The 56752-nt window shown below is 75.0% G+C and carries 47 protein-coding genes and 1 pseudogene (2 of these 48 only partly in view); 21 read left to right on the top strand and 27 right to left on the bottom strand.

Translation table 11 applies throughout. The features are described 5' to 3' along the window. From ACL02U_RS13185 to ACL02U_RS13160, 6 genes are all read right to left on the bottom strand, one after another. Positions 1–354: the 5' end (the start) of a nitrite/sulfite reductase gene (locus ACL02U_RS13185; RefSeq protein WP_412790951.1), read on the bottom strand. 1344 nt of this gene lie to the left of the window's left edge; only the first 354 of its 1698 coding nucleotides appear in the window; it begins with the start codon at positions 352–354; its stop codon lies off the left edge, out of view. Between the two features lie 133 nt (positions 355–487). Then, positions 488–571 (bottom strand): putative leader peptide, encoded by an 84-nt coding sequence (locus ACL02U_RS13180; RefSeq protein ID WP_310887545.1) that lies wholly within the window; start codon positions 569–571, stop codon positions 488–490. Positions 572–698: 127 nt separating this feature from the next. After that, entirely contained in the window at positions 699–1271 is a 573-nt protein-coding gene (locus tag ACL02U_RS13175; protein WP_412790950.1) for a GNAT family N-acetyltransferase, read from the bottom strand. A 56-nt stretch (positions 1272–1327) separates the two neighbouring features. Next, positions 1328–2617: a hypothetical protein gene (locus ACL02U_RS13170; RefSeq protein ID WP_412790949.1), complete on the bottom strand. Its 1290-nt coding sequence runs from the start codon at positions 2615–2617 to the stop codon at positions 1328–1330. Positions 2618–3031: 414 nt separating this feature from the next. Continuing rightward, a complete protein-coding gene (locus ACL02U_RS13165; protein ID WP_412790948.1) occupies positions 3032–4315 on the bottom strand; it encodes a GAF domain-containing protein in 1284 nt (427 codons plus the stop codon). A 319-nt stretch (positions 4316–4634) separates the two neighbouring features. Then, complete coding sequence (locus tag ACL02U_RS13160) at positions 4635–6269, bottom strand: acyl-CoA dehydrogenase family protein (protein ID WP_412790947.1); 1635 nt, start codon at positions 6267–6269, stop codon at positions 4635–4637. A 133-nt stretch (positions 6270–6402) separates the two neighbouring features. On the opposite strand from ACL02U_RS13160, the gene ACL02U_RS13155 reads away from it, so the two are divergent. Then, on the top strand, positions 6403–7569 hold the full coding sequence (locus tag ACL02U_RS13155; RefSeq protein WP_412790946.1) for a YihY/virulence factor BrkB family protein: 1167 nt from the start codon (positions 6403–6405) through the stop codon (positions 7567–7569). 120 nt (positions 7570–7689) lie between these two features. Here the strand turns inward: ACL02U_RS13155 and ACL02U_RS13150 are convergent, their stop codons facing one another. After that, positions 7690–8526: an NmrA family NAD(P)-binding protein gene (locus tag ACL02U_RS13150; RefSeq protein ID WP_412790945.1), complete on the bottom strand. Its 837-nt coding sequence runs from the start codon at positions 8524–8526 to the stop codon at positions 7690–7692. A 172-nt stretch (positions 8527–8698) separates the two neighbouring features. Between ACL02U_RS13150 and ACL02U_RS13145 the strand changes: the two genes are divergently transcribed. Next, on the top strand, positions 8699–9388 hold the full coding sequence (locus ACL02U_RS13145) for a DUF6597 domain-containing transcriptional factor (RefSeq protein WP_412790944.1): 690 nt from the start codon (positions 8699–8701) through the stop codon (positions 9386–9388). Between the two features lie 83 nt (positions 9389–9471). Here the strand turns inward: ACL02U_RS13145 and ACL02U_RS13140 are convergent, their stop codons facing one another. Then, positions 9472–9873 carry a VOC family protein gene (locus ACL02U_RS13140; protein ID WP_412790943.1) on the bottom strand — a complete coding sequence of 134 codons (402 nt, stop codon included), beginning with the start codon at positions 9871–9873 and terminating at the stop codon, positions 9472–9474. Positions 9874–10264: 391 nt separating this feature from the next. On the opposite strand from ACL02U_RS13140, the gene ACL02U_RS13135 reads away from it, so the two are divergent. Beyond that, positions 10265–11149 (top strand): isocitrate lyase/PEP mutase family protein, encoded by an 885-nt coding sequence (locus ACL02U_RS13135; protein WP_412790959.1) that lies wholly within the window; start codon positions 10265–10267, stop codon positions 11147–11149. Between the two features lie 420 nt (positions 11150–11569). Beyond that, positions 11570–13258, top strand: a complete 1689-nt coding sequence (locus ACL02U_RS13130; RefSeq protein WP_412790942.1) for a carboxylesterase/lipase family protein — start codon at positions 11570–11572, stop codon at positions 13256–13258. A 90-nt stretch (positions 13259–13348) separates the two neighbouring features. Here ACL02U_RS13130 and mmuM read toward each other — a convergent pair whose 3' ends face one another. The 3 genes from mmuM to ACL02U_RS13115 all read right to left on the bottom strand — a co-directional run bounded on the left by mmuM (position 13349) and on the right by ACL02U_RS13115 (position 16577). Beyond that, complete coding sequence (mmuM, locus tag ACL02U_RS13125; RefSeq protein ID WP_412790941.1) at positions 13349–14329, bottom strand: homocysteine S-methyltransferase; 981 nt, start codon at positions 14327–14329, stop codon at positions 13349–13351. Positions 14330–14650: 321 nt separating this feature from the next. Further along, positions 14651–15229 carry a TetR/AcrR family transcriptional regulator gene (locus tag ACL02U_RS13120; RefSeq protein ID WP_412790940.1) on the bottom strand — a complete coding sequence of 193 codons (579 nt, stop codon included), beginning with the start codon at positions 15227–15229 and terminating at the stop codon, positions 14651–14653. A gap of 103 nt (positions 15230–15332) precedes the next feature. Continuing rightward, entirely contained in the window at positions 15333–16577 is a 1245-nt protein-coding gene (locus tag ACL02U_RS13115) for an FAD-binding protein (RefSeq protein ID WP_412790939.1), read from the bottom strand. 456 nt (positions 16578–17033) lie between these two features. On the opposite strand from ACL02U_RS13115, the gene ACL02U_RS13110 reads away from it, so the two are divergent. Both ACL02U_RS13110 and ACL02U_RS13105 read left to right on the top strand, forming a co-directional pair. Then, the gene (locus ACL02U_RS13110) at positions 17034–18353 is read left to right on the top strand and encodes a radical SAM protein (RefSeq protein WP_412790938.1); all 1320 of its coding nucleotides are present in this window, start codon (positions 17034–17036) and stop codon (positions 18351–18353) included. 243 nt (positions 18354–18596) lie between these two features. Beyond that, the gene (locus ACL02U_RS13105) at positions 18597–20168 is read left to right on the top strand and encodes a cellulose binding domain-containing protein (protein WP_412790937.1); all 1572 of its coding nucleotides are present in this window, start codon (positions 18597–18599) and stop codon (positions 20166–20168) included. 240 nt (positions 20169–20408) lie between these two features. Here the strand turns inward: ACL02U_RS13105 and ACL02U_RS13100 are convergent, their stop codons facing one another. Together ACL02U_RS13100 and ACL02U_RS13095 are read right to left on the bottom strand one after the other, a co-directional pair. Beyond that, positions 20409–22172: a DEAD/DEAH box helicase gene (locus ACL02U_RS13100; RefSeq protein ID WP_412790936.1), complete on the bottom strand. Its 1764-nt coding sequence runs from the start codon at positions 22170–22172 to the stop codon at positions 20409–20411. An 87-nt stretch (positions 22173–22259) separates the two neighbouring features. After that, complete coding sequence (locus ACL02U_RS13095) at positions 22260–22463, bottom strand: cold-shock protein (RefSeq protein WP_412790935.1); 204 nt, start codon at positions 22461–22463, stop codon at positions 22260–22262. A gap of 469 nt (positions 22464–22932) precedes the next feature. On the opposite strand from ACL02U_RS13095, the gene rsgA reads away from it, so the two are divergent. Together rsgA and ACL02U_RS13085 are read left to right on the top strand one after the other, a co-directional pair. Further along, positions 22933–24051, top strand: a complete 1119-nt coding sequence (gene rsgA / locus ACL02U_RS13090) for a ribosome small subunit-dependent GTPase A (RefSeq protein ID WP_412790934.1) — start codon at positions 22933–22935, stop codon at positions 24049–24051. 179 nt (positions 24052–24230) lie between these two features. Further along, a complete protein-coding gene (locus ACL02U_RS13085; RefSeq protein ID WP_412790958.1) occupies positions 24231–25634 on the top strand; it encodes an AlkA N-terminal domain-containing protein in 1404 nt (467 codons plus the stop codon). 82 nt (positions 25635–25716) lie between these two features. Here ACL02U_RS13085 and ACL02U_RS13080 read toward each other — a convergent pair whose 3' ends face one another. Beyond that, positions 25717–26199 carry a DUF456 domain-containing protein gene (locus ACL02U_RS13080; protein WP_412790933.1) on the bottom strand — a complete coding sequence of 161 codons (483 nt, stop codon included), beginning with the start codon at positions 26197–26199 and terminating at the stop codon, positions 25717–25719. A gap of 36 nt (positions 26200–26235) precedes the next feature. Continuing rightward, positions 26236–27216, bottom strand: a complete 981-nt coding sequence (locus ACL02U_RS13075; protein ID WP_412790932.1) for a helix-turn-helix domain-containing protein — start codon at positions 27214–27216, stop codon at positions 26236–26238. Between the two features lie 343 nt (positions 27217–27559). Here ACL02U_RS13075 and ACL02U_RS13070 point away from each other — a divergent pair, with 343 nt between their 5' ends. Both ACL02U_RS13070 and ACL02U_RS13065 read left to right on the top strand, forming a co-directional pair. After that, positions 27560–29203 carry a protein phosphatase 2C domain-containing protein gene (locus ACL02U_RS13070; protein ID WP_412790931.1) on the top strand — a complete coding sequence of 548 codons (1644 nt, stop codon included), beginning with the start codon at positions 27560–27562 and terminating at the stop codon, positions 29201–29203. An 843-nt stretch (positions 29204–30046) separates the two neighbouring features. Next, positions 30047–30469, top strand: a complete 423-nt coding sequence (locus ACL02U_RS13065) for an ATP-binding protein (protein ID WP_412790957.1) — start codon at positions 30047–30049, stop codon at positions 30467–30469. 49 nt (positions 30470–30518) lie between these two features. Here ACL02U_RS13065 and ACL02U_RS13060 read toward each other — a convergent pair whose 3' ends face one another. Next, positions 30519–31553 carry a DUF2637 domain-containing protein gene (locus ACL02U_RS13060; protein WP_412790930.1) on the bottom strand — a complete coding sequence of 345 codons (1035 nt, stop codon included), beginning with the start codon at positions 31551–31553 and terminating at the stop codon, positions 30519–30521. Between the two features lie 672 nt (positions 31554–32225). Here ACL02U_RS13060 and ACL02U_RS13055 point away from each other — a divergent pair. Beyond that, entirely contained in the window at positions 32226–33044 is an 819-nt protein-coding gene (locus tag ACL02U_RS13055; RefSeq protein WP_412790929.1) for a GntR family transcriptional regulator, read from the top strand. 775 nt (positions 33045–33819) lie between these two features. On the opposite strand, the gene ACL02U_RS13050 is transcribed toward ACL02U_RS13055, so the two are convergent. From ACL02U_RS13050 to ACL02U_RS13040, 3 genes are all read right to left on the bottom strand, one after another. Continuing rightward, positions 33820–34332, bottom strand: coding sequence for a DUF2231 domain-containing protein (locus tag ACL02U_RS13050; RefSeq protein WP_412790928.1), 513 nt, complete (start codon positions 34330–34332; stop codon positions 33820–33822). A gap of 196 nt (positions 34333–34528) precedes the next feature. Further along, positions 34529–35311 carry a hypothetical protein gene (locus ACL02U_RS13045; RefSeq protein ID WP_412790927.1) on the bottom strand — a complete coding sequence of 261 codons (783 nt, stop codon included), beginning with the start codon at positions 35309–35311 and terminating at the stop codon, positions 34529–34531. 184 nt (positions 35312–35495) lie between these two features. After that, positions 35496–37169 carry a PucR family transcriptional regulator gene (locus ACL02U_RS13040; protein WP_412790926.1) on the bottom strand — a complete coding sequence of 558 codons (1674 nt, stop codon included), beginning with the start codon at positions 37167–37169 and terminating at the stop codon, positions 35496–35498. A 353-nt stretch (positions 37170–37522) separates the two neighbouring features. On the opposite strand from ACL02U_RS13040, the gene ACL02U_RS13035 reads away from it, so the two are divergent. The 5 genes from ACL02U_RS13035 (at position 37523) to ACL02U_RS13015 (ending at position 44351) form a co-directional block, all read left to right on the top strand. Then, on the top strand, positions 37523–38413 hold the full coding sequence (locus tag ACL02U_RS13035) for an FAD binding domain-containing protein (RefSeq protein ID WP_412790925.1): 891 nt from the start codon (positions 37523–37525) through the stop codon (positions 38411–38413). Then, positions 38413–38994: a (2Fe-2S)-binding protein gene (locus tag ACL02U_RS13030; protein ID WP_412790924.1), complete on the top strand. Its 582-nt coding sequence runs from the start codon at positions 38413–38415 to the stop codon at positions 38992–38994. Before ACL02U_RS13035 ends, ACL02U_RS13030 begins: the two co-directional genes overlap by 1 nt. 2 nt (positions 38995–38996) lie before the next feature. Next, complete coding sequence (locus ACL02U_RS13025) at positions 38997–41384, top strand: xanthine dehydrogenase family protein molybdopterin-binding subunit (protein ID WP_412790923.1); 2388 nt, start codon at positions 38997–38999, stop codon at positions 41382–41384. Between the two features lie 281 nt (positions 41385–41665). Then, entirely contained in the window at positions 41666–43123 is a 1458-nt protein-coding gene (locus ACL02U_RS13020; RefSeq protein WP_412790922.1) for an NCS2 family permease, read from the top strand. A gap of 58 nt (positions 43124–43181) precedes the next feature. After that, entirely contained in the window at positions 43182–44351 is a 1170-nt protein-coding gene (locus ACL02U_RS13015; protein ID WP_412790921.1) for an XdhC family protein, read from the top strand. A 162-nt stretch (positions 44352–44513) separates the two neighbouring features. Here ACL02U_RS13015 and ACL02U_RS13010 read toward each other — a convergent pair whose 3' ends face one another. From ACL02U_RS13010 to ACL02U_RS13000, 3 genes are all read right to left on the bottom strand, one after another. Then, positions 44514–44954: an SRPBCC family protein gene (locus ACL02U_RS13010; protein WP_412790920.1), complete on the bottom strand. Its 441-nt coding sequence runs from the start codon at positions 44952–44954 to the stop codon at positions 44514–44516. A 207-nt stretch (positions 44955–45161) separates the two neighbouring features. Next, complete coding sequence (locus tag ACL02U_RS13005; protein WP_412790919.1) at positions 45162–45953, bottom strand: polysaccharide deacetylase family protein; 792 nt, start codon at positions 45951–45953, stop codon at positions 45162–45164. Between the two features lie 63 nt (positions 45954–46016). Beyond that, positions 46017–47351 carry a hypothetical protein gene (locus ACL02U_RS13000; protein ID WP_412790918.1) on the bottom strand — a complete coding sequence of 445 codons (1335 nt, stop codon included), beginning with the start codon at positions 47349–47351 and terminating at the stop codon, positions 46017–46019. Positions 47352–47465: 114 nt separating this feature from the next. Between ACL02U_RS13000 and ACL02U_RS12995 the strand changes: the two genes are divergently transcribed. Together ACL02U_RS12995 and ACL02U_RS12990 are read left to right on the top strand one after the other, a co-directional pair. Then, a complete protein-coding gene (locus ACL02U_RS12995; protein WP_412790917.1) occupies positions 47466–48710 on the top strand; it encodes a molybdopterin-dependent oxidoreductase in 1245 nt (414 codons plus the stop codon). Then, positions 48710–49210, top strand: coding sequence for a hypothetical protein (locus tag ACL02U_RS12990; protein ID WP_412790916.1), 501 nt, complete (start codon positions 48710–48712; stop codon positions 49208–49210). Before ACL02U_RS12995 ends, ACL02U_RS12990 begins: the two co-directional genes overlap by 1 nt. A gap of 170 nt (positions 49211–49380) precedes the next feature. Here the strand turns inward: ACL02U_RS12990 and ACL02U_RS12985 are convergent. From ACL02U_RS12985 to ACL02U_RS12975, 3 genes and pseudogenes are all read right to left on the bottom strand, one after another. Next, positions 49381–49836, bottom strand: a pseudogene (locus tag ACL02U_RS12985) (class I SAM-dependent methyltransferase); the annotation flags it as partial. After that, positions 49833–50450 carry a TIGR04282 family arsenosugar biosynthesis glycosyltransferase gene (locus ACL02U_RS12980; RefSeq protein WP_412790915.1) on the bottom strand — a complete coding sequence of 206 codons (618 nt, stop codon included), beginning with the start codon at positions 50448–50450 and terminating at the stop codon, positions 49833–49835. The gene ACL02U_RS12980 and the pseudogene ACL02U_RS12985, both read right to left, overlap by 4 nt. Next, positions 50447–51214 (bottom strand): glycosyltransferase family 2 protein, encoded by a 768-nt coding sequence (locus tag ACL02U_RS12975; protein ID WP_412790914.1) that lies wholly within the window; start codon positions 51212–51214, stop codon positions 50447–50449. The genes ACL02U_RS12980 and ACL02U_RS12975 overlap by 4 nt, the downstream gene beginning before the upstream one ends. Positions 51215–51316: 102 nt before the next feature. Here ACL02U_RS12975 and ACL02U_RS12970 point away from each other — a divergent pair, with 102 nt between their 5' ends. Together ACL02U_RS12970 and ACL02U_RS12965 are read left to right on the top strand one after the other, a co-directional pair. Beyond that, complete coding sequence (locus ACL02U_RS12970) at positions 51317–52057, top strand: response regulator (protein ID WP_412790913.1); 741 nt, start codon at positions 51317–51319, stop codon at positions 52055–52057. Between the two features lie 2 nt (positions 52058–52059). Further along, positions 52060–53172, top strand: a complete 1113-nt coding sequence (locus tag ACL02U_RS12965; protein ID WP_412790912.1) for a sensor histidine kinase — start codon at positions 52060–52062, stop codon at positions 53170–53172. A 158-nt stretch (positions 53173–53330) separates the two neighbouring features. On the opposite strand, the gene ACL02U_RS12960 is transcribed toward ACL02U_RS12965, so the two are convergent. Next, positions 53331–54332: an NAD-dependent epimerase/dehydratase family protein gene (locus tag ACL02U_RS12960; RefSeq protein ID WP_412790911.1), complete on the bottom strand. Its 1002-nt coding sequence runs from the start codon at positions 54330–54332 to the stop codon at positions 53331–53333. A gap of 85 nt (positions 54333–54417) precedes the next feature. Next, positions 54418–55149, bottom strand: a complete 732-nt coding sequence (locus tag ACL02U_RS12955) for a DUF4142 domain-containing protein (RefSeq protein ID WP_412790910.1) — start codon at positions 55147–55149, stop codon at positions 54418–54420. Between the two features lie 460 nt (positions 55150–55609). Between ACL02U_RS12955 and ACL02U_RS12950 the strand changes: the two genes are divergently transcribed. After that, positions 55610–56752 carry the 5' portion of a rhodanese-like domain-containing protein gene (locus tag ACL02U_RS12950; protein WP_412790909.1) on the top strand. The gene runs 222 nt beyond the window's last position, so only the first 1143 of its 1365 coding nucleotides appear in the window; it begins with the start codon at positions 55610–55612; its stop codon lies off the right edge, out of view.

The raw sequence follows: 56752 nt of genomic DNA, 5'->3' as shown, positions 1-56752 counted from the left end.
GGTGGTGAGCCGGCCGCCGTCGATGCGGACGCGCATCATGAAATGCTCGTCGTCCAGTTCCTCCGGCTCCAGGACCGCGGTCTTGCCGCCGTCGATCCCGGGCTTGCGCTGGGTGTAGAGGCCCCACCAACGCATCCGTCCGCGCAGGTCGTTGGGGTCGATGGAGTCGAAGCCGCGCTTGGAGTAGATCGTCTCAATGCGTGTCCGCACATTGAGACCGTCGTCGTCCTTCTTGAACTGCTCGGCGCCGTTGAGCGGGGTGAAGTGACCCGCGGCCCACTGGCCCTCGCCGCGGTGACGGCTCACCTTGCGTCGGGGCGCGGAGGCGGCAGGGTTCTGCGGGGTGGCGGCCATGGTGGATACGTCCTTCGGGACTTCGGGACAGGCGGAATCGGCTCTGACCTGCGCGTTCATAGGCGCATAGGGATGCGCGCGCATCCTTGCGCAGGCAGGCGGAGAGAGGGGGGAACCGGGGTGCTGGGAGTGGTCAGCGGGCCGGACAGATGGCGCTGGACATGCGGCCGAGGTCGACGTGCCGCCGACTCACCAAGGCGATTCCAGTTCCAGGCATGACGGAAGCCTGGCACGGAGATCTGGACACAGTCCAGCTTTGCCCAGAATGCGGACACCCCTGTCTCGCTGTGCGAGACAGGGGTGTCCTCGGTCACACCGACCGCAAAGGGCCTTGTCAGTGCAGGTCAAGCAGGATATGCGCCGGGCCAGGGGCCCGGCGTCGGAACCTCCGGCTCCTCCTCGACCCTGGTGTCGAACAGCCGGAAGCCCCTGCGCAGGTAGTTGTCCATGGCGAACTCGCCGTCCTTGCTGCACGTGTGCAGCCAGACCCGCTTGGTCGGCGCAAGTCCCGGCCAGCGCTCCGCGAGATCCCAGGCGCGGGCGGCCCCGCGGGCCAGCAGGTGACCTCCGATCCGCCGCCCGCGGAAAGCCGGGATCAGCCCGAAGTAGACGATCTCCACGACCCCGTCGTCCTGCGCCGCCAACTCCACGTACCCGGCGGGCGTGCCGCGCTCGTACGCCACCCATGTCTCCACGCCCGGCCGGTCCAGGTGCTCACACCACCCCTGACGGCTCCAGCCCAGCCGGTCGGTCCACCGGATGTCCCCGCCGACCGAGGCGTACAGGAAGCGGCTGAACTCGGGTGAGGGCACCTCGGAGCGGACGACCGCCACCTCCGGCTCCGGCGCGGCGGCCGGCAGCAGGTCGGACGGCGACGTCTGCTCCAGGGACCAGGTGGTCACGGGGATGTTCGTCATGACCGCCAGGGAACCATCACCCCCGGCGATCTGTCGATCCGGCTCCGGCGGCGCCCCTACCCCAGGGAACCGTCGAGTGAGGCGAGCGGCAGCGCGAACAGTGCCCGCCCGGCCTGCGACCACACCTCACCGGTCTCCTGCCAGTAGGACAGGGACCGCGGCTCCCGGCTCCAGCAGTGGTGCGCACGCACCCGGGAGCCGCACCGCGCACCCCGGGCGCCCTCCGCGTCCTGCCGCCACAGCGCACCCCGCCACCCGCGGGTCCCGCCCGCCTGCCCGACGTACCACCGCGAGTGGTACGACAGCACGCCCCGCACGCCGGTCACGTCCGTCTCGTACGCCGCGTCCGGCACCGCACGCCCCGCCGGGTCGACGGCCGGCAGGCCGGTGCGCCCCGGGCCCGGATCCAGCCGGTAACGCCACAGCCGGGTGGGCCCGTCGGAGCCGACCGGTACCGCCTCGCTGGCCACCAGGGACTCCGGCACCGTCGAGCGGTCCACGGACAGACCCCCCAGGCGGGGCGGGTCCCCCGCCTCGGACGGCCGGTAGGCGTCGACCGCGGGCAGCACGAACCGGGCCCCGGCCGCGGACCAGCCGCCGCCCGTCCAGCCGACCGCCGCGCCGTCCACGGTGGTGCGCTGGATGCGGTCCATGTCGAAGACGTACAGCGCGCCGTGCTCCCGCTCGCCGGTCGTGACCAGCAGCCGGTTCCGGAACCACGCCATGCCCGAGACGGCGGAGGACAGCGCCCGGTAGTCGCGCCCCCCGTCCACCGGCACGGCGAGCAACGCCCAGGTGTAGCGCAGGCGGGCCGGGTGGTTGGCGTCCACGACCGCGATCCTGGCCGGGCCCGGCGAACCGTCCGGGGCGCCCTCCCGCGACCAGGCGGAGAGGATCACCCGGTTCCCGCCCCACAGGCCGTCCCGGTCGGCCTCCCCGGAGGTGGTGACCGCGCCCGCGCTCCAGGCCCGGGTGTCGGCGGCGCCGAAGCAGTAGGAGCGGGTGGCGGCCGGCTCGACGGGGAGCGCCCGCTCGTCGTCGGCGGTGCAGTCGGCGGCGTTGCGCAGCGAGTGGTCGGCCTCCGCGAGCACCGCGCCGACTCCGACCGGCGGCCCCATCACCGCCGCGAGCCGGTCCAGCTCCGGCCCCGGCACCGGGTCCTCCCGCAGGGGCGCGAGGCCGGCGGCGGAGTCCAGCGGCCGCAGCGCGCCCGGGTCGTCGCTCACGGAGGCCTGGGAGGTGCTGATCATGGTGGCGGCGGCGGTCAGGGCCAGTGCGGCCCCGGCCAGGCCCGCCCGAAGCGCCTTGCCCCGCCGGCGCCGGCGATGTCTGCCGCGATGCGTCATAGCTCCTCCCGAGGCCGCCCAACTGCACCTGCGGATCAGTACATTGACCGAGAAGCAGTGGGGGCGACCCGTAGGGGATGCTACGGCAGTCGGACCCGGCCCGGCACGAAGACCCCACAAATACGGGGAAGAAGCCCCCGTACGGCCCGCGCCGCACCCCGCGGCCTTCCCGGCCGCACGGCGGCGCCGTACCGCCGACCGCCCCGCCGCATCGGCCGAAACCCGCCCGAGCGGACGGCGCGCCGCCGGCCGGTCGGCCGCCGCCCCGCGCCCCGGCCCCGCTGTCCGGCACTCCGGCCCCCGCTGCTCGGCACCCCGGCCGTCCCCGCTCCGCCCCCGTTTCGCGCTCCGCCCGCCGGGACGCGGAGGCGGAGCCGACCGCCGCCGCGTCCGCGCCCCCGGGCGAGGCCGCCGTCACTGCAACGGAGTCCGGTGCCGGGCACCGACCACACCGGGCGCCGTGGAGAACGGCAGCGGGGCGCGCGTGCCCGCCGGCAGCACCACCGTCACCTCGGCGCTCTCCCGGAAGCGGTACGGACGATGCTCCAGCACGCCGCCGAGATACCGCCGCACCCTGGACATCTCGGCCCGCACCGTGACCGTCCGCCCGGCGTCCCCGAACATGTCCCGGGCCAGGCCCGCGGCACTCCGCCCGGACCGGTGCACCGCCAGCAGGTACAGCAACTCCGCATGCCGCGGGCTGAGTTCGTGCGTCCAGCGGCCCGCGTCCCCGGACACCTCCACCGACCAGCGGCGCGGCTGGGACAGGTCCAGCACGACCCGGGTGGCGGCCCCCGGCGGCGGCACGCCCGCGTCGTCCACCACCCGCACCAGCCAGCCCCCGCCGAGCGGCTCCACCGCGCACGGACCGAGCGCCGCCAGCCACCGGCGGCCTTCCACCGGCGACTTCGGCAGCGCGATCCGGTTCGTGTACGGCATCCCCGACACCGCCGCGGTCCAGCCGTCCCGGTCCACCGCCAGCGAGCGGCCGCCCAACCGGGCCAGCACCGGCGCCGCCACGGCGCGCAGCGCCTCCAGCGACCGCAGGTGCAGTTCCCGCAGCCGGGCCTCCGCGAGCTTGGCGACCGAGTCGACCCAGGCGAGGGTGGCCGGGTGCATCGTCTCCAGCGGCCCGCTGACGTCGACCACCCCGAGCAGCCGACCGTCCCGGGGGTCGCTGATCGGGGCGCCCGCGCAGGTCCACGAGGTCTGGCTGCGGACGAAGTGCTCCGCCGCGAAGACCTGCACCGGCCGGCGTGTCACCGCCGCGGTGCCCACCCCGTTGGTGCCGACGACGTCCTCGCGCCAGTCCGCGCCGAGTTGGAAACCCAGCCCGTCCGCCTTGCGGAGCACCGCCGGCGCGCCCTCCCGCCACAGCACGCGGCCCTCCGCGTCGGCGACCACCATGATGTGCCGGGCGGTGTCCGCGACCGACAGCAACCCCTCCCGCAGCACCGGCAGCACATGCCGTAGCGGAGACTCCTCGCGGCGCCGGCGCACCTCCTCGGCCGGCAGCAGTCCGGAACGGAAGTCGTGGTCCGGGTCCACGCCGCCGCGCAGCATGCGCCCCCAGGACTCCTCGATCACGGGGCGCGGAGCGAGCCGGGTACGCCGCCCGGCGAGCGCGTCCGCACGTATCTCGCTGAGCATCCGCGCCGCGCGCACCGCGTCGACGGCGACGAGTTGCGTCACGTTCATCGGTGGGTCCGCCACTGGATCCCTCCCCCGGACGGGTCGTACCCGGTGGACCTCGGGGCCGCGGCTCCCGCTTCCCGGTCCGCTTCCGCAGGCAGCGTTCCCGCTGCGTGTCCCATACTGCCGTCCCGCGCTGCCGGAGGGACACGCTCCGCACCGGCGAACCCGGCGCGTTGCAACCTTCTGCAACCCTGGTGAACACCGTTGCGCTGGATGAGACTTGGGCCACGCCGCCCCGTGCGGCGTCCCTGGCCTCCGACGGGCCACGACGGCGGGGGTGGTGCCGTGTCGGCGCGGCACCACCCCCGCGACCGCCGACGCCTCAGCCCACCGGACGCGCCCGCGCCACCACCGACGCCAGGTCCAGAGTGGGCGGCAGCGTGCCGAAGGCCGACCCGCCGTCGCCGCCCAGCCGCGCCGCGCAGAACGCGTCGGCGACTTCGGGCGGCGCGAACCGCACCAGCAGCGCGCCCTGCAGCACCAGCGCCAGCCGCTCGGCCAGCCGCCGTGCCCGGCCCTCGACCCGCTCCAGGTCGCCCAGATCCGTCAGCAGCCGCTTGGCCGCCGCATCCAGCCGGTGGTCGGCGCCCCTGGCCTGCCCGATCTCCAGGAGGCAGGCGTCCAGCGCCCGCGGTTCGCGCTGCAGCGCCCGCACCACGTCCAGCGCCTGGACGTTGCCCGCGCCCTCCCAGATCGAGTTCAGCGGCGACTCCCGGACCAGCCGCGGCATCCCGGACTCCTCCACGTAGCCGTTCCCGCCGAGGCACTCGGCCGCCTCCACCACCACCGGGGCACAGCGTTTGGCCACCCAGTACTTCGCGGCCGGCACCGCGAGCCTCAGCAGCGCCCGCTCCTGCTCCCCGCCGTCGTCGTAGGCCGCCGCGAGCCGCAGGGCGAGGGTCGTCGCCGCCTCCGACTCCAGTGCCAGGTCGGCCAGCACGTTGCGCATCAGCGCCTTGTCGGCGAGCGGACCGCCGAAGGCCTCGCGGTACGTGCAGTGGTGCACCGCCTGCGCCACCGCCTGACGCATCAGCCCGGCCGAACCGAGCACGCAGTCCAGCCGGGTCGCCGCCACCATGTCGATGATGGTGCGGACCCCGCGCCCCTCCTCGCCGACCCGGCGCGCCCGGGTCCCGTCGAACTCGACCTCCGCCGAGGCGTTCGACCGGTTGCCGAGCTTGTTCTTCAGGCGCTGCAGCAGGAAGGCGTTGCGGGTGCCGTCCGGGAGGACCCGCGGCACGAGGAAGCAGGTCAGCCCGCCCGGAGCCTGCGCCAGCACCAGGAAGCCGTCCGACATCGGCGCGGAGCAGAACCACTTGTGCCCCGTCAGCTCGTAGGCCCCGTCCTCGGTGAGCGGCCGGGCCGCGGTGGTGTTGGCCCGTACGTCGCTGCCGCCCTGCTTCTCCGTCATGCCCATCCCGAGCAGCACGCCCGCCTTCAGGTGCGCCGGACGCAGCTCGCGGTCGTAGACGGCGGAGGTCAGCCGCGGCTCCCACTCGGCCGCCAGCGCGGGGTCGGCGCGCAGCGCGGGCACGGCCGCGTGCGTCATGGACAGCGGGCAGCCGTTCCCGGCCTCGACCTGCGTCCACACCAGGAACCCGGCCGCGCGCCGCACGTGCCCGCCCGGCCGGGACCAGGCCGCGGTCAGGCCGGCGGAGACCCCCTTGCCGAGCAGCCGGTGCCAGGCGGGATGGAAGTCGACGTCGTCGACCCGGTTGCCGTACCGGTCGTGGGTCCGCAGCCGGGGCGGGTGCTCGTCGGCCAGCACGCCCCACTCCTGCACCTGCGGCGAGCCGGCCGACCGCCCGAGCGCCGACAACTCCCCGAGGGCCTCGTCGAGCAGCCGCGGGTCCAGGTGCCGCTCGACGGCCGCCGTCAGCGCCCGGTCGGCGGTGAAGACGTCGTATCCGGCCAGCGGCGGAGGCTGGTTGGTCACCGTATGTGTGCTGCCTGCCATGCCCGGCAACCTACCCGCCGGCCCCGCCCCCACGACCGGCCCGACACGTGGCGTCCCGGCCCGGGCCGGGACGACCGGGGAAACGGCGCCACCGGGGATGGGTGCGGCCGCGTGCGGCGGCTACCTTTAGTGCGTGCAGCCAGCAAGTCAGTTTCCCGCCGAGCCGTCCGAAAGCCCTTCCGGACGGCTCCACCGGGCCCGTGCCCTCTACCGGAACGTCTCCAAGCGCAGGACCGCCTGGCTGCTCTTGAAGGACACCGTCAACTCGTGCATCGAGTACCGCATCCTCGGCCTCGCGGCCGAGGCCGCGTTCTTCACCCTGCTGTCGGTGCCCCCGCTGCTGCTGAGCCTGATCGGCCTGCTCGGCTACGTCGACGCCTGGACCGGCACCGACACCATCACCAGTCTGGAGACCAACCTCCTCGACGCCTCCCGCACGGTCCTCTCCGACCAGGGCGTGCGCCAGATCGCGCAGCCGATCCTGGACGACGTGATGAACGGCGGCCGGCCCGACGTCATCTCCATCGGCTTCCTGTTCGCCCTGTGGTCCGGTTCCCGGGCGGTGAACGTCTTCATCGACACCATCACCGTCATGTACGGCCTGGACGGGGTCCGAGGCATCGTGCGGACCCGGGTGGTGGCGTTCCTGCTGTTCGTCGCGGCCCTGCTGATCGGCTCGGTGGCGCTGCCGCTGATGGTGGCCGGCCCGGACGCCGTGGTGCGGATCGTGCCCTGGTCGACGACGGTGGTCCAGGTGCTGTACTGGCCGGTCGTCATCGTGCTGTCGATCGCCTTCCTGACGACGCTGTACCACGTGTCGGTGCCGGTGCGCTCCCCGTGGGTCGAGGACGTGCCCGGTGCCCTGGTCGCCCTCGCCATGTGGGTGCTCGGCAGCTTCCTGCTGCGCATCTACCTCCAGCACACCATCGAGGGCGCCAGCATCTACGGCTCGCTGGCCGCCGGCGTCGCCGTGCTGCTGTGGATCGGCATGTCCGCCTTCGCGGTGCTCGTCGGTGCCGCCGTCAACGCCGCCATCGACCGGGTGTGGCCGGCCGCCGCGACCGCCGCGGCCCGCGCCGTCAACGAGCGGCTGCGCGAGTCGGAGGCCACCGAGTACGTGGCCCGGCTGGCCGCCGCCCGCGTCCACGACGACCCCGACGACCCCGCCGACATGCCCTCCGAGTTCCCCGAGCGCTGGTCCCGCTTCCTGCCGCCGGAGGACGTCACGGGACGGCTGCGTACCCATGCGAAGGCCTCCCCGCGGGCCGGGGAGGACGGCGGCCGGACCGGGGAGAAGTGATCCCGCCGCGGTCGACCCCGTCCGAGTGCCCGCCGCAGTCGGCCTCGTCCGAGTGCCCGCCGCGGTCGCGCCTGCCCGGGCGCCCGCCGCGGTCGACCCCCTCCGGGCGCCCGCCGCGGTTCACCCGGCCCAGGCGCCCGCCGCGGCTGCCTCCCGGGCGAAGTCGGCGAAGTCCCGCGGTACCCGGCCCAGTACCTGCTGCGCGCCCTCGGCGAGATAGGCGTTGCGACCGTCCAGCAGTTGCCCGTACAGCTCGGCCAGGAACTCCGCCTCCGGGGGCTCCACCCCGGCGGCCGTCAGGTACGCGGCGTAACCGCCCGCCGCGACGGGCCGGTACCGCAGCTCGCGTCCCGCTGCCGCGCCGATCTCCCTGACCGCCTCCGCCCACGTCAGCAGCCGCGGCCCGGACACGGCGAGCGCCTGCCCGGCGTACCGGTCCCCGGCCGTCAGCACCCCCACCACCACCTCCGCCACGTCCCGCACGTCGACGAACGGCTCACGCACCTCCCCGGCGGGGAACACCAGCTCCCCGGTCCGCCGCAACTCCTCCGCCAGGCGCCCTTCGCTGAAGTTCTGCGCGAACCACGCGGACCGCAGCACCGTCCAGTCCGCGTTGGACTCCCGCAGCGCCTCCTCGGTGGGCCGGGCCTCCTGCTCGCCCCGCGCCGACAGCAGTACCAGCCGCCGCACCCCCAGCCGCACCGCGGAGTGCGCGAGCAGTCCGACGTCCCGAGCCGCGTCCCGCACGCCCACGTCCGGCGGGTAGACCAGATAGGCCGCGTCGGCGCCGCGCAGGGCGTCCTCCCAGGTCGAACGGTCCCGCCAGTCGAAGCCCCGCTCACGCGAGGCGGCCCGCACCGTCAGCCCCGCCGCCTCGGCGGCCCGTGCCACCCGGCTGCCCGTGCGACCGGACGCGCCGGTCACCAGTACCGTCATGTCCTTCGTGTCCCGTGCCATACCTCCAGTGAACTCCCGTGCCCGCCGACCGGCCCGACCCGTGACGCGCGGCGGTCGTGCGGCCACGCCCCGCCGACGGCCCGTCCGCCTGCTCCGCGGCCCGGGGACGCCGCGTACCGCACGCCGGTTCCGGGCCGCGGGGCGGCAGCGCGGGCCGGCGTAACCTGGCCGCGTGTACCGGGAACGACCCTCGCGGATGACCGGGGCCGTGGTGTGGACCCGCACGCCCTCCGGGCCCGCCCCGCAGCCCGTGCTGCCCGACGGCTGCATGGACCTGCTGTGGAGCGACGGGCGGTTGCTGGTCGCCGGCCCGGACACCGGCGCGCACCCCGTGCGGACGCCGGACGCGACCTGGGCGGGGATCCGGTTCTTCCCCGGCACCGCGCCCACCCTGCTCGGAGTACCGGCCCACGAACTGCGTGACCGGCGGGTCGAGCTGGCCGACCTGTGGCCCGCCGACCGGGTGCGGCGGCTGCGCGCACGCGTGGAGGCGGCGCCCGATCCGGCGGCCGGACTGGAGGCGGCGGCCCTGGACCGGGCGGCCGCCACCGGCCCGCCCGACCCTCTGATCCCCCGGCTGGTCTCCGCCCTCGCCGCGGGCCGCCCGGTCGGGGCCGTCGCCGACGGGACCGGGCTCGGCGCGCGCGGGCTGCACCGCCGGTCACTGGCCGTGTTCGGCTACGGCCCCAAGACCCTCGCCGGGATCCTGCGCCTGCAGCGCGCCCTGGCGATGGCCCGGGCCGGAGTGCCGTACGCCGAGGCGGCCGCCCGCGCCGGCTACGCCGACCAGGCGCACCTGGCGAGGGACGTGCGCCGGCTGACCGGCGGGCCGCTCGGCAGGCTGCTGGCACGGCCCGGCTGAGCAAGCCCGCGCCGCGGTGGGGAAGGCAGGGGCGGGGGTGAGGAGCGGCGTGCCCCGATCCCGAGGGCGGTAAGCGGGCGCCCTTACGCCGGGTCCAGCGCGGCGAACAGGTCGACGGCGTTGCCGTCCGGGTCGTGCAGGACGGCGTACCGCTGCCCCCAGAAGGCGTCCCACGGCTTCAGCTCGCCGTGGCTGCCGGCGCCCACCAGCTCCTCGTACACGGCGTCCACCTCGTCCGGTCCGGCGCAGCGCAGCGCCAGGGAGGTCCGGGGCCCGCCCCCGGCCGGCGGGCGCCACGCCGGATGGAAGGACCGCACGGCGTCCTCGGTGTCCAGCAGCAGCCGGATTCCGCCGGGCGGTTCCGCCTCGGCGTGCGGTTCGTGCTCCGCGCCCGGCGGGAAGGGGAAGCCGAGCCTGCGGTAGAAGGCGACGGAGGCGGCCATGTCGGTGACGACCAGGCCGACGGCATCGAATCGTGGAGTCATGCGGCCACGCTAGGCACGTCCGCCGGTTCCGGTCTTGAACGAATCGGACAGCGGCACCGAACCGGCGCCGCGACCCGGCGCCGGCCACCTGCCCCGGCCCCGCGACCGCGTCTTCCGCACCGCTCTCGGACACGCGTCCGCGGCCTACTCCGACCGTGTCTTCCCGGCTCACCTGCACGGAGGGCTGCGATGGGCGGCGCGCGGGGCGGGGAGTGGGACCGAGTGACGTTTCTGCGGTGAATCGGCTGGGCCGTCCGGGTGAGTAAAGCATTAGTCGAGGAGAAGTTCTGCTTCGGTACAGGGAATCTATTGTCCTGGCAAAGAGATGTCGGGTGCCGTGCGGCGCGGCGCCCGACCGGACCTGTTCCAATTCCACCCGAGGAGCCGGATGTTGACTTACGGGAACCAACTGCGCGAGCAGATCGCCGGAGCCGGGACCACCCCGCTGATCGGTGTGTACGACATGTACTCCGCCTCCCTCGCCGCCCGGCGCTACGACGGCATGTTCGTCTCCGGCTTCGGCTTCGCGGCCTCCTACTACGGGCTTCCGGACATCGGCTTCATCGCCTGGCCGGACATGGTCGCGTTCGTCCAGCGGCTGCGCGGCGCCTTCCCGCACCACCACCTGCTGGTGGACATCGACGACGGCTACGTCGACCCCGAAGTCGCCTGCCACGTGGTGGAGGGCCTGGAGAGGATCGGTGCCTCCGGCGTCATCCTGGAGGACCAGAAGCGGCCGCGTCGCTGCGGCCACGCCGACGGCAAGCAGGTGCTGCCCCTGGAGGAGTACCTGGAGAAGCTGGACCAGGTACTGCGGACCCGCCGGGACCTGGTCGTCGTGGCGCGTACGGACGCCACCGACGAGGCCGACATCCTGCGCCGTGCCGAGAGGCTCGCCGCCACGGAGGCGGACGTGGTCCTCGTCGACGGGGTGCGGAGCGTCGACTGGATCCGCCGCATCCGCGAGGTCGTCGGCGGCAAGCCGCTGCTGTTCAACCAGATCGGCGGCGGCAAGTCGCCCCGCCTCTCCCTCAGCGAACTGACCGAGCTGGGGGTGGACGTCGCGATCTACAGCACCCCCTGCCTGTTCGCGGCGCACGAGGCGGTGGACTCCGCACTCGCCGAGCTGCAGGCGTCCGACGGCCGCCTGCCCGCGGTGGACGCGGACCGGGGAGTCGGCGTCAGAGCGGCCACCAGCCTGCTGGAACGCAACATCGCCCGGTCCCGGTCGGCCCCGGGGCGTCAGGAGGTCCCCGCCGGGAGCGTGCCCGTGTGATCGCGGGCCGGCCCCGCGCGGGAGCCCGGCCCGCGCGGACGCCGTTCTCGCGGCAGCGGAGCCGCGGCACGTGCGCACCGGAGCCCGGCGCGTCAGCGGCGGGGCCGGGCGCGTCAGCGGCGGGGGTCGGGTACGTCAGCGGCGGGGCCGGGCGCGGCGCGGTGACCGGCGGCTCGCGGGTCGTCGGTCACCCCGGCAGGGCGACTGCGCGAGTGGACCGCGGACCGGAAGCGTGACCGCGGGGCGGCACCAGGGCGCCGGGTGGCCGGGCACGAGCCGCCGGCGCGGAGCGCGCCGGGCCTTCCGCGCCCCGGGTACGCCGAATGGCCCTGCCGCGCCCCCCGCGCAGCGGAATAGTCCGTCCCGGTGTGGTGCTCTGTTGTTATCGGCACAGTGACGTGCAGAAGGGCTGGTGGGCGTATGACAGCAGACCGGACGGGCCCCGTCGTCACCACCGGGTACGGCGCCGTGCGCGGCAGGCGCGAGGACGGCGTCGTCGTGTTCCGGGGAATCCCCTACGCCGCACCGCCCGTCGGCCCGCGGCGGTTCCGCCCGCCCGAGCCGCCCGAGCCGTGGGACGGGATACGCGACGCGGGCGCCTTCGGGCCGACAGCCCCCAAGCCTCCCTACTCGGAGGCGTTCCAGAAGTACCTGTCCGACCCGGTCGTCCCCGGTGACGACTGCCTCAACCTCAACGTGTGGACCCCCGACCCCGCCCCCGGCGCCCGGCTGCCGGTACTGGTCTGGCTGCACGGCGGCGCCCTCACCCGCGGCTCCTCGGCCGTTCCGGTCTACGACGGCCACGCCTTCGCCCGGGACGGGATCGTCCTCGTCTCGGTCAACTACCGGCTGGGAGTCGAAGGGTACGGACTGTTCCCGGACGTCCCCGCCAACGCGGGCCTGCGCGACCAGCTCGCCGCCCTGCACTGGGTGCACGAGACGATCGCGGCCTTCGGCGGCGACCCCGGCCGCGTCACCCTGGCCGGGCAGTCCGCCGGCGCGATCAGTGCCGGCGCCCTGATCGCCGCCCCGCAGGCCCAGGGCCTGTTCCGGCGGGCCGTCCTGCAGAGCGGGCCGCCGGAGGCCTCGGACCGCGACAAGGTGCGGCGCATGGTCCGGCGGATGGCCGCCCGGCTCAAGGTCCCCGCCACGGCCGAGGCCTTCGCCGCCGTCGACCCCGAGCAGCTGCTGCGGACCCAGGCCGAGGTCGGCCGGCTCAGCAGCCCGGTCCTCGGCGGTCCGTCCTTCGGCATCGTCGTCGACGGCGACCTGGTACCCGCCGACCCGCTGACCGCGCTCACCGACGGCGGCGCGGCACGGGACGCCGAACTGCTCCTCGGCTGGACCCGCGACGAGTACCGGCTGTGGCTGGTGCCGGGCGGGCTGCTGGAGCGCGTCGACCGGCTCGGCCCGGTCGCGCTGGCCGGCGCCATGGCGCGCTGCCACTGCGGAGCGGAGGTCGTCCGCGGCTACCGGGCCCTGCACCCGGACGCCGGCACCGCCGAGATCGTGGGCCAGCTGGTGACCGACCACCTGCTGCGCGTCCCGCTGCACCGTCTCGCCGACGCCCGCCCCGCGACGTCGTACGTCTACGAGTTCGCCTGGCCCTCCCTGCTGCCCGGCCTCGGCGCCTGCCACGCACTGGAACTGGGCTTCGTCTTCGACACCGGGGAGGTGCCGGAGTCGGCGAAGCTCGCCGGTCACGGAGCGCCGCAGGCTCTCGCAGACGCCATGCACCGGTCCTGGGTGCGGTTCGTCCGGGACGGCACACCGGGCTGGGAGGCGTGGGACGCCTCGCACCCCGTGCGGATCTTCGGCGAGCACGAGGTCCCGGACGGCGGCGGGGACGGGAAGACCGCCGGCACGGACGGCGGCGGGGACACGGACACCGCCGGCGGCACGGACGGTGCCGACCGGACCGTCCCCGTCCGCGCGCCCTACACGGCCCGCGGGCACCGGGACGCCGAACTGGCCCTGTGGGCCGCGCCCGCAGACCAGCCGCAAGCCGTGCCCGTACCGGCCGCCGCCGGGGTGACCACCGGACGCGGTACCGAACTGAGGTCGGCGGTGCGCCGGCTGCGCCGCTCCGTGGGAACCCGCCGGCACTGACTCCGGGCCGCGACGCCGCGGTCCCGCACACGGGCCGGCGCGGGCGGCGCACCCCGCCGAAGCCTCCCGGCGGCTCCGGGGCGGGAGCCCTCACCCGGACAGGGTGCGGGCCACGGAAGCGATGGCCTCCGGTCCGACCCGGCAGCACCCGCCGATCAGCCGCGCCCCCGACCTCCGCCAGCCCAGCACCCGACCGGAGGTGAAGGTGGCCCGGCCGTTCCAGGCGCGCGCCGAGGCGTCCCAGCCCTCGCCGCTGTTCGGGTAGACCACCACCGGTTTCCCCGTCACCCGGGCCGCGACGGAAACGGCGGTGTCGGCGTCCTCGGGGGCGCAGCAGTTCACACCGACCGCGACGACCTCCTCGGCCGCCGCGGCCAGTGCGAAGGCCTCCTCCAGCGGCTGGCCGGCCCGCGTCCGGCCGCCGCTGACCGAGTACGACAACCAGGCCGGGACTCCGAGCCCGCGCACCGCCCGCAGCAGCGCCACCGCCTCGTCCGTGTCCGGGACCGTCTCCAGGGCGAGCACGTCGGGCCGGGCCGCGGCCAGCACTTCCAGCCGGGGCCGGTGGAAGCGCTCGAGCGCGGCAACCGGGAGCCCGTAGCGGCCCCGGTACTCGGAACCGTCCGCGAGCATCGCCCCGTACGGTCCCGCCGACGCGGCCACCCACAGCGGCCGCCGGGCCCCTGCGCCGCGTGCCCGTCGGGCGGCCTCCCGCGCCAGGTCCACGCTCAGCGCGAGCAGCCGGGCCGCCTCCTCGCGGCCGATCCCGCGGCGGGCGAAGCCCGCGAAGGTGGCCTGGTAGCTGGCGGTGATCGCGACATCCGCGCCGGCCTCGAAGTAGGCCAGATGGGCCTGAACGATCGCCTCGGGCCGCTCGGCGAGCAGCCGTGCGGACCACAACCCGTCGCTCAGGTCGTGTCCGGCCGACTCCAGCTGGTTGGACAGGCCCCCGTCGAGCACGACCGCCCCGGCGGACAGGGCCTCGGCGAACGAGCCGGGTGCGAACGAGCCGGGTGCGGACGGGTCGGGTGCGGACGACCCGCCGGTGGGGTACGGGCTGCCGCTGCTCATACGACGACGTTACCGTTCCCGTTCCCGTCCGCGGCGGTGCGGCGGCGGCGCCCGCGTCTGCCCCGCGCCCGGTCCGAACCCGTCGGCGGACCGTCGGGGCCGGACTCCGGTCGGGCATCGCGGTGGGGAGCGGCTCCGCGGAGTGCGGGTGCCGGGATCGGCCCCGCGGAGCGAAGGGCCCGGCCGTCGGTCTGCCCGGTGCGCCCGCTGCTGTGTTCGCTGCCCGTTCTCCGTGCCGCTCGCCCGGCTGCACGCGCCGCGTGCCGGGCCGAGCGCCGGGCCGCGTGCCGTACCGCGCGGCGCGGACCGTCCGCCGTGCCGTCAGCGACCGGAGCCGCGGGGCCAGTGGACGAGGGCGGCGTGCAACGCGTCGACCGCCCGGTCCCAGGACACCTGCACCTCGCGGGGCGCGCCGAAGGCGCCGGCGGCCTCCAGGGCGCAGAAACCGTGGAAGGTGCTGCGCAGCAGCCGGACGGCGTCGGTGAGTTCCGGTTCCCGAAGGCCGTAGGCGCGCAGCAGACCGCAGGTGATCTCGGCGGTGCGGCGCAGGGCCGGGGCGTCGGCGGCGAGGGCCTGGTCGATGCGGATCTGGGTGGCCGCGTACCGCCCCGGGTGGCTCAGCGCGTACTCCCGGTAGGCGCCCGCGAACGCGGTCAGCGCGCGTTTCCCGGCCGCTCCGTCCACGGCGGCCGCGATCCGGTCGATCATTTCGCCGCCCGCGTGCAGGGCGAGCCGGGTGCGCAGATCCTGAAGGTTCCGCACGTGCGAGTACAGGCTCGCGTCCCGCACGCCGAAGTGCCGCGCCAGGGCGGACAGCGAGACGTTCTCGAAGCCCACCTCGTCCGCCAGATCGGCGGCGGCCGCGACGATGCGGTCCGCGCTGAGCCCGGCACGTGGCATGGGCACGACCTCCAAGAAGCTGAAGCCTCCGGTTTCGGGATGCCCTTGCGGGAGGAGGCGGTGTCCGCGGCGTGCTCCGGCCCGCAGCCCGGAGCGTCCGGCGTCAGCCTGACACGAACTCCCGGACGAAGGCGTTGCCGAACGTGCCGCCCGGGTCGAGCTGCCCGACGAGCGACCGGAAGTCCGCCAGGCGCGGATACCGGTTCTGCAACGCGGCCGCAGACATGGTGAACACCTTCCCCCAGTGCGGCCGCGGCGCGAACGGCTCCAGCGCCTCCTCCAGCCGCCGCACCACCGGGAGGACCGCCGCCGTGTCCTTCACCCAGGTGAAGTGCACCGCCACGCTGTCCCGGCCGTACGCCGGGCTCATCCACTGCCCGTCGGCGGCGACGGTGCGCACCTCGCAGGTCTGCAGCACGGGGGAGACGGTGTCCCGGATGCGGTCGAGGGCCGCCAGGACCTCGCCGGCGTGCGGGCGGGGCATCAGGTACTCGCTCTGCAGTTCGGCACCGCTGCTGGGGGTGAACTCGGCCCGGAAGTGCGGCAGCCGCTCGTGCCAGGGCCCGGGCACCCCGAACTGCTCGGTGCAGTGCTCCGCAGGCATCCCGGGTACCGGGTGGAGCGCGGTCCGCGCCGGCTCGGCCCACGGGAACCCGGGCAGCGGCTGGTCCGTGCGCCGCTTCAGCCAGACCTGGCGGAAACCCGGTTCCCGCCAGTCGGTGAACAGGCTGACGCTGTACGCCGCGGCCGCGACCTTCTCGAAGTCCAGCCCGTGGAGCGGCAGCTCGGTGAACAGGTGCTGCTCCACGTCGAAGGCGGGCTCCAGATCGAGAGTGAGCGCGACGACCGCGCCGAGCGCGCCCAGCGAGGTCACGGCGCCCCCGAAACGCGGGTCCCCGCGACCGATGGCGACCGTCGACCCGTCCGCGGTGACGATTTCGACCTCCCGCACCGGGACCGCCAGCGGACCGTTGCCGACGCCCGATCCGTGGGTGCCCGTCGCCACCGAGCCGGCCACGGAGATGTGCGGCAGGGAGGCCATGTTGGGCAGTGCGAGCCCGCGGGCGTGCACCTGCCGGGCCAGCTCGGCGTACCGCACCCCGCCGCCCACCCGGACCGTGCGCGCGGCCGTGTCCACGTCGATCTCGGCCGGCAGCGCGTCCAGCGACACCAGTACCCCGCCGGGCCCCGCGTCGGCGATCCTGTTGAAGGAGTGCCCGCTGCCCAGCACCCGCACCAGGTCGCTCCGCGCCACCAGCGCGCGCAGCGCCGCCACCGTGTGCGGACGGTGCAGCTCGGTCGCGGTGTAGGTGATGTTGCCCGCCCAGTTGGTCACGTGCTCGGCCATCCGGTCGCCCCTCCCCGAGGAACAGGTAGAACGAGTTAGTGGTTCACCGCGAACCTATCCCGCCCACCCCACCCGGACCGCACCCCGGGTCACACCGGCCCCCGGCCCACCGCCGCCCCTCACGCCACATCGCCCACGATTACCGTCCCCGCCCCCCAGGGGGCACTCGCCCGCCTGCCCGCCTGCCCGCCTGCCCGCCTGCCCCGGGACGCCCGCGCCCGCCCCGGGAGGCCCGCGCCCGCCCCGGGAGGCCCGCGCCCGCCCCGGGAGGCCCGTGCCCGCCCCGGGAGGCCCGTGCCCGCCCCGGGAGGCCCGTGCCCGCCCCGGGAGGCCCGCGCCCCCGTCCGGCCCGTCGCCGGGTGTCCGGCGCGCGCCGAGAGGGGGACCCGGCACCGGGGTCCGGGGCGGCAGGGCATACCGTGAGAAGTCGTACGCCTGAGCCGGGAGGAGACACGGATGGGCAACCGCACCGCGCTGGTCGAGGATCTGATGGAGCGCTTTCCGCACGTGCCGCGGGAAGCCGTCTTCAAGGAGGACCTGCTCCGCGGCGGGGTCGCTTTCGACGCGTCGGCGCTCAGCGACAACGAGTCGGGTGAGGTGAAGCCGAAGTCCTACTTCATCTTCTCCTTCGACCACGGCACCCTGCCGGAGCTCGGCGAGGCGGCGCTGCGACGGCCGCCCGAGGAGATCATCCTCACCGGCGGGCCGTACGACCTGCGGCGCACCGTCGTCTCCGTGCGCGTCAACCCCGCCTCGCCGTACCGCGTGGCCGCCGACCAGGAGGGAGTGCTCGGGCTCTACCTCGACGGCCGGCGGATCTCCGACGTCGGCGTGCCGCCGATGCCGGACTACTACCGGCACACCCTCTCCAACGGGAAGTCCGTGATGGAGGTCGCCCCCACCATCCAGTGGGGCTATCTGATCTACCTCACCGTCTTCCGGGTCTGCCAGTACTTCGGCGCCAAGGAGGAGTGCCAGTACTGCGACATCAACCACAACTGGCGCCAGCACAAGGCGGCCGGACGGCCCTACACCGGAGTGAAGGACGTCGAGGAGGTCCTGGAGGCGCTGGAGATCATCGACCGGTACGACACGCAGAAGGCGTCCACCGCCTACACGCTCACCGGCGGCGCCATCACCAGGACCGTCTCCGGACGCGACGAGGCCGACTTCTACGGGCACTACGCCAAGGCCATCGAGGAGCGCTTCCCCGGCCGCTGGATCGGCAAGGTCGTCGCACAGGCCCTGCCGAAGCCCGACGTGCAGCGCTTCAAGGACTACGGCGTGCAGATCTACCACCCCAACTACGAGGTCTGGGACCGCCGCCTGTTCGAGCTGTACTGCCCCGGCAAGGAGCGCTACGTCGGCCGCGACGAGTGGCACCGACGGGTCCTGGACTCGGCGGACGTCTTCGGCGCCCGCAACGTCATCCCCAACTTCGTCGCGGGGGTGGAGATGGCCGAACCGTTCGGCTTCACCACCGTCGACGAGGCGATCGCCTCCACCACCGAGGGCCTGCGCTTCTTCATGTCGCACGGCATCACGCCCCGCTTCACGACCTGGTGCCCCGAGCCGACCACTCCGCTCGGCAAGGCCAACCCGCAGGGCGCGCCGCTGGAATACCACATCAGGCTGCTGGAGGCCTACCGCGCCACCATGGACGACTTCGGCCTCTCCTCGCCCCCCGGCTACGGCCCGCCCGGCCCCGGCCGCGCCGTGTTCTCCGTCAGCTCCTTCATGGACAGCCTCCCGGCCCAGGAGCCGTCGGCGGTCTGACACCCCCAAGGGTGTGGCCCCGTGCGCCGGCGGAGTCGTCCGGGGCGGGCCGGTGAGCCGCCGGCGGGCCCCGCGCCGCTGCGATGCGGCCGCGGCCGGGGGCCCGCCGGTCCGTCAGACGCGCCCGAACAGGGCGCTTGTCAGCCGCCGCGGAACCGTGAAAAGGTCGGGCATCGCCGCGAGGCTCCCCAACGCCTCTGAGGGACGTGGCGAGTTGACTCCGCCTGTGGACGCAGGAGATCCATGCCCGACCTGCCGACCCCCAAGGACGCCACCGAGGCCGCGCAGTTCACCGAGTGCTGGGACGCAGTGCTCTGCTACGCCGGCCTCTGCGCGGCCGGTCCCGCCGACGCGCGGCAACTGGCCCGGGAGGCGTTCGCGTTCGGCATGCGGCAGGCCCGTGACGCCGGGTCCGCGATCCGGCGCGGCCCCGGCCGCCGCGCCGCGCGGCTGCCCCCGATCCCCCTGCTGCTGACCGCCGTCCGCCTGACGGCGGCCGATTGGGAGGCAGAAGGCCTGGGCGGCCGGCTCGACGCCGGTCTGCGCGGCTGGCTGCACTCGGACCGGGCCTCCCGCCACTCGGGGCCGTCGCCGCGCCGGCCGCCCGCGCTGCGCGGGCTGCACGCCCTGACCGAGGCGGACGCCGAACTGCTGTGGCTGGCGGAGGTGGAGGCGCTGCCGCCGCGCGCGGTGGCCAGACGACTCGGCCTCGCCCCGGCCGCAGCGGCCCAGGAGACCGAACGGGTGCGATCCGCGTTCCGGGACCGCTGCCGCAGGAACCACCTGGAAGCGCAGCTCGACGCCGCCTGCCGCAGCTATGCGCGCCTGCTCGACGCTGTCCTGCGCGATCCGGCCGCCGACGCCCCCGAGGACCTCGCCCGCCACCTGGCCTCCTGCGCGCACTGCGCCGAGACCGCCGACTGCCTCCGCCCGGACGGGGGCGGGGTGCCCGCGGCGCTGGCCGACGGGGTGATCGGATGGGGCGGCCGCGCCTACCTCGAGCGCCGCCGCCGGTCCGCCGAGGTGTGGAGCGGCGCTGACCTGCCGGCCCCGCCGGACCGGGGGTCCGAGGCGGTTCCGGCCGTCGGCGGCAGGGCGCGTCTGGGCCGGTGGGGAATCCTCGCGGCCGCCGCGCTCGTCTCCCTGGCCGCCCTGACCGTGTCGATGCTGCCGCTGGGCGGGTCCGGTCACGACACGCTCCGGAACGCCGGGAACGCCGCCGCCGACAGTCCCGCCGCGGGTGCCCCGGGCGGCGGCTCCGGCGACGGCCGCCCGGTCGCGGGTGCCGCACCGGTCCGGCCGCCGTCGCCGACCGCTTCCCCGGCCCCCTCGGCCCCCTCGGCCTCCTCGGCCGAGGTGTCGTCCTCGCCGCTGCCGGCGGCCACCGCCGCCGGGGTAACCGCCGGACGACCGGTGACCGTTGACGAGGGATCGGACCCGGAACCGCAGGGATCTCCCTCGGCCGCCGCCGGGGGCGGCGGAGGGGCCGGGGCGACGCCGTCCTGCGAGGTCGGCTACCGGGTGGTGAACCAGTGGTCGGGAGGCTTCCAGGCCGCGGTCACCCTCACCACCGCGGAAGCCCTCGACTCCTGGACGCTGACCTGGACCTTCCGGGACGGCCAGCGGGTCACGCAGACCTGGGACGCGAGCGCCGTTCAGAACGGCGACGTCGTGACCGTGACCGGCGCCGACTACGACAGTGCCGTACCCGCCGACGGCAGCCGCTCCTTCGGCTTCCTCGGTACCCGGGGAGCCGCGAACACCGCACCGTCCGGTATCGCCCTCAACGGCTCGCCCTGCGCCGTGACCGGTTGAGCCGAGCCGGCGCGACGAGCGCCGCCGAGCGGTGAACACGGCGGGGCGAGGCGCGCACAGCGGCACTCGGGTCGACCGCCTCCCGTCCCGAACTCGCCTTCCGCGCCGACCCGTTCTGCCCCGACCCGACCCGACCCGACCCGACCCGACCCGTCCCGACCCGACCAAACGCGTCTCGTCCCGACGCGTCCCGGCTCCGCGCGGCACGTGGGCCGCGTGGAGCCGGGACGGAACGGGACCTCAGCCTGCCGAGGTGCGACGGCCGGCCCGGCGGCCGGAGCCGCGGGCGCCGGAGCCGGCGCTGCCACCCGCCGGAGTGTCGGCCGCGGTGCGGCGACGCGGCCCGCGGCCCGTCCTGCCGGAGGTCTGGCCCGCGGACGCCTTGCCGGATGCCGCGCCGGTTCCCGGACCGGCTGCGGTGCGCCGCTCGGCGCCGCGTCCGCCGGTGCCGCCGGCACCGCCCGCGGCCCCGGAGGATCCCGCACGGCCGGAGGAGCCGCGCCCGCCGCCCCCCGACGAGGAGCCACCGGACGCCGCCGCCGCCCCGGGGGAGGCGCGGCGGTCGGAGCCCCGGCCCCCGGACCTGGCGGCGGTGCCCGCCGCGGTTCCGGGCTCGCCGCCGGTCCGGCGCCGCCGTCGGGACCGCCGGCCGGGCTTGCCGCCCGTCGCACGGTCCGGATCGGACGGCGCGGGCGCCGCCGGTTCGGGGACCGCGATGGTGACGGGCACGCCGGAGGGCTCGCGCGCGCCGGTGAGGGAGGCGAGTTCCGCGTCACCGGACTTGACGCGAGCAGTCCTCGGGCTCACGCCCGCGTCCGACATGAGCCGGGTGACGTCCCGCTTCTGGGCGGGCAGGACCAGGGTCACCACGCTGCCGGAGCCGCCCGCGCGCGCCGTGCGGCCGCCCCGGTGGAGGTAGTCCTTGTGGTCGGTGGGGGGATCGACGTTGACGACGAGGTCGAGATCGTCGACGTGTATGCCGCGGGCTGCGACGTTCGTCGCGACCAGGGCGGTGACCTGCCCGTTCCTGAACTGCTCCAGGGTGCGGTTGCGCTGCGGCTGGGAGCGGCCGCCGTGCAGGGCCGCGGCGCGGACCCCCACGGCCAGGAGCCGCTTGGCGAGCCGGTCGGCGGACCTCTTGGTGTCGAGGAAGAGGATCACCCGGCCGTCACGGGCGGCGATGCGCGTGGTGACGGCCTTCTTGTCGGTCTCGTCCTGAAGGTGGAGCACATGGTGCTCCATGGTGGTCACCGCGCCCGCCGAGGGGTCCACCGAGTGGACCACGGGATCGGTCAGGAACCGCTGCACCAGCCGGTCGATGTTGCGGTCCAGGGTGGCGGAGAAGAGCATCCGCTGGCCGTCCGGCCGCACGCGCTGGATCAGCCGGGTGATCTGCGGCAGGAAGCCCATGTCGGTCATCTGGTCGGCCTCGTCCAGCACCGTGATGCCCACCCGGTCGAGCAGGCAGTCCCCGCGCTCCACCAGGTCGTTGAGCCTGCCGGGGGTCGCCACCAGCACCTCGGCGCCGCGCCGCAGCGTCTGCGCCTGCTTGTTCAGCGACAGCCCGCCGACCACCGTGGCCAGCCGCAGGTCGACCGCCGTCGCGTAGGGCGTCAGCGCGTCGGTCACCTGCTGGGCGAGTTCCCGGGTCGGTACCAGCACCAGGGCGAGGGGTGCCCTGGACTCCGCACGCAGTCCCGCCGTGCGCGCCAGGAGCGCGAGTCCGAACGCGAGGGTCTTGCCGGAGCCGGTGCGCCCCCGGCCCAGCAGGTCACGACCGGAGAGCGAGTTGGGCAGCGTGGCCGCCTGGATGGGGAACGGGGTGGTGACGCCCTGCGCGGTCAGGGTCCTCAGCAGTGCCGGGGGCATGTCCAGGTCCGCGAAGGCCTCGACGGCGGGAAGAGCGGGGGTCGTGCTTTCCGGCAGCCGGAACTCCCTGGGCGACGACGCGGACGATGGGGGTGACGAGGCGCGCCGGTTCGGCTTCTGGGGCCTGCGGGACATGCGGTGGTGTGCCTTCCTGGAAACAGCGCAAACCGGGGTCCGCACCGTGACGGTGCGGACCCCGGCGAGCGGATACGCGTCCTGCGATCAGGCGGGGACGATGTTCTCCGCCTGCGGGCCCTTCTGGCCCTGCGTGACGTCGAAGTTGACCCGCTGGCCCTCCTGGAGCTCACGGAAGCCCTGGGTCGCGATGTTCGAGTAGTGGGCGAAGACGTCGGGGCCGCCGCCGTCCTGCGCGATGAAACCGAAACCCTTTTCAGAGTTGAACCACTTCACGGTTCCCTGTGCCATGACCTTCTCCGTTCTGTAGGCAGAGGCCCCATCCGGAGATGCCGGAAACACAAATAATGCGCCTGCGGGAGAAACATTCCTGTCAGGCGCACATAGGTTCATGGGTACCACAACTGCAACTCCAAAACCGTAGCACAGCCCGGCGGCCGCCGCGGACAACCCGCGCCCCCGCGTGGCTCCGCCGACCAGGGCGGCAGCCCGGCGGCCCCCCGCATCGGTGCGACCGCGTAAATCGGTGGCATCGGCGCGCCCGCCGGTCTACGGTGAGGACGACTTCGCACGGAGGCCCGCCGGCCGCCGCTGCCGACCGGACGAGGAATGGGAGGTGTGACCGATGGCCGTCTTTGCGACGGGCGCTGCCCGCGACCGGAAGTCCGTCCACTCCACCTCCGTGGTCTCCGGCTGATCCTTCCTGCTTCTTCGCGCCCGTGAGTGCGCGCGGCCGGGGCCGCCCTGTGAAGGGTTCCCCTTGAATCTCTCGTCTTCTTCTGCTTCTTCCGCTTCTTCCGCTTGGTCGCACCCTCTCGCCGGCTACGGCTGGGACGAGGAGTGGGAGGCCGCTTTCACCCCGTTCGCCGAGCAGGGCCTCCTGCCCGGCCGTGTGGTGCGGGTCGACCGCGGTCTGTGTGACGTCGTCACCGACGGCGGCACCGTGCGGGCGGACACCGCCTTCGTCACCCCGCACGACCCGATGCGGGTGGTGTGCACCGGTGACTGGGTCGCCGTCGAGCCCGGCGGCAGCCCCCGCTACGTGCGGACGTACCTGCCGCGCCGTACCGCCTTCGTGCGCTCCACCTCCTCCAAGCGCTCCGAGGGGCAGATCCTCGCCGCCAACGTCGACCACGCGATCGTCGCCGTCTCGCTCGCGGCCGAAATCGACCTCGGCCGCATCGAACGGTTCCTCGCCCTCGCCTGGGAGTCCGGCGCGCAGCCCGCGGTGGTGCTCACCAAGGCCGACCTCGTCCCGGACGCGGTGACGCGTGCGCATCTCGTCCAGGACGTGGAGACCTCGGCCCCCGGGGTGCCGGTGCTCGCCGTCAGCGCCGCGCACGCGGAGGGCCTGGACGCGGTGGCCGCCGTCGTCTCCGGCGGCACGTCGGTGCTGCTCGGGCAGTCCGGCGCGGGCAAGTCGACCCTCGCCAACGCGCTGCTCGGCGAGGACGTGATGGACGTCCGGGGCATCCGGGACGTCGACGGCAAGGGCCGCCACACCACCACCACCCGCAACCTGCTCGCCCTGCCCGGCGGGGGAGTCCTCATCGACACGCCGGGGCTGCGCGGCGTCGGCCTGTGGGACGCCGGGACCGGCGTCGGGCAGGTCTTCGCCGAGATCGAGGAACTCGCCGAGCGGTGCCGCTTCCAGGACTGCGCCCACGCCACCGAGCCCGGCTGCGCGGTCACCGCGGCGGTCGACGCCGGCGAGCTGCCGGTGCGCCGGCTGGAGAGCTACCGCAAGCTCATGCGGGAGAACCAGCGGATCGTCGCCAAGACCGACGCCCGGCTGCGCGCCGAGATCCGCAAGGACTGGAAGCGCAGGAGCGCGGCGGGGCGCGCGGCGATGGAGGCGAAGCGCGGCCGCCTGAGGTAGCCGCCCCCGCGCACCGCCCCCGCGTCCACTGCCCCCGCGTCCACCGCCCCCGCCCCCGCCGCGGCCCCGCGGCTGCCGATCGGGGCGCGGCGGGCGGGGGCCGCGGGCCGCCAGCGGCGGACACCACGTCCGATTTCCGCAGGCGGCTACGCCGCCCCGGGCGGACACTTGATCCCGTGATGGACGAGGACACCAGGTACGAGGCGGTGTGCAGCCGGGACGGCCGGTTCGACGGCGCGTTCTTCTTCGCTGTTCGGACCACCGGCATCTACTGCCGGCCGAGCTGCCCCGCCGTCACACCGAAACGATCCAACGTGCTGTTCTTCGCGACCGCCGCCGCCGCGCAGGGCTCCGGTTTCCGGGCCTGCCGGCGGTGCCGCCCGGACGCCGTGCCCGGCTCGGCCGATCACAACGCCCGCGCCGACGTCGTCGGCCGCGCCGTGCGGCTGATCGGCGACGGTGTGGTGGACCGGGAGGGAGTCGGAGGCCTGGCCGCCCGGCTCGGCTACAGCGCCCGCCAGGTGCAGCGGCAGCTCACCGCCGAACTGGGCGCCGGTCCGATCGCCCTCGCCCGCGCCCAGCGGGCGCACACCGCACGCGTGCTGCTGCAGACCACCGGCCTGCCGATCACCGCGATCGCGTTCGCCTCCGGCTTCGCCAGCGTGCGGCAGTTCAACGACACCATGCGGACGGTGTACGCCGCGACACCGAGCGCCCTGCGGGCCGCGGCGCCCGGGCCCCGCGCCGCGGCCGGGCCGACCGCCGGGATCCCCCTGCGGCTCGCCCATCGCGGCCCGTACCGGGCCGGCCCGCTGTTCGACCTGCTGCAGAGCCAGGCGCTGGCCGGGGTGGAGGAGGTCACCGGCCCCCGCGGGGCACGCACCTACCGGCGCACCCTCCGGCTGCCGTACGGCACCGCCGTCGCCGCCGTCGACGAGCGGGGCGGCGCTGCTGCCTCCGGCGGCGCCACCCGTCCCGGCGGTTGGCTGCGGGCCCGGCTGCACCTGACCGACCCGCGCGACCTCACCACGGCCGTGCAGCGGCTGCGCCGCCTGTTCGACCTGGACGCCGACCCGTACGCCGTGGACGGGCGCCTCGGTGCCGACCCGTGCCTCGCGCCCCTGGTCGCCGCCCGCCCGGGTCTGCGCTCGCCCGGTGCCGCCGACCCGGAGGAGCTGGCGCTTCGGGCCCTGGCCGGCCGGGCGGCGGCGGAACGGCTGGTGCGGCAGTACGGAAAGGCACTCGACGCCCCGTCCGGCGGCCTCACCCACGTCTTCCCCGAACCGGCCGCGCTCGCCGACGGCGAACCCGGCGGCCGGGTGGCCGGGCTCGCCGCCGCACTCGCGGAGGGCGCGGTGCGCCTGGACCCGGGCGTCGACCGGGACGAGGCCCGGCGGGCCCTGCTCGCCGTTCCCGGTGTGGACGCCGCCACGGCCGCCGTCGTGCGGGCCCGCGCCCTCGGCGACCCCGACGTCGCTCCGCCGGGAGCCGACGTCCCCGACTCCTGGCGCCCGTGGCGCACGTACGCGGTGCTGCACCTGGTGGCGGCGGGCCGGTGGACCGCCCGCCCCCCGCGGAACTGACGGGCCCGCGGCACCGGCGGGGTGCGCGTCCCCGGCCCGCCGCCCCGGTACGCCCACCGCCCCGGTACGCCCCTCCGCCCCCTCACCCCCAGATGACCGCGCCCAGCCACGCCCCCGCGATCAGCAGGCAGGTGAACAGTTCCGCCAGCACGCTCCAGCCGCCCGAGCGCATCGCCGTCCGCACGGCCGCCCTGGCGTCGCCGTGGCGGCCCAGCCGCAGCCGTTCGCACAGGTAGATCCCGCCGAGGAAGCCCGGGATCGCGCCGACGACGGGGATCATCACGAACCCGGCCAGCGCGCCGGTGCCGGCGCAGACGGCCATCCGCGGCGTGGCGCCGCTCCGCCGCAGCCGGCGCGGCGGCAGCGCCCAGCGCACCACCTGGGAGAGCAGCAGCACCGCAGTGGCCCCCACCAGCACCGCCCAGGCGATCGGCTCGGGGTCCTTGAGCGCCCACCACAGCACCGCGGCCCACACCAGCCACGACCCCGGCACGCCGGGCACCAGCACCCCGCACAGTCCGAACAGCAGGACCAGGCCGACGAGCAGGAGTTCCCAGACTCCCATCTGCCCAGAGTGCCGGACTCGGGCCCGGGACGCAGGTCATCCGCGCTCGACCCAGCCCCGCTCGCGGGCGTGCCAGCCGAGTTGCAGCCGGGTCGTCACCCCGGCCAGCCCCATCAGCCGCTTCACCCGGCGCTGCACGGTCCTCAGCCCGAGGTCGAGCTGTTTGGCGACGCTCGCGTCGGTCAGTCCGGCCAGCAGCAGGCCGAGGATCTGCAGGTCGGTGCCGTCGGGTCCGTCCGGGCCCGCCTCGGCGATCCCGGACCGCCCCAGCCGCAGCGGCAGGGCGTCCCGCCACACCGAGTCGAACAGCCCGGACAGCAGCTCCAGCAGCCCGCTCGCGTGGACGACGAGCGCCGCGGGCTCGGTGGTGCGCCCGGTGAGCGGTACCAGGGCGAGCGAGCGGTCGGCCACCACCAGCTCGGTCGGCACCTCGTCCGCCACCCGCACCTGCTCGCCCCGGGAGAGCGCGGCCCTCAGCTCGTTCAGCCCGGACGGCAGCGCGAGGACCGTCCGCTCCACCACCACCCGGTAGCGCACCCCGCGGCGGGCGGCCTGCTCCTCGGCGTCGTTCTCCGTGCCGGAGACCACCGGCGGGGCACCGGTGACCAGGGCGCACACCTCCCGGCACGCCCCCAGCTGCAGTTGCAGGAACCGCTGGGCGACCGCGGCCGCGCCGGTCACCACCTCCACCAGGTCGTGCACGGCGGGCTCGGCGGCAGCGGCCCGGTACTCCTCGGCGAGCAGCGCGGCCCCGAGCTCCGCCCGCTCCAGCTCGTGCCGCCGCTGCCTGAGCAGGGCACCCAGTGCCATGCCCGGCGGGGCGGCGACCCAGCGCCCGGCCCGCGCGGAGGAGCGGGCGGCCAGGCCCTGCCGCTCCAGCCGGCGCAGGGCCCGTTCGGCCTCGGGCTCACCGAGCGCCAGCCGCCTGGCCAGGTCGGGCACATCGGCCGCGCCCAGGGACACCAGCGCCCGGTACGCCGACTCGTGGGTGTCGTCCAGCCCTATCGCTGCCAGCATCAGTGCTCGTTCCCTCTCCCGCCGCCACCGTCCCCGTCGGCGTGCCGGCGGCGGGGACGGCCCGGAGCGACGACCCCGCCGCCGCTCCCGCCGCTCCCGGCGCCACCGTGCCACCACCCGTACCACGCCGGTACCACCCGTCACTCTGCCCAACTGCGGGCGCGGCAGCCCCACGTTTCCCGCCACCTCGGGTCGGACCGCCGGTCCGTGCGGCGGTCCCGCCGAGCCGGAATAGGAACCACTGTTCTGCGCCATACGCGACACGCCGCAGGACGGGGGAGTACGGGGCCGGATTTTCCCGATGACCCGGTTTCGGACGGCCCGCGCGGTAGAGAATCGAGGCATGAACCAGCAGGGGGGAAGGCCCGCCGGGCGCGAGGACGACTGGTGGGCCCAGTTGTACGACGAGACCACCGAGGACGCGGGTCCCGCCCCCGCACCCGATTCGCTGGACGACCGCTTCGCCTCGGCGGCCGGAACGCTGGCGGAGCGACCCGGTACGGACGGGTCCCCGAGCGAGGACCGGGTGCCGCGGGACGCGGTGCCCCAGCAGCGGAGGCCGACGCCCCGGAGCGGGGAGCGGGCACGCGGCGGAACCGGGGAAGGCCGGGCGGCGGCGCCGAGCGAGTCGCCCGCGGACGGCACCTCCGGTCCCGGCGGATTCGGTCCCGGCACCTCCGGTCCCGGCGGATCCGACTCCGACCGCGCGGTCCTGCCGCGCGCGCCGTGGGAGCCGCCGCCCGCCGCCGAGGAACCGACGGCTCAATCCTCCCGGCCCGTGTCCGCGGGCTCTTCCGCCGCGGTGCCTCGAGCCGAGGACCGCGAGCCCGACGGGCCCGCAGACCTGCGGGAACCGCCCGCCGTCGACCCCCGGGCACCGGCGGCCGCCCCCGCGGCCTCCGGCACCTCCCCCGCCGCGTCCGGAACGCGGGCGGCCCCGCGTTCCGGCGACCCGGCCGGGATGCCCGCCGGAGCGGTCGACCGCACCGGGTCCCGCGGCGACCCGGCCGCCCCGCCCCCCGCCCCCGTGCCCCACCTCGGTTCGGGCCCGCCCACCTACGACGCCGAACCCACCGCGCTCCCGCAGGCCGATCCCGACGCCCTGGACGCCCTGGTGGCCGACACCGTGCTGGACGGGGCCCGGTACGGCGCGGGCACGCTGCGGGCGGTGTCCGTGCGCGGGGACTCCGCGCGGTACCGGGGCGAGCCGCGTCGGGACTCGCTGCTCACCGCCCGCTTCGGCACCGGCGACCAGGCACTGCTGCTGGTCGCGATGGCGACCGGCGCGCGGGCCACCTCCGGGGCGCATCTGGCGGCCGCCGAGGCGTGCCGGTGGATCGGCCGTGCGGTGGGCCGCAGCCATGCGCGGCTCGTGGAGGACATCCGGGAGGCCCGGCGCGGTGAGCTGAAGTCCGGGCTGCACCGGCTGACCGATCGCAGCCTCGGCAGGCTGCGCGCCGGCGCCGCCGAGCAGGGTCTGGAGCCGCAGGAGTACTCCGCGAGCCTGCGCTGCCTGCTGCTGCCCGCCGACCCGGAGTGCCGTGTCCGGGTGTTCTTCGGCGTCGGTCCCGGTGGGCTGTTCCGGCTGCGGGACGGGGGGTGGCAGGACATCGAGCCGGCGGTCGGCGAGGTCGCCGGGGAACCGGTGGTCGGGTACGGTTCGCCGCCCGCCGCGACGGCGGGCGGCGACCGTCTCACCATGGACCTCGGTATTCCGGCCCCGCCCCGACCGTACGAGCCGGCTCCGGAGCCGGCGCGCGAGCCGTTCCGGTTCCGCGCGTCCGTGGCCCGCCCCGGGGACGTACTGCTGATGTGCACGGAGGGTCTCGCCGAACCGCTCCGCGGTGAGCGGGAACTTCCCGGATACCTTGCCGGCCGGTGGCGCGAACCCGCCCCACCCGGCCTGGCGGCCTTCCTCGCCGACGCCCAGGTACGGGTCAAGGGGTACGCCGACGACCGCACGGCGGCTGCCGTCTGGGAGGCCTGAGACGGGTTGCAGCGTGTCGCGCCGGGCAGCACCGACCGCCCCCGGGGCGGCCGGGTGCGGGCGTGGCGGGTGCGGGGACGCCGTTGCGGCCGCGGGGGATGCGCTGGTTTCCGGCCAGATTCGCCGGGTGCCGAGGTCGACCCGGCACGGGATGCCGGGGCGCTGGGGGCGCGGCCGGGACCGGCCCGGTCCGGTTCCGGATCCTGCTCCGGGCCGGACCGCCGGAGCCGCCCCGCCGCGCCGGGTGCCGCGGGGTGGGCGCCCGAGCGACGCCGTCCGGGCGCCGCGTCCGCAGGGGCGCGGGCGCCCGGGCGCGCACGGCCACCGGAGCGCCGCCACATGCGGCAGCCGCCGCCGGACCGCACGCCGGGGGCGCCGTCCACCGGCCCCGGACCGTGCGGCCGGGAGCACTGCTCTCCCCGCTCCCGCCACCGTGCCGAAGCCTCCGGCGCGGCCCGCGAGCGGCCCGCCGGTACCTGCCCGCGGGGTTGCCCGGATGCCGCGGGGCGACCGCCCGGGCACCCGCTGCCGGCCTCGGGCGGGTGGCCGAACACCTGGTCGTCGACGATTCGACAGGACTGCCGTCCGGCGCGCCGGGCAAACATCCCCGTGAACGCGTTCGAGCAGGAGGGACCGGACATCGGCACGCGGGCGGGGGCCATGAAGAGGCAGGCACGGGGCAGCGGAACCACGGTCATCGGGGTCACCCCGGTACAGGCGAGCACGGTACACACGACAACGGTGCCGACGGGCACGGCGCAGCCGGCCGCGGTCCGCACGGGTACGGCACAGCCGGCCGCCCCGTCCGGCAGGTCGTCGGACGGCAGGTCGCCGGCCGGCACGGTGGAGGAAGAGGCCGGGGAACTCGCCGACCGAACGGGAGGGGCGCGGCTGGAACGCAGACTCCGGCGGGCGGACCTGAAGGCGGTCCCGGAGGCCCGCCGGGCGCTGCGGGAACTGCTCGGGCAGTGGGGCGGACCCGACCGGGCGGCGACGGCGGAGTTGCTGACCAGCGAACTCGTCACCAACGCGCTCGTGCACACCGATCACGAGGCGGTACTGACGGCCACCGTCGGACCCCGCTCCCTCCGGGTGGAGGTGCGCGACCTCGTGGCCCGCAGGCCCCGGCTGCACGTGCCGCACGCCGACGACGGTACGCACGGCCGGGGCCTGTTCCTCGTGCAGTCCCTCGCGGACGCCTGGGGCGTCAGTCCGCACGGACTCGGCAAGACCGTGTGGTTCGAACTCGGCGCGGACACCGCCTGAGGAAGGCCGGAGGGCGGCAGGCCGTCCGAGGCCCAGGCTGCCCGGGCGGCTAACCGAACTGCTGCTCCAGGTCCTTCAGCTTGCGCTCCAGCGAGTCGAGCCTCGGCAGGGCCTGGGTGTCGTCCTCGGCGGTGAGGTCGATGGGGTCAGCGGCTCCGTTGCGCACCGGCTGAAGGGAGGGGCGGGCGCGGACGGGCAGTGGCTCCGGCGCCGATATGGCAGGCTCCGCGGGGACCCGTTCCGGCTCCCGCTCGACCTGCACCTCCACCTGGCGTCCGCCACGGCCGGGGAACGGCCGGTGGCCCCTGCTGATGGCCTTGAGCTGGGCGCGCTCCACACGCTCCTTCTCGCGCCGGAGACGACGCGTCTCCTCCTTCTGCCGCTTGTCCTCGCGCACCTCGTCCACGGCCTCGTCCAGGCTCCGCACGCCCTCCAGGAGCATCAGCGACCAGGCGCGGTAGGTCTCGCGCGGGGCCCGCAGCCAGCGCACTATGCGGATCTGCGGCAGCGGCCGGGGGATCAGGCCCTGCTCGCGCAGCGCCGCCCGGCGGGTCTGCTTCAGCGCCCGGTCGAACAGCACCGCCGCGGACAGGGACATGCCGGAGAAGAACTGCGGTGCGCCGTCGTGGCCCATGCCGCGCGGTGCGTGCACCCAGTTGAACCAGGCCGCCGCGCCCGCGAACGTCCACACGAGTATCCGGCTGCCGAGCGCCGCGTCGCCGTGGCTGGCCTCGCGCACCGCGAGCACCGAACAGAACATGGCCGCCCCGTCCAGGCCGAAGGGGACGAGGTACTCCCAGCCGCCGGTCAGGTTCAGGTTCTGCTGGCCGAAGCCGACCAGTCCGTGGAAGGACAGTGCGGCGGCCACCGCCGCACAGCAGAACAGCAGCACGTAGGAGGCGGTGCCGTAGACGGCCTCCTTGCGCCTGCGGCGCTCCTCGGCACGCTCCCACGAGTCTTCCGTCTTCGCGTGCTCCCCGGAGGCGCGCTTACCGCGCGCGAGCACCGCCACCGCCGCCAGCATTCCCAGGAGCAGTACGGCGCCCGGAAGCAGCCAGTTCAGCGATATGTCGGTCAGTCTCATCTGGGGTCCCTTGCATTGGGATAGGGCGTAACGCCCGCCATAGTGACCCAATCCCACCGGCCCTCAGGGGGTTTCGGGGCAAGAGGCCGCCAAGGAGGTGCAAGGGGATGCCCAGGGCAGCGTTCTGCTCGAACTGCCGCATGAGGGGCGGGAGTTGAGTTCGAATAAGACTACCCGTACGAGTGGTTCCGCGGAAAGTTCCCGCGACGCCTGGGGAAGTTGTGAAAACACTGTGTCCGCACGGGAGTGCGGTTCGCGGATGATCCTACGCGGTCCCCCACCGCCCGGGTGTCGAGGGTCCGTCAACTGCTCGGCCCGGTGGACGGCTTGGCGGTCCCTCCGGTGTCGCTCGAGCGAGGGCGGGTGCCGGGGGTTCTCCGAGTGCGCCGAGCGGGGCCGGTGGCCGGTTCGCCCGGTCGCGGCCGGATACCGCACCCCGCCGCCCGGTCCGCCGGCTGGAACGCACCGCCCGTGCGGGGCCGTGTCCCTCGCCCGAGGGCGCCGCTGCGTCCGGCCGACCGCAGGACGCCCGTCGGCTCCTTCTGAAGCAAGCCTTACCTAACTCGTGAGGTCGGGGATTTGAACTGCCGGGTTCTGCGCCTATGGTGCTTGACGGAGAAGTGACAACCCGCCGTATTGACCCCAAGTACCGACAAGCCGGAGGAGGACCCTGTGAACCAGGGTGTGCAGGGTCCCGCCGACACGGGCGTCCCCGCCGCGCGCGGCCGCCCCGCGGCGCCCCCGGCGCCGTCCCGGCCGGACGGCGGGGACGCCGGCCCGGACACGGACCGGGAGCGCGCCGCCGACCCCGGCACCGTCCGCGGCGAGCACACCCACTCCGAGCGGCCGCTGCCCCGGCCCCGCCCCGCCGTACAGCGGTCCTCGGTGCGCGGGCAGGTCCTCGACGCGCTGCGCACGGCACTGGTCGCCGGGGAGCTCGCCCCCGGCGAGGTCTACTCCGCCCCCGCCCTCGGCGAGCGCTTCGGCGTCTCCGCGACCCCGGTCCGCGAGGCCATGCAGCAGCTGGCCCTGGAGGGCGCCGTGGAGGTGGTGCCGAACCGCGGTTTCCGCGTCGTCGAGCGCGACGCGCGCGAGCTGGCCGAGCTGGCCGAGGTGCGCGCCCTGATCGAGGTGCCGGTCATGCTGCGGCTGGCCCGCACGGTGCCCGCCGACCGGTGGCGGGAGCTGCGCCCCCTGGCCGAGGCCACGGTCCGCGCCGCGGCCTCCGGCTGCCGGGCCGCCTACGCCGAGAGCGACCGCGCCTTCCACCGCGCGGTGCTCGCCCAGGGCGGCAACGACCAGCTCGTACGCATAGCCGACGACCTGCACCGGCGTGCCCAGTGGCCGCTGGTGGGCGGACCGGCGCGGCAGCGGCGGGCCGAGCTGGTCGCCGACGCGGCGGAGCACACCGCCCTGCTGGACGCGCTGGCCGCCCGGGACCTGGAGGTGGTCCGGGCGCTGGTGGGGGAGCACTTCGCGGGCAGTGTCTGAGATCCGGGTCCGTCCGCCGATACGCGGAGACGAGCGAAACCCGCTCCTCCAACGGCACACTCCACGGCCGTCCCCGGCGGACCGCATCCCCGCCTCCGCGGCTCGGCGCAGTGATCGGCCCGTCGAACCGACGCGGGCTCAGCCTGGTGAACGGGGCGTCCGCCGCGCCGGGGCTGATCCACGGGGTGGTGACGCCGCTGTGGGCGAACGTGACGAGGGGGCCGTCGCCGACGGGGCCGGGGGGCTGGTGCGGCCGGACGGCTGCCGTGGGCGTGATGCCGGGGTTGACGGCCGGCGGGGCGCTGAACTCCTCCCGGTGGATCCGCGCCGGGCTCAGGCCGTGCCGGCGCAGGAGGCTGCCGAGGCCGTCCATGAAGGCGCGGGGTCCGCAGAGGTAGGGGTCGGCGTCGGCGGGGATCCCCATGGCCGCGAGCGACGAGACAGAGGGGCGGCCCCGGGTGATGTGGGGCTCGTCGGGGTACGGGGACTCGAGTGGGCGGCCGGGGCGGCCCCGGTGGCGCCGTGAATCCGTGCGCTTGAGCCGATGCCGGTTCTTTCGCCGATGCCGCCGCGATTCCGTGATCACGGTGCGCGCGGCGCGTTCGGCGCGCCCCCGTCCGGGCTCGGCCGCGAGAGGGCGCGGCGCCGGCAGGTTCGGTGCACCGGCGCCCGGTGACCGCCGCCCGGCGCGGCGGCGTCCTGCGGAACGCATGCAGGCGCCGTGCGCGGGGCCCCGCCGACCGGGACCCGCGCACGGCCGTATCCGGTGTGGGCGTCAGTCCCCGTCGCCGCCCGGGCCGGTGGCGGTCTTGGAGTAGCCGTCGTGCCAGGCCGCCTTCGCCCCGGAGTCGCCGATCCGGTAGACGTCCACGACCGCGCCCACGGCCACCACCAGCGAGAGCACCATGGTCGCGATCCGGATCAGCTTGAGGGACCGGCCGCTGCCGGCCTCCGCCTCCTGGGGCTGCGCCCGCCGCGCCATCCACCACACGCCCGCCGCCAGCACGAAGAGGCCCAGCGCCCAGGGCAGCAGGCCGTCGCCCAGCTCCGCGTGCCGGCGCACCAGGCTGGTGCTGGGCACGTGCCGCTCCAGCCACTCGCCGGCGTCGGAGGCCAGCGGCACGCTCGCCAGCGTGGCCAGCGCGAGCAGCGGCAGCACCACACCCAGGCGGCGCGCCGCCTGCGGCCACACAGCGCAGATCACCAGCGCCAGCGCGCTCAGCGGCACGAGAACGATGACGAAATGCACCAGCAGGACATGTGCGGGCAAGCCGTTGACCAGGCTCATCAGGCGCTCCTCCAAGGGGCGGCCGTCGGGGTGCGCGCACGCGGTCGCATCGCGGGGCGCATCGGGCGCGTCAGCCTGGCACAACAACCTCTCAGCTTCCTCTGAGTACCCTCAGCCCCGTCCAATCCGTCGGCCGCCGTCCGGTTTGGACCCGCCTGTCGGCACCGCCCCGGCCGGCTCGTTCAGGCCGGCTCGTTCAGGCCGTCGCCGCCCCCGCGGGCGGCGGTGCCAGCTGCCGGGCCAGCCAGGTGGGCACGCCGCCCAGGAGCCGGAACAGCCGCCGTGCCTCCTCCCGCAGCCGGGACGCCTCCGGTTCGGTCTCCGCGTCGGCCAGGGAGGCCAGCGCCGGTGCCGTCCCGACCAGGTAGCCCAGCTCCTCCCGGATCCTGAGCGACTCCCCGAAGCCGTGCCGGGCCTCCGCCAACTCCCCCTCCCGCAGGGAGAGTCCGGCCAGATGGCGCCAGGTGAAGGAGAGCAGCAGCAGGTCCCCGTGCGCGGTGGCGCCCGCGTGGGCGCGCCGGAAGGCGGCACGCGCGGCCTGCGGGCCGTCACCGAGGTTCTGGGCCACCAGCCCGCGCCGGAAGTCGAGCAGCGCCCGCCCCGGAGCTCCCGGAGCGAGCAGAGCCGCGGCCCGGCCGAGTGCGGCGCGCGCCTCGTCGGCCCGGTCGCGTACCCCGAGCAGGGTGGCGGCGTAGGCCAGGTACCCGCGTTCGCAGGCGGCCGTGCCGCGTTCCTCGTCGGAGTGGGCCAGGGCCTCCGCGGTGCGCAGCGCCTCCTCGGCCTGCGCCCAGCCCTGCTCGGTGTACAGGCACCGCTCCGTGAGCAGTGCGGCCCGCTGCAGTGCCGCCGCCGCGGTGGTCGGCGTCAGCAGTTCCGCCGCGTCGGCCCAGCAGGCGCGTGACCGCAGGCGCCACACCGCGGTCTGGAGTGGATCGTCACCGGCGGTCGTTCCCGAACCAGACATGGCGGTATGCGCCACGTTGCCCTCCCCGAGCACGCCATCGAGCTTTGAGTGGTGGCCGCATTCCAGCACCAATCACGGTGCCCGGCCAAGGGGCTGGGTGAAGGATTTCACAAAGTCCGGATCTCCGCTGCGAATCGGCCGGGACCGGCGTATGCGGGTCGGCCGGGACGGGCGTGTGTGCGAGGTGCCCGGTGCGGGGTCAGCTCATCCGCAGCGCCAGGAAGAAGTCCAGCTTGTCCTCCAGTCGCGACAGGTCACGGCCCGTCAACTGCTCGATGCGGCCGATCCGGTAGCGCAGCGTGTTGACGTGCAGGTGCAGTCGCGCGGCGCAGCGGGTCCAGGAGCCGTCGCAGTCGAGGAACGCCTCCAGCGTCGGGATCAGTTCCGCGCGGTGGCGGCGGTCGTAGTCCCGCAGCGGGTCCAGCAGCCGGGCGGTGAAGGCGCGGCGGACGTCGTCGGGGACGAACGGCAGCAGCAGCACGTGCGAGGCGAGTTCCTGGTGGCCGGCCGCGCAGACCCGGCCCGGTCGGGCGGCCGCCACCCGCCGGGCGTGCCGGGCCTCCTCCAGGGCTCCGCGCAGCCCCTCCGCCGAGTGCACGGCCGCGCTGACGCCCAGGGTGACCCGGCCGTCGTCGTCGAGGCCGGCCGACAGCGGCTCCCGCACCGCCTCCAGGAGCCGGTCGGCGAGGACGCCGGTCCCGGTGTCGTCCTGCTCGCCGGCCGCCGCCGGCAGCGGCACCAGCGCGATCGCCTCGTCGCCGGTGTGGGCGACGGCGATCCGGTCGGAGGGCTCGGTGCCGGTGCTGAGCGGGTCCACGAGGACCTCCTCCAGTAGCGACTGGGCCACCGGGCCGCCCTCGACCTGCCCGTCCGCCCATTCGACCCGGGCCACCACGACCTGCCAGTGCGGGGCGGCGCCGAGACCGGGCAGCAGCACCGGTGCGGCGACCCGGAGCCGGGCGGCGATCTCGGCGGGCGCGGCACCCGTCTGGACCAGTTCCAGCACCTCCTGCGCGAGCCGTCTGCGGACCGTGCGGGCCGCGTCCCGGCGGTCCCGTTCGACTGCGATGAGCTGGGTGACGCCCTGCAGCAGGTCGATCCGCTCCTCGGCCCAGTCGGAGGCGTCCGCCTCGACCGCCAGCAGCCAGTCCGACAGGATCGTCTCGCGGACGTCGCGGGAGTCCTGCGGGGAGCGGCCGCTGCTGCGGATCGGGAACAGCGAGTAGGTGGTGCCGTCGTGGGTCACCCGGTGCGGGCCGCGCCGGCCGGTCCGGCCGGCGGCCAGATGCCCGGCGGCGAGCCGGACGCACAGCTCGGCGGGCAGTTCCGGGCCCGCCGACTTCGGGCCGGCGATGAGCCGCCCGGTGGGGGAGAGCACCCAGGCGCTCAGGTCCAGGTCGGAGCCGAGCAGGTCCAGGACGACGTCCGGGCCGCCGCCCGCCGGCCCGGAGGTCATCATCCGCCGGTGCCGGTCCACCACGGCGGCCAGGTCGCCGGCGCGTTCGCCGCTGACCTGCCGGACCACGTGCTCGGTGATCGTCGCGAACGCCACCGACTCGTGCACCGCGAACAGCGGCAGCCGGTGCCGTGCGCAGGCGAGCACCAGATCGTCGGGGACGTCGCCCAGCTCGGCCTCGCCGGCCGCGAGCGCGGCCACCTGCGCCTGGGCCAGGTTCCGGACGAACGGTTCGGAGTCGGCGGCGTCCCGGCGCCAGGCCAGTCCGGTCAGCACCAGCTCGCCACCGGACAGGTAGCGGCTGGGGTCGCGGAGGTCGGTGGTCATCACGCCCCGGACGGTGCGGTCCAGCTCGTCCTCGCCGCCGAGCAGCCGGAGCCCCAGCGCGTCGGTGTCCAGCAGTGCGCGCAGCCGCATTCTCGTCGCCGCCGTTCCCTGTCTCGAAATCTACGATCAGTGTGGGGGTCCTGTGGGGCCGGCGCCGATCGAGGGGGCGGCCGGCCGGGGGAGGGCGCCCGTTCGACCGTGACCGGCCGCTCTTGCGTTTCCACAGGAAAACGCAGAGGTTACCGAGGGCCTCCGTTCATACGAATCTACAAGATGACCTTGCTGGCCAGCCAACTCCTTCATGGTTTCCGTGACTGACCCCGGTGGAGCACACAGCGGTGTACTTGCTCCACTCCGCGTTAACAGGACATGAACGAGCCGGGCCCGCCGCACACGGATTGGCTCAATCTGTACGACTCACGAGACGAAGAAGAGAGCCGGTCATGGACTTCCTTCGCCCCGCCAGCTGGGAGGAGGCGCTCGCCGCGAAGGCCGAGCACCCCACCGCTGTGCCGATTGCGGGTGGCACCGACGTGATGGTCGAGATCAACTTCGACCACCGCCGGCCCGAGTTCCTCCTCGACCTCAACCGCGTCGGCGACCTCTACGAGTGGGAGGTCGGCGAGGAGAGCGTACGGCTCGGCGCCTCCGTGCCCTACTCGAAGATCATGGACCACCTGCGCGCCGAGCTGCCCGGCCTCGCCCTCGCCTCCCACACGGTGGCCTCCCCGCAGATCCGCAACCGCGGCGGGGTCGGCGGCAACCTGGGCACCGCCTCCCCGGCCGGCGACGCGCACCCCGCCCTGCTGGCCGCCGGGGCCGAGGTCGAGGCCGAGTCGGTGCGCGGCAGCCGCCGCATCCCGATCGACGAGTTCTACACCGGCGTGAAGCGCAACGCGCTGGCGCCCGACGAACTGATCCGCGCGGTGCACGTGAAGAAGGCGGACGGCCCCCAGCAGTACTCGAAGGTCGGCACCCGCAACGCCATGGTCATCGCCGTGTGCGCGTTCGGTCTCGCACTGCACCCCGACACCCGCACGGTCCGCACCGGCATCGGTTCCGCCGCCCCGACCCCCGTCCGGGCGCGGACCGCCGAGGACTTCCTGAACGCGGCCCTCGACGAGGGCGGCTTCTGGGACAGCGGGGAGATCATCACCCCGTCGGTCGCCAAGCGGTTCGCCGAACTGTGCTCGGCCGCCTGCAACCCGATCGACGACGTGCGGGGCACCGCGAGCTACCGCCGCCACGCGGTCGGCGTCATGGCCCGCCGCACGCTGACCTGGACCTGGGAGTCGTACCGCGGCGCCCGCCGCGCCTCAAAGGGAGCTGCGTAATGCGCGTCAACCTCACCGTCAACGGACGACCGCAGGAAGCCGACGACGTCTGGGAGGGGGAGAGCCTGCTGTACGTGCTGCGCGAGCGGCTGGGCCTGCCCGGCTCCAAGAACGCCTGCGAGCAGGGCGAGTGCGGTTCCTGCACGGTGCGGCTGGACGGCGTGCCGGTCTGCTCCTGCCTGGTCGCCGCCGGCCAGGCCGAGGGCCGCGAGGTGGTGACCGTCGAGGGCCTCGCCGACCACGCCCGGCAGCGCACCGAGGGCGGCTGCGCGTCCGGCGCCTGCGGCACCGGGCTCGACGAGGCCCGGACCTGGCAGGCCGCGGGCACCGACTCGCAGACCGGCGAGGGCACCGAGCTGTCGCCCGTCCAGCAGGCCTTCATCGACGCCGGCGCCGTGCAGTGCGGATTCTGCACCCCGGGCCTGCTGGTCGCCTCCGACGAACTGCTGGAGCGCAACCCCAACCCGACCGACGCGGACATCCGCGAGGCGCTGTCGGGCAACCTGTGCCGCTGCACGGGCTACGAGAAGATCATGGACGCGGTCCGCCTGGCGGCCGCACGGCAGTCCGAGGGGGTCTGAGCATGCCGGCCAACGGAGTTCCCACGAAGATCACGCAGGGCTCGCAGACCAGGGGCGGCATCGGCGAGTCGACGCTCCGCCCGGACGGCACCCTCAAGGTCACCGGCGAGTTCGCCTACTCGTCCGACATGTGGCACGAGGACATGCTGTGGGGCCACATCCTGCGCTCCACGGTCGCGCACGCCGAGATCGTCTCCCTCGACACCGGCGAGGCTCTGGCGACGCCCGGCGTGTACGCCGTCCTGACCTACGACGACCTGCCGACCGAGGTGCGCAACTACGGCCTGGAGATCCAGGACACCCCCGTCCTCGCCCACGGCAAGGTCCGCCACCACGGAGAGCCCGTCGCGATCGTCGCCGCGGACCACCCGGAGACCGCCCGCCGCGCCGCCGCCAAGATCAGGGTGGAGTACCGGGAGCTGCCCGTCATCACCGACGAGGCCTCCGCGCTCGCCCCGGACGCGGTCCTGGTCCACGAGGGCCGCGACGACCACCACGCCGGGCACGTGGCGCACCCCAACGTCGTCCACCGCCAGCCCATCGTCCGCGGCGACGCGGCCGCGGCCCGGGAGCGGGCCGACGTCGTCGTCCGCGGCGAGTACACCTTCGGCATGCAGGACCAGGCCTTCCTCGGCCCCGAGTCCGGCCTCGCGGTGCCCGAGGAGGACGGCGGAGTCCACCTCTACATCGCCACCCAGTGGCTCCACTCCGACCTGCGCCAGATCGCTCCCGTGCTCGGCCTTCCCGAGGACAAGGTGCGCATGACGCTGGCCGGCGTCGGCGGCGCCTTCGGAGGCCGCGAGGACCTGTCGATGCAGATCCACGCCTGCCTGCTGGCGCTGCGCACCGGCAAGCCCGTGAAGATCGTCTACAACCGGTTCGAGTCCTTCTTCGGGCACGTCCACCGCCACCCGGCGAAGCTGCACTACGAGCACGGCGCCACCCGGGACGGCAGGCTCACCCACGTCAAGTGCCGGATCGTGCTGGACGGCGGCGCCTACGCCTCCGCCTCCCCGGCCGTCGTCGGCAACGCCGCCTCGCTGTCCGTCGGCCCCTACGTCGTCGACGACGTCGACATCGAGGCGTACGCCCTCTACACCAACAACCCCCCGTGCGGCGCGATGCGCGGGTTCGGCGCGGTCCAGGCCTGCTTCGCCTACGAGGCGCAGATGGACAAGGTGGCACGGGAACTCGGCATGGACCCGGTGGAGTTCCGGCGGCTCAACGCCATGGAGCAGGGCACGGTCATGCCGACCGGGCAGCCCGTCGACTCCCCGGCCCCGGTCGCCGAACTGCTCCGCCGCGTCAAGGCGATGCCGATGCCGCCGGAGCGGCAGTGGGAGTCCAGCGAGGGCGCCGACGTGCGACAGCTGCCCGGCGGACTGTCCAACACCACCCACGGCGAGGGCGTCGTCCGCGGCGTCGGCTACGCCGTCGGCATCAAGAACGTCGGCTTCTCCGAGGGTTTCGACGACTACTCCACCGCCAGGGTCCGCATGGAGGTCGTCGGCGGTGAGCCCGTCGCCACCGTGCACACCGCGATGGCGGAGGTCGGCCAGGGCGGCGTCACCGTCCACGCCCAGATCGCCCGCAGCGAGCTGGGCGTCGCCCAGGTGACCATCCACCCGGCGGACACGCAGGTCGGCAGCGCCGGCTCCACCTCCGCCTCCCGGCAGACCTACGTCACCGGCGGCGCCGTGAAGAACGCCTGCGAGCTGGTCCGCGAGCGGGTCCTGGAGCTCGGGCGCCGCAGGTTCGGCACCTACCACCCGGCCTGGGCGACGGCGGAGCTGCTGCTGGAGGGCGGCAAGGTGGTCACCGACGGCGGTGAGGTGCTCGCCGACCTGGTGGACGTGCTCGGCGAGGACGCCGTCGAGGTGGAGGAGGAGTGGCGGCACCGGCCGACCGAGGCCTTCGACCTGCGCACCGGGCAGGGCAACGGCCACGTCCAGTACTCCTTCGCCGCACACCGCGCCGTCGTCGAGGTCGACACCGACCTCGGCCTGGTCAAGGTGGTCGAGCTGGCCTGCGCCCAGGACGTCGGCAAGGCGCTCAACCCGCTCTCCGTCGTCGGCCAGATCCAGGGCGGCACCACCCAGGGCCTGGGCGTGGCGGTGATGGAGGAGATCGTCGTCGACCCGAAGACGGCGAAGGTCAGGAACCCCTCCTTCACCGACTACCTGATCCCCACCATCCTCGACACCCCGACCATCCCGGTCGACGTGCTCGAACTCGCCGACGATCACGCCCCGTACGGCCTGCGCGGCATCGGCGAGGCCCCCACCCTGTCGTCCACGCCGGCGGTCCTCGCGGCGATCCGGGACGCGACCGGGCTGGAGCTGGACCGCACCCCCGTGCGGCCGGAGCACCTCACCGGCGGCGGGGACTGACCCGGGCCCACCCGGGCCCTTCCGGAGCGGTGACGCCCCGGAGCACGACTCTCCGGGCGGCGCAGGGAACGTCACAGTCCGCCGCGCCGCCCGGAGCCCCCGGGAGCCGCACCGCTCGCGGCCCCCGGAAACCCGCACCACCCCGTTCGTTCGTCTCGGGCCGTCCCCCGGGTCGTGCGGCCGAAGCACCTTCCCAAATCCCGCAGCCGCCGCACGGCGGTGACCGGCCGCCGGGCCGGTCTCGATGCGGGTGCCCCTGTGAACCTTGGGAGTAGGCCCACATGACCCAGCAGTCCCTGGAGCCCAGGAGTGTCCCGCAGGACGCGGGAGACGGAACCCGCGTCCCGGCCGGACGCTCCTGGCTCGACCGGTACTTCCACATATCCGACAGAGGATCCACGGTCGCGCGTGAGGTGCGCGGCGGCGTCACCACCTTCATGGCGATGGCGTACATCCTCCTGCTCAACCCCCTGATCCTGTCCGGCAAGGACGTGGTGGGGGACAGCCTCGGCCAGCGGGCGCTGATCACCGCGACCGCGTTCGCCGCGGCCCTGACCACGCTGGTGATGGGTTTCGTCGGCAAGGTGCCGCTCGCCCTCGCCGCCGGCCTGTCCGTCTCCGGGGTCCTCTCCTCGCAGGTCGTGCCGCAGATGACCTGGCCGCAGGCCATGGGAATGTGCGTGATGTACGGCGTCGTCATCATGCTGCTGGTCGTCACCGGCCTGCGTGAACTGATCATGAACGCGATCCCGCTCGCGCTCAAGCACGCCATCACCATGGGCATCGGCCTGTTCATCGCCCTCATCGGCTTCTACAAGGCCGGTTTCGTGCACCAGGGCAAGGCCACCCCGGTCGTCCTCGGTCCGGCCGGCGAACTGGCCGGCTGGCCGGTGCTGCTGTTCGCCGCCACCCTGCTGCTGATCTTCATGCTGCAGGCGCGGAACGTGCCCGGCGCCATCCTCATCGGCATCGTCTCCGGCACCGTCGTCGCCGCGGTGCTCAACGCCGCCGGGGCCGTCAAGGCCGACGCCTGGTCCAGCGGCGCACCGGAACTGCACGGCAGCGCCGTGTCGATGCCGGACTTCTCGCTCTTCGGCCACGTCGAGTTCGGCGGCTGGGGCGAGGTCGGCGCGATGACGGTCGGCATGATCGTCTTCACCCTGGTCCTGGCGGGCTTCTTCGACGCGATGGCGACCATCATCGGCGTCGGCACCGAGGCGAAGCTCGCCGACGGCAAGGGCCGGATGCCGGGACTGTCCAAGGCGCTGTTCATCGACGGCGCGGGCGGCGCGCTCGGCGGTGTGGCGGGCGGCTCCGGCCAGACCGTGTTCATCGAGTCGGCCACCGGTGTCGGCGAGGGCGCCCGCACCGGCCTGGCGTCGGTGGTCACCGGCCTGTTCTTCGCCGCCTGCCTGTTCTTCACGCCGCTCACCGCGATCGTCCCGCAGGAGGTCGCCTCGGCCGCACTGGTGGTCATCGGCGCGATGATGCTGATGAACGCCCGGCACGTCGACTGGGCCGACCGGGCGACCGCGATCCCGGTGTTCCTCACGGTGGTGCTGATGCCGTTCACCTACAGCATCACCGCCGGAGTGGCCGCCGGCGTGATCTCCTACGTCGCCATCAAGGCCGCCCAGGGCAAGGCCCGGGAGATCGGCGCCTTCATGTGGGGCATGACGGTGATCTTCCTGGTGTACTTCGCCCTCAACCCGATCGAGAACTGGCTGGGCGTGCACTGACCCGACCCGCCCCACCCCTCCACGTAACCCCGTCGACCCGCTGCCGAGGAGGCCTCAGATGCTGGACATCGCCGAGGAGCTGACCCGTTGGGTCGAGCAGGGCCGCGACTTCGCCGTGGCCACCGTGGTCGCCGTCGGCGGCAGCGCCCCGCGTCAGCCGGGCGCCGCCCTCGCGGTGGACGCCGAGGGCACCGCGGTCGGCTCCGTCTCCGGCGGTTGCGTGGAGGGCGCCGTGTACGAGCTGTGCCGGCAGGCGCTCCAGGACGGGCGGACCGTCCTGGAGCGGTTCGGCTACAGCGACGAGGACGCCTTCGCCGTGGGTCTGACCTGCGGCGGCGTCATCGACATCCTGGTCACGCCGGTGCGGGCCGCCGACCCGGCCCGCCCGGTGCTGGCGTCCGCGCTGTCCGCCGCCGCCCGCGGCCGGGCGGCGGCACTCGCGCGGGTCGTGGACGGCCCGGCCGAACTGCTGGGCCGGGCGCTGCTGGTGCGGCCCGACGGCTCCCGCGAGGGAGGGTTCGGCGGGCATCCGGACCTGGACCGCACGGTCGCCGCGGAGACCGCCGCCCACCTGGACGCCGGACGCACCGGCACTCTGGAGATCGGAGAGCGGGGCTCTCGGTGCGGAGCACCGCTCACCCTGCTCGTCGAGTCCAGGACCCCCGCCCCCCGCATGATCGTCTTCGGGGCCATCGACTTCGCGTCCGCGCTGGTACGCGCGGGCAAGTTCCTCGGCTACCACGTGACCGTGTGCGACGCCCGCCCCGTCTTCGCGACCCGGGCCCGCTTCCCGCAGGCCGACGAGATCGCCGTCGAGTGGCCGCACCGGTACCTGGAACGCACCGCCGTGGACGCGCGCACGGTCCTCTGCGTCCTCACCCACGACGCCAAGTTCGACGTACCGCTGCTCAGGCTCGCGCTCCGGCTGCCGGTGGCGTACGTCGGCGCGATGGGTTCCCGGCGCACGCACCACGACCGCAACGCACGCCTGCGCGAGGTCGGGGTCAGCGAGCTGGAACTGGCCCGTCTGCACTCCCCGATCGGCCTCGATCTCGGCGCCCGCACGCCCGAGGAGACGGCCCTGTCGATCGCCGCGGAGATCGTCGCCGAGCGGCGCGGCGGCAGCGGAGTCCCGCTGAGCGGCGCGCACACCCCGATCCACCACGACGCGGCTCCGGAACCGGGGCCGGGATCCGCCCCGGCCCGCCGGATCGGGTCGGTGGCCTGAGCGGCCCCGCACCGGGTGGCCTGAGCGGGTCCGTGCCGGGTGGCCTGAGCGGGTCCGTGCCGGGAGCGTCTCCGCGCCGGGTGGCCTGAGCGGGTCCGCGCCAGGAGCGGGTCCGTGCCGGGAGCGTCTCCGCGCCGGGTGGCCCGAGCGGCCCCGCGCCGGTCAGGGCCGGCTGATCAGCCGGCTCACCGCGCGCCCGTACATCGCCCTGGCCACCGCGCCCAGCAGCGGATCCGCCAGGCGAGGCAGGAACCGCACCGAGAGCTCCTGGCGCCAGACCACCCGGGTCCCCCCGCCGGGTCCCGGTGCCGTCTCGATCCGCACCCGGCCGAGGACGACCCGCCCGCGCTTCTCCACCCTCACCTGCCCCGGTTCGCCCTCGCCCGGTGGCTGCCACTCCGTGACCTCCATCCGGTCGTCGAAGCCCACCGGTCCTAACCCGGAGCGGGCGAGGAAGACCGTTCCCCGGCCGGTGGGGGGCGGCGTGCACACGGTGACGCGGGTCAGCGGGATCACGTCGCCGTGCCGCTCCCAGGAGGTGAGCCGCCGCCAGACCTCGTCCGGCGGGAGCGGGGCGGTGCGTTCGAGCAGGAAGGTGACCACGTCGCGATCCTAGGGAGTCCGGCCCGCCGGAGCGTCACGCCCCGCCCGCACCGGTCGGGGGTCTTCGAGGCCGCGGAGCCGTCACGGAGCCTTCGCGGCATGGAGGGCGTTCGCCGGGGAGGGCGCCGTCGGAACGTGCGCGGAGCCCTCGCGCAGGAGCGCGGGCACCGTCGGGACGTGCGCGGAGCCCTCGCCGAGGAGCGGGCGTCAGGGCCGGTACACCTTCCCCGGTTCCGCCTTGCCCGGTGCCAGCAACTGCGGCACGGTCACGAAGGCGTAGCCGCGCTCCTTCAGCGCGTCTATGATCCCCGGCACCGCCGGCACGGTCCCCGGGTAGAGGTCGTGCAGCAGGATGATGCCGTCCCGGGAGGACTGGGCGAGGACGCGCCGGGTGATGACGGCGGGATCGTCGGTCTTGTAGTCCTTGGCGGTCACGCTCCACAGCACCTCCGACAGCCCCAGCTCGCGGCAGACCGCGTGCACGGTGTCGTTCGTCCGGCCCTGCGGCGGGCGCATCAGCGTCGGCCGGTGCCCGGTCAGGCGCGCTATCTCCTTGTCGGTGCGGTCCAGTTCCTCGCGTATCTGCGCGCGCCCGAGCCCGGTGAGTATCTTGTGGTCCCAGGTGTGGCTGCCCACCTCGTGCCCCTCCGCGGCCATCCGCCGGACCAGCCGGGGGTACTTCTCCATGTGCCGCTTGCCCAGGACGAAGAAGGTGGCCGGGACCCGCTTCTCCTTGAGGATGTCCAGCAGGCGGGCCGAGTTCTCGCTGGGGCCGGCGTCGAAGGTGAGCGCGATGCACTTCGCCGCGCGGCAGTCGACGGAGCCGAAGCGGGCCGCCTGGGCGGTGCTCGCGGGACGCGCGCGCTCGCTGCTCGGCGCGGTGGTGTCCAGGCTCGCGCAGCCGGACAGCGTCACCGCCAGGCAGGCGATCGCCGAAAAGATGCCGATGTCGCGGAACGGGGCCCGCTTCTTCCTCGTCTTGCTGCTCAGAAATGGCATGTCCGGACTATACATAGCGAGTATACTCGCTATGTATAGAACCCGGGGCCGGGTGAGGAGCCGTCACCACCCGGTGAGCAGCAGGTGGTTGACGAGCAGGGCCAGCACCGCCTGCACCGCCAGCCACGCGCGGGGGCGGGGCAGGAAGGCGCAGGCCGCCAGCAACCACTGCGCGAACGGCAGCCAGATCCGCTCCGTCTCGGCCTTGCTCATCCCCGACAGGTCGGCCGCGAGCAGCGCCAGCGCCGCAGCACCGACCAGCACCGCGAGACGCCCGCCGGAGCTGCTCCCGTCGAGCAGTCCGCGCCCCCGAGTCCCCAGCAGCGCACCGCCCGCCCGCCGCAGGCCCGCGACCGTGGCCAGGCCGATCAGCAGCACCGTGCAGGCGAGGTTGGCCCACACCCAGTACCAGTACGGCCGGACGCCGCCCGCGCCCTGGTAGTAGCGGCGGACCAGCAGGTGGTAGGCCTCCCACCAGTCGAACCCGGCGAGCGTGAACAGGGCCGGCACCACCGCCGCCCCGGCCACCAGCCACGGCAGCACCCGCAGCCGGCCCCGCCCGAGCAGCACCACCGCCGCCCCGATCAGAGCGAACAGGGTCAGCCCGTACGACAGGTAGCAGGTCAGCCCGAACAGCAGCCCCGAGCCCGCCGCCCACACCGCGGGCCGGCCGGTCACCGCCAGCGCCAGCAGCGCCACCGACCAGGCCGCCACCGCGGCGAAGTACGCGTCCGGGGCGGTTCCCATCCACACCGCGGCCGGCGCCAGCGCCAGAAACGGTGCCGCCCGCCGGGCCAGGGCCTCCCCGGCGACCGCCCGTACCGTCACCAGCACCGCGAGACCGGCCGTGGCGCCGACGGTGATGCACCACACGCCGGCCCAGCCGCCGCCCCCCAGCCCGATCCGGTCCAGCAGGACGAAGGTGAGTACCGCGCCCGGCGGGTGACCGGCCACGTGGGCGGGCCAGTTGTCGGGGGAGTGCAGCAGGATGTGGTGGGTGTAGTCGCGCAGCGCGGCGGGGATGTCGTGGAAGCGGCCCACGGCCGGCACGTACTCGAAGCGGGTGGTCATCCTGGCCACCACCCCGCGCTGCCAGCCGTCGATCATCGCCAGCGACCAGATCCAGGCGGTGGCGGAGCCGTAGACGGCGCCCAGCAGCGCCCGCCAGGGCAACCGGGCGGCGAGCCGGGGACCCCAGGTCACCGCGGCGGCGGCGACCGCCACCGCGGCCGGCGTGCCCCAGCCGACGTGCGGGTCCCACTCCCCCACGAGCGGGGGCCAGCCCACGAAGAGGACATGGTCGTAGTCGTCGAAGCCGCGGCCGACCACAACGGCGGCCACGACGAGCAGGACGGCCACCAGGACGGCGGCCAGGTCGCGGTAACGGGAACGGATCACATCGCCGAACGCTAGGGCGCCGAGCCGGCCACCGGGCGCGCACCCGGCTGATGTCAGCGTTTCGTCATGGGTTGCGCACCCGTCGCCGGGCCCCGCGCGGCCTACCGTCGAACCATGCGTGACCAACGGCTTCCCTCCTCGCCCGGTTTCTGGCGCAGCCCGCTGCGCGGACCCCGGTTCACCGCCGTCCTCGGCGTCGTCCTGCTCGCCGGTATCACCGTCATGTTCGTGACCGGCCTGGTGTCCTACGCGGCCTACAACCCCGACCTGGCGTCGGTCAACGACAAGACGCCCGGCAAGGGCCTCCTCGGCTTCTACCTGTTCGCCTGGCCGACCGACCCGCACTGGCTGTACCGGCTCACCCAGGGCGTGCACGTCACCCTCGGCGTCACCCTGGTCCCCGTGCTGCTGGCCAAGCTGTGGTCGGTGGTGCCGAGGCTGTTCGCGCTGCCCCCGGCCCGCTCCCTCGCGCACGCCCTGGAACGGATCTCGCTGCTGCTGCTCGTCGGCGGCGCCCTGTTCGAGTTCACCACCGGTCTGCTCAACGTCCAGTTGGACTACATCTTCCCCGGCTCCTTCTACCCGCTGCACTTCTACGGGGCGTGGGTGTTCTTCGCCGCGTTCGTCGTGCACGCGGTCCTGAAGGTACCCGTGGCCCTGCGGAACCTGCGCCACCGGCACGACGAGCCCGCCGCACCGGAGGAGAACGAACTGGTCTCGCCCCGCCCGGACCGGCCCACCGTCTCCCGGCGCGGCGCGCTGGGACTGGTTGGCGGCGCGTCCCTGCTGCTGTTCGGCACCACGGTCGGGCAGAGCCTCGGCGGCCCGCTGCGCCGCACGGCGCTGCTCGCCCCGCACGGCGGGCCCGACCCCGGCAGCGGTCCGGGCGGCTTCCAGGTCAACAAGACCGCCGCGTACGTCGGCATCGACCCGGCGGAGACCCGGGACGAGGCCTGGCGGCTGGTGGTCACCGGCCGCACCGGCACCGTCCGCCTCTCCCGCGCCGACCTGCTGGCCATGCCGCTGCACAGCGCCGCGCTGCCCATCGCCTGCGTGGAGGGCTGGTCCACCAGGGACCAGTGGTGGCGCGGGGTCAGGCTGCGCGATCTCGCCGCGCTCGTCGGCCACGACACCGACCCGCCGGACGTGCTGGTCGAGTCGCTGCAGCGGCACGGCCCGTTCCGCGTCGCCGCTCTGCGCGCCAACCAGGTCGCCGACCCGCGTTCGCTGCTCGCGCTGTTCGCCAACGGCGAGCCCCTCACCCCGGACCACGGCCACCCGGCCCGGATCATCGTGCCCGCGGCGCCCGGTGTGCTGAACACCAAGTGGGTGGCCCGGCTGAACTTCGGAGACCTGTGATGAGACACCGGATCACGCTGCCCCGACCTCCCCGGTTCACGCTGCCGCGCCCGCGGTTCGTGCTCGGCAGCCCCTTCCAACTGGTACTGCTGGCCTGCTCCTTCGCGCTCGCCGGATACGCCGGCGTGCGGCTGCTGGACGGCGACTGGTTCCAGGTGGCGCTGTGGTTCGTCGGTGCCGCGCTCATCCACGACCTGGTGCTGCTGCCGCTGTACTCGGTGGCGGACCGCGCCCTGGCGGGGGGACTGGGCGCGGCCGGCCGCCGGGAACTGACCGCGTACGTCCGCGTGCCGGCGGTGCTGTCGGGGCTCCTGCTGCTGGTGTGGTTCCCGCTGGTCACCGGCAGCGTCGACCGCTACCGGTCGGTGACCGCGCTCTCCCCGGACCGCTTCCTGGGCGACTGGTTGCTGATCACCGCGGTGCTGTTCGCGGGGTCCTCGCTGCTGCTCGTACGGCGGTTGCGCAGGGCGACGAAGCAACGCCCGCCTGCCGACCACTGATCGACGGCACGCCAGCCGAGCGGGCGGGCGTGCCGCAGCAGTGCCCGGGTCCCCAGCCGGGCCCACGGGAACGGGGCGCCCGTACCGCCACGCGCGTCGGTGACCTGCACCAGCACCCGTTCGTCGACGTCCGCCGGCACCGTCTCCACGATCAGCAGACCCTGCGACACGAGGAGTTCGCCGAGCCGCGCGAGCAGGGCGCCCGGGTCACCGCCGATGCCGAGGTTGCCGTCGACCAGCAGGGCGGTGCCCCAGCGGCCCTCCTCGGGCAGCGACTCGAACACCGAGCGCCGCAGCGCCTGCCCGCCGAGCCGGACCGTACGGTCGACGGCGGCCTCGCTGACGTCGACGCCGAGCGCCGGAACGCCGCGCGCGGCCAGTTCGGCCACCAGCCGGCCGGGCCCGCACCCCACGTCCAGCACGGTGCCCTCGCACCGCCGCAGCGCCTTCAGGTCCACGGCGTCGGCGCGGGCGCACCAGCGCTCCACGTCCAGGGGCAGCAGCCAGCCGTCGCCGCGGCTGAGGAAGAGCGGCCCCCGGCCCGCCCGTACGGCGTCGGAGTACGGGTCGCAGGACCAGGGGCGGGCGGTGGTCTCCCCCGGCACGGCCGCGTGCGCGGTGCTCATCGTGCGCTGACCGCCCGCACTCTGGCCAGCTCGGCGGCGAACCGTCCGGCCGGCGCCGCTGCGGCGACCGCCTCGGCGTCGGCGGCGGTGTCCACGTCCCGCAGCGGGGGCAGTTCCCGCACCTTCAGCCCGGCCTCGGCGAGCCGGCGCCGCTGCACGGCGCCGGTGTCCGGCGCCGACATCGGCACCCCGCGCAGCAGTTCCGGCCGGGGCTCGGCCATCCCCAACGCCCAGAAACCGCCGTCCTCCGCCGGGCCGAAGCACGCGTCGCAGCCGGCGAAGTCCACGGTGAGCAGGCCGGGCGTCACCTGCGGGGTGTCCATGCCGATCAGCAGCGCGGGCCCGGAGCAGCCGGCGAACGCCCGCGCCAGCCGCTCGTCCAGCCCGCCCGGTGCCTGCGGAACGACATCGAAGCCCGGCGGCAGCCACGGCCCGGGCCGCCCGTCCAGGACGAGGACGCGCCGGGAGGCGGGCGCGGCGGCCACCGCCGCGAGCGTGTCGGCGAGCGCCGCCGCGGCGAGCCCGGCCGCCTCCTCGGGGCTGAACGGCGGCGTGAGGCGGGTCTTGACCCGCCCCGGCCGCGGTTCCTTGGCGATGACGAGCAGCGTGGTCACCGGGCAGTCCTCTCCGTCGGGGCTTGGGTCGTCACGGCCGAGGCCCGCGGCGCCGCCGCGGAGCGCGGCAGCGGCGGCTCGGCGAGTACCCGGCTCATGTCGCGCACCGCCTGCCAGGTGCCGCGCCAGGTGCCCGTCACCTTCGAGGCGCCGGTACGCGGCAGATAGGGCACGTCGTGCTCGCGCACGCGCCAGCCGTCGTCCGCGGCGCGCACCACCATCTGCAGCGGGTATCCGCTGCGCCGGTCCGTCAACTCCAGCCCGAGCAGCGCCTCGCGCCGGGCGGCACGCAGCGGACCCAGATCGCGCAGCCGCAGCCCGGTGCGGCGCCGCAGCAACCGGGCGAGCACCAGGTTCCCGGCGCGGGCGTGCGCCGGCCAGGCACCCCGGGACCGCGGCCGGCGCCGGCCGAGCACCAGGTCGGCCGTCCCGCCCCGCACCTCCTCCACGAACGGCACCAGCAGCGACGGGTCGAGCGAGGCGTCGCAGTCGCAGAAGCACACGAGGTCGGCGGTGGCCGCGGACAGTCCGGCGTGGCAGGCCGCGCCGAAGCCGCGGCGCGACTCGTGCACCACCGTCGCGCCGAGCCGGCGGGCCACTTCCGCGGAACCGTCCGTCGAGCCGTTGTCCACCACGAGCGCGCGCCAGCCGTCCGGGATCCGGGCGAGTACCCACGGCAGCGCGTCGGCCTCGTTCAGGCAGGGCAGCACGACGTCGACGGCCGCAGCCGCCGGTTCAGGAGGAGAGGTCGTCACGCCTCTCACCCTACGGACGCGAACCCGGCAAACAGGGCACGGCGTCTTACGAAACGCGGACGTCCGACCGTGCCGGCGGCCCCCCGGCCCGCGTGGTGCGAGGCTGGAAGCATGCAGCAGCCGTACGAAGCACCGGACACCCCGGGCGAGCCGGGCACCGCGGCCCGGGTCCTCGTCGTCGACGACGACCCCACCGTCGCCGAGGTCGTCTCGGGCTACCTCGACCGCGCCGGGTACGTCGTCGACCGCGCCGGCGACGGGCCGGCCGCCCTCGCCCGCGCCGCCGCGCACTGGCCCGACCTGGTGGTACTCGACCTGATGCTGCCCGGCATGGACGGGCTGGAGGTGTGCCGCCGGATGCGCGGCCACGGTCCGGTGCCGGTCATCATGCTCACCGCCCGCGGCGACGAGGACGACCGCATCCTCGGCCTGGAGGTCGGCGCGGACGACTACGTCACCAAGCCGTTCAGCCCCCGCGAACTCGTCCTGCGCGTGGAGTCCGTACTGCGCCGCACCCGCCCCGCCGCCGCGCCGGGCGTGCTGCGCGCCGACGGCATCGAGGTCGACCCGGCGGCCCGGCGCGCCACCCGGCACGGCGCCGATCTCGCTTTGACCATCCGTGAGTTCGACCTGCTCGCGTTCCTGCTGCGGCACCCGGGCCGGGCCTTCGGCAGGGAGGAGTTGATGCGCGAGGTGTGGGGCTGGGACTTCGGCGACCTCTCCACGGTCACCGTGCACGTGCGGCGGCTGCGGGGGAAGGTCGAGGACGACCCGGCCCGCCCGCGCCTGATCCAGACCGTGTGGGGCGTCGGCTACCGGTTCGACGCCGCGTCCGGACACAACGGGGGCTGACCGTGCACGACATACTCCTCATCGCCCTGTACGCCTTCCTCGGCGCGGCCGCGGCCGGACTGCTCGGCGCCGCCGCGCTGGTGCTGATCCGGCGCCGCTCGCTGACCGTGTCGCTCACCGTGGTCGCCGCCGTCGCGGTGACCGCGATGCTCGCCGGCACCCTCGCGGTCGCCTGGGCCATGTTCCTGTCCCCGCACGACCTGACCGTCGTCACCACGGTGGTCGCGATGGCCGCCGTGGTCTCCCTCGCCACGGCCCTGCTGCTGGGCCGCTGGGTCGTGGCGCGCAGCCGGGACCTCACCCGTGCCGCCCGCGCGCTCGGCGACGACGGCTCGTTCTCCGCGCCCGACGGGCCGGCCACCGCCGAACTGGACGCGCTCAGCCGCGAGCTGGCCGCGACCAGCGCCAGACTGGCCGAGTCCCGGGAACGGGAACGCGCGCTGGAGTCGTCCCGCCGCGAGCTGGTCGCCTGGATCTCGCACGACCTGCGCACCCCGCTCGCCGGACTGCGCGCCATGGCGGAGGCGCTGGAGGACGGCGTCGCCGCCGACCCGGACCGCTACCTCCGCCAGATCCGCACCGAGGTCGAACACCTCAACGGCATGGTCGGCGACCTGTTCGAACTTTCCCGCATCCACGCCGGCGCGCTCGCCCTCACCCCCGCCCGGATGTCCCTGTACGACCTGGTCGGCGACGCCCTCGCCGGCGCCGACCCGCTCGCCAGGGAGCACGGTGTGCGACTCGTCGGCGACGGCGTGGAACCGGTACCCGTGGAGGTGGACGGCCGGGAGATGAGCCGGGTGCTGGGCAACCTGCTGGTCAATGCCATCCGGCGGACGCCCGCCGACGGCACGGTCGCCGTCGCCGCGCAGCGGTCGTCCGAGGGCGTCGTGCTGTCGGTCACCGACGGCTGCGGCGGCATCCCCGAGGAGGACCTGCCGCGGGTCTTCGACACCGGTTGGCGCGGCACCCACGCCCGTACCCCTCCGGCCGGCGCCGGCCTCGGCCTCGCCATCGTCCGCGGCATCGTCGAGGCCCACCAGGGCCGGGCCACGGTGCACAACATCCCCGGCGGCTGCCGCTTCGAGGTCACCCTGCCCGCGCCGTCCGGCTGAACCGGGCGCCCGACGCGGCGGGAGAGGGGCGCCGGCGCGGGGCGGCCCGCGGGAGCCGCCTCGGGCGCGGGTCGTCCGCACCGGCCCGCACCCGGCGGCCGGGGGCGGGCGCGGCGGCAGGTCGGGGGAACGTCGGACGGCCGTCCCGCACGCGGCGGCTACACCGCGCGCAGGCCGGCCCGCGCGAACCCCCGCATCCCCTCCTCGAACCCGATCTCCGGCTTCCAGCCCAGTTCGGCCCGCAGCCGCGAGGAGTCCGCGGTGATGTGCCGGACGTCGCCGAGCCGGTACTCGCCGGTGACGACCGGCTCCGGCCCACCGTGGGCGGCCGCCAGCGCCAGCGCCATCTCGCCGACCGTGTGCGGGTCGCCGCTGCCGGTGTTGTAGGCGGTCAGCGCGCCCGCCGGCACCTCCGCCTCCAGCGCCGCCGCGTTCGCCGCCGCCACATCCCGGACGTGCACGAAGTCCCGCCGCTGCCGGCCGTCCTCGAACACCCGCGGAGCCTCGCCCCGGGCCAGCGCCGAACGGAAGAACGAGGCGACCCCCGCGTACGGGGTGTCGCGGGGCATCCGCGGACCGTACACGTTGTGGTAGCGCAGCGAGACCGCGGTGCCGCCCGTGGCGCGCGCCCACGCCGCCGCCAGATGCTCCTGGGCGACCTTGGTCGCCGCGTACACGTTCCGCGGGTCGAGCGGCGCGTCCTCGGCGACCAGGCCGGGCGCCAACTCGGCACCGCAGCGCGGGCACAGCGGCTCGAAACGGCCGGCGTCGAGATCGGCCGCCGCTCGCGGCCCCGGCCGTACGACCCCGTGGCGCCCGCAGGCGTAGCGCCCCTCCCCGTACACCACCATCGACCCGGCCAGCACCAGCCGCCGCACCCCCGCCTCGGCGAGCCCGGCGAGCAGCACCGCGGTGCCGAGGTCGTTGCGGGAGACGTAGTCGGCCGCGTCCGCGACGCCGTTGCCCAGCCCGACCATGGCCGCCTGGTGGCACACGGCGTCGACGCCGTGCAGCGCCGCGGCGACCGCCGAGGCGTCCCGCACGTCCGCCGCCGGGTCGGCGCGCACGTCGAACACGACGGGCTCGTGCCCGCGCGCCGCCAGCGCCTCGACGACATGGGAACCGATGAACCCGGCACCGCCGGTGACCAGTACACGCATGACGGCAGGCTAGGGCCGGCGGCGCCCGAGTGGGGGGATCGCGCCGGGCACGTCACGGGTTCGTAAGGGCTCGGCCGGCCGCGGTTCAGGGGATGTGCACGGTGCTCGTGTACGGGTTCTTCAGCCCCGGGGGAGCGGTGAACTTGACGACGGGGGAACCCGGCTGGGGCACCGGCGGGGTGAGGGCGCTCTGCGGCAGCTGGGGCGGGCTGGTCTCCTGGAAGTTGACCTGGTCGAAGTTGACCGTGCCGGTCTTCTCCATCGAGGCGATGTGGTCCAGGACGATCTCGTTGGCCTGGTCGGCGAGCTGGCGCACCAGGCTGTTCTGGGTGGTGGCCCGGATCTTGGCGATACCGGGGAAGATCTGCCCGTGCGTCACCCGCATGATGTTGGCGGCGGTCGAGTCGAACTCCTTGCCCTTCTTGGACTCCACCGTGGCGACGAACTGCTGCTGCTGCGGCGTGGGTTGGTTGGGCAGGGTGATGTGCAGCTCCAGGGCGATCCTGCGGCAGCTGTCGTCGAGCATGGCGTGCCCGACGACCAGGTGCTCGCCGGCCTCCTTCATGGCCTTGCTGTCCCCCCGCTGCATGGCGTCCATTCCCAGGCGCCCCTCCCACAGACCGGCGGAGCGGACCTTGACCACGAAGTTGCGGTCCGCCTCGGTCAGCGGCCCGTACGGGGTGTTGGCGATGATCCGGCTCTGGTCGTTGGTGGTCTTCTGCACGCCGAGCACGGCGGGATAGGCCAGAGCAGTGAGCGTCACGGTCAACGCACCGCCCACGAAGACGGTCCCGATCGCGCGGCGGGAGATGGGCATGACGCCTCCTCACATGAGCATGCTGGTCGTGAGGGGATACGGACGGGACAGCGGAAACAATCACCGTGCCGGGTAAAAAACGTTCCCTGCCCCTGCGGCCCCTCCTGGCCCGGCCCGCTTCGGCCGGCCCCCACGGCTGCCGTCCGCGGCGTGGGCGTGGTGGGGGCGGGGGCGTCGGCGCGGGCGGGGCGTGGGCGGTGCGGGTGCGTGTGCGGGGCGGGGTCGGGGGCCCGCCGTAGGGTCGCGCCGGCCCACCGGGGCCGCGCGGACCGGCGCCGCCGCGCGGCGCGGGTGTCCGCTGCGAGGCAAGGTACCCGGGGAGAAACGAGGTGAGCGAGGTACTCGGGGGAGGAAGTGCCCCACCGGGGGACGCGCCCGGTCCCCCGGAGAGCACCCCGGGCCCGGCTGCCGCACCGATGGCGCGCCTCCCGGGGCGAACCTCACCCGAAAGGAGTACCCCGTGTTCTTCGTCGACACGATCGAGGTGCCGGGGCTCGGCAACCGGAGCTATCTGGCGGGCGGTGCGCGGACGGCGGTGGTGGTCGACCCGCCGCGCGACATCGACCGGGTGCTCGGGGCGGCGGCCCGTCGCGGCGTGCGTCTGACGCACGTCGCCGAGACCCACGTGCACAACGACTACCTCAGCGGGGGCCTGCAGCTCGCCCGGACGGTCGGCGCGGACTACCTGGTGCCCGCCGGAGCCCGGGTCGCGTATCCCCGGACCCCGGTGCACGACGGCGACCGCACGCAGGTGGACGCGGCCTCGGACCTCGGGCTGCACGCGTTGGCCACTCCGGGACACACCCCGCACCACATCTCCTACGTCCTGGAGGAGAACGGCACCGCGCTCGCCGTGTTCACCGGCGGCTCGCTGCTGATCGGCACCGTCGGCCGGCCCGACCTGGTCGAACCCCGGCTGACCGAGCGGCTGGCCCGCGCCCAGCACGCCTCGGCCCACCGCCTCGCCGACGCCCTGCCCGACGACACGGCGATCTTCCCGACGCACGGCTTCGGCAGCTTCTGCACGTCCTCCCGGGCCGAGGGGGACCACACGACCATCGGCAAGGAGAGGACGTCCAACGCGGTGCTCACCCGCGACGTGGACTCCTACGTCGCCGAGCTGCTGGCCGGCCTGGACGACGTCCCCGCCTACTACACCCACATGGGCCCAGCCAACGCCGCCGGCCCCGCCCCCGTGGACCTGACGCCGCCCGCGCCCGCCGACGCCGCCGGGATCGCCGCCCGGCTCGCCGAAGGGGAGTGGGTGGTCGACCTGCGCAACCGGGTCGCCTTCGCCGAGGGGCACCTGGCCGGCTCGTTCAACTTCGAGGCGGACGGCAAGCTCGCCACCTACCTGGCCTGGCTGATCCCCTGGGGCAAGCCGGTCACCCTGCTCGCCGAGTCCGCCGAGCAGCTCGCCGCCGCCCAGCGCGAACTGGTCCGGGTCGGCATCGACCGCCCCGCCGCGGCCGCCACCGGCGGCCCCGAGCAGTGGCTGCGCGAGGGCGAGCGGCCGGCCTCCTTCCCGCGTGCCGGCTTCGCCGACCTCGCCGCCCAGGACACCGGCCGGATCGTCGTGCTCGACGTCCGCCGCGACTCCGAG

It is taken from the genome of Streptomyces sp. MS06, from assembly GCF_047200655.1.
Taxonomy (GTDB): Bacteria; Actinomycetota; Actinomycetes; order Streptomycetales; family Streptomycetaceae; genus Streptomyces.
Note: the sequence above shows the minus strand (reverse complement) of the source record. Positions and strands in the feature narration are given on the sequence as shown.

What these genes read in the sequence shown, in the direction of transcription:
- ACL02U_RS13070 (WP_412790931.1), top strand. Translation starts at nt 27,560, where the DNA reads ATGAACCAGCAGGGGGGAAGGCCCGCCGGGCGCGAGGACGACTGGTGG.
- ACL02U_RS12955 (WP_412790910.1), bottom strand. Translation starts at nt 55,149, where the DNA reads ATGCCCATCTCCCGCCGCGCGATCGGGACCGTCTTCGTGGGCGGTGCG.
- ACL02U_RS13120 (WP_412790940.1), bottom strand. Translation starts at nt 15,229, where the DNA reads ATGCCACGTGCCGGGCTCAGCGCGGACCGCATCGTCGCGGCCGCCGCC.
- ACL02U_RS13140 (WP_412790943.1), bottom strand. Translation starts at nt 9,873, where the DNA reads ATGACTCCACGATTCGATGCCGTCGGCCTGGTCGTCACCGACATGGCC.
- ACL02U_RS13085 (WP_412790958.1), top strand. Translation starts at nt 24,231, where the DNA reads ATGGACGAGGACACCAGGTACGAGGCGGTGTGCAGCCGGGACGGCCGG.
- ACL02U_RS13150 (WP_412790945.1), bottom strand. Translation starts at nt 8,526, where the DNA reads ATGGCACGGGACACGAAGGACATGACGGTACTGGTGACCGGCGCGTCC.
- ACL02U_RS12995 (WP_412790917.1), top strand. Translation starts at nt 47,466, where the DNA reads ATGCGTGACCAACGGCTTCCCTCCTCGCCCGGTTTCTGGCGCAGCCCG.
- ACL02U_RS13130 (WP_412790942.1), top strand. Translation starts at nt 11,570, where the DNA reads ATGACAGCAGACCGGACGGGCCCCGTCGTCACCACCGGGTACGGCGCC.
- ACL02U_RS13165 (WP_412790948.1), bottom strand. Translation starts at nt 4,315, where the DNA reads ATGAACGTGACGCAACTCGTCGCCGTCGACGCGGTGCGCGCGGCGCGG.
- ACL02U_RS13050 (WP_412790928.1), bottom strand. Translation starts at nt 34,332, where the DNA reads ATGAGCCTGGTCAACGGCTTGCCCGCACATGTCCTGCTGGTGCATTTC.
- ACL02U_RS13170 (WP_412790949.1), bottom strand. Translation starts at nt 2,617, where the DNA reads ATGACGCATCGCGGCAGACATCGCCGGCGCCGGCGGGGCAAGGCGCTT.
- ACL02U_RS13160 (WP_412790947.1), bottom strand. Translation starts at nt 6,269, where the DNA reads ATGGCAGGCAGCACACATACGGTGACCAACCAGCCTCCGCCGCTGGCC.
- ACL02U_RS13175 (WP_412790950.1), bottom strand. Translation starts at nt 1,271, where the DNA reads ATGACGAACATCCCCGTGACCACCTGGTCCCTGGAGCAGACGTCGCCG.
- ACL02U_RS13095 (WP_412790935.1), bottom strand. Translation starts at nt 22,463, where the DNA reads ATGGCACAGGGAACCGTGAAGTGGTTCAACTCTGAAAAGGGTTTCGGT.
- ACL02U_RS13115 (WP_412790939.1), bottom strand. Translation starts at nt 16,577, where the DNA reads ATGGCCGAGCACGTGACCAACTGGGCGGGCAACATCACCTACACCGCG.
- ACL02U_RS13005 (WP_412790919.1), bottom strand. Translation starts at nt 45,953, where the DNA reads ATGCCATTTCTGAGCAGCAAGACGAGGAAGAAGCGGGCCCCGTTCCGC.
- ACL02U_RS13030 (WP_412790924.1), top strand. Translation starts at nt 38,413, where the DNA reads ATGCGCGTCAACCTCACCGTCAACGGACGACCGCAGGAAGCCGACGAC.
- ACL02U_RS13105 (WP_412790937.1), top strand. Translation starts at nt 18,597, where the DNA reads ATGCCCGACCTGCCGACCCCCAAGGACGCCACCGAGGCCGCGCAGTTC.
- ACL02U_RS13060 (WP_412790930.1), bottom strand. Translation starts at nt 31,553, where the DNA reads ATGAGACTGACCGACATATCGCTGAACTGGCTGCTTCCGGGCGCCGTA.
- ACL02U_RS13040 (WP_412790926.1), bottom strand. Translation starts at nt 37,169, where the DNA reads ATGCGGCTGCGCGCACTGCTGGACACCGACGCGCTGGGGCTCCGGCTG.
- ACL02U_RS13100 (WP_412790936.1), bottom strand. Translation starts at nt 22,172, where the DNA reads ATGTCCCGCAGGCCCCAGAAGCCGAACCGGCGCGCCTCGTCACCCCCA.
- ACL02U_RS12960 (WP_412790911.1), bottom strand. Translation starts at nt 54,332, where the DNA reads ATGCGTGTACTGGTCACCGGCGGTGCCGGGTTCATCGGTTCCCATGTC.
- ACL02U_RS13020 (WP_412790922.1), top strand. Translation starts at nt 41,666, where the DNA reads ATGACCCAGCAGTCCCTGGAGCCCAGGAGTGTCCCGCAGGACGCGGGA.
- ACL02U_RS13075 (WP_412790932.1), bottom strand. Translation starts at nt 27,216, where the DNA reads ATGCTGGCAGCGATAGGGCTGGACGACACCCACGAGTCGGCGTACCGG.
- mmuM (WP_412790941.1), bottom strand. Translation starts at nt 14,329, where the DNA reads ATGAGCAGCGGCAGCCCGTACCCCACCGGCGGGTCGTCCGCACCCGAC.
- ACL02U_RS13035 (WP_412790925.1), top strand. Translation starts at nt 37,523, where the DNA reads ATGGACTTCCTTCGCCCCGCCAGCTGGGAGGAGGCGCTCGCCGCGAAG.
- ACL02U_RS12990 (WP_412790916.1), top strand. Translation starts at nt 48,710, where the DNA reads ATGAGACACCGGATCACGCTGCCCCGACCTCCCCGGTTCACGCTGCCG.
- ACL02U_RS13080 (WP_412790933.1), bottom strand. Translation starts at nt 26,199, where the DNA reads ATGGGAGTCTGGGAACTCCTGCTCGTCGGCCTGGTCCTGCTGTTCGGA.
- ACL02U_RS12970 (WP_412790913.1), top strand. Translation starts at nt 51,317, where the DNA reads ATGCAGCAGCCGTACGAAGCACCGGACACCCCGGGCGAGCCGGGCACC.
- ACL02U_RS13110 (WP_412790938.1), top strand. Translation starts at nt 17,034, where the DNA reads ATGGGCAACCGCACCGCGCTGGTCGAGGATCTGATGGAGCGCTTTCCG.
- ACL02U_RS13025 (WP_412790923.1), top strand. Translation starts at nt 38,997, where the DNA reads ATGCCGGCCAACGGAGTTCCCACGAAGATCACGCAGGGCTCGCAGACC.
- ACL02U_RS13015 (WP_412790921.1), top strand. Translation starts at nt 43,182, where the DNA reads ATGCTGGACATCGCCGAGGAGCTGACCCGTTGGGTCGAGCAGGGCCGC.
- ACL02U_RS13180 (WP_310887545.1), bottom strand. Translation starts at nt 571, where the DNA reads ATGCCTGGAACTGGAATCGCCTTGGTGAGTCGGCGGCACGTCGACCTC.